At 65.4% G+C, this 55,162-nt stretch carries 53 protein-coding genes (1 of these 53 cut by a window edge); 25 read left to right on the plus strand and 28 right to left on the minus strand.

What is annotated here, in order from left to right:
* Positions 1-198: 198 nt before the first annotated feature.
* Together KAY22_RS00945 and KAY22_RS00950 are read right to left on the minus strand one after the other, a co-directional pair.
* Entirely contained in the window at positions 199-1,863 is a 1,665-nt protein-coding gene (locus KAY22_RS00945; protein WP_296618988.1) for an amidohydrolase family protein, read from the minus strand.
* Complete coding sequence (locus tag KAY22_RS00950) at positions 1,860-2,729, minus strand: NAD(P)-dependent oxidoreductase (RefSeq protein ID WP_296618990.1); 870 nt, start codon at positions 2,727-2,729, stop codon at positions 1,860-1,862. Before KAY22_RS00950 ends, KAY22_RS00945 begins: the two co-directional genes overlap by 4 nt.
* Before the next feature lie 74 nt (positions 2,730-2,803).
* On the opposite strand from KAY22_RS00950, the gene KAY22_RS00955 reads away from it, so the two are divergent.
* The gene (locus KAY22_RS00955) at positions 2,804-4,051 is read left to right on the plus strand and encodes a threonine ammonia-lyase (RefSeq protein WP_296618992.1); all 1,248 of its coding nucleotides are present in this window, start codon (positions 2,804-2,806) and stop codon (positions 4,049-4,051) included.
* 136 nt (positions 4,052-4,187) lie between these two features.
* Positions 4,188-4,982, plus strand: a complete 795-nt coding sequence (locus KAY22_RS00960; RefSeq protein ID WP_296618995.1) for an arginyltransferase — start codon at positions 4,188-4,190, stop codon at positions 4,980-4,982.
* Positions 4,983-5,027: 45 nt separating this feature from the next.
* On the opposite strand, the gene KAY22_RS00965 is transcribed toward KAY22_RS00960, so the two are convergent.
* The 3 genes from KAY22_RS00965 to KAY22_RS00975 all read right to left on the minus strand — a co-directional run bounded on the left by KAY22_RS00965 (position 5,028) and on the right by KAY22_RS00975 (position 8,381).
* Entirely contained in the window at positions 5,028-6,386 is a 1,359-nt protein-coding gene (locus KAY22_RS00965) for a sorbosone dehydrogenase family protein (RefSeq protein WP_296618997.1), read from the minus strand.
* A gap of 67 nt (positions 6,387-6,453) precedes the next feature.
* Positions 6,454-7,350 carry a hemolysin family protein gene (locus KAY22_RS00970; protein ID WP_296618999.1) on the minus strand — a complete coding sequence of 299 codons (897 nt, stop codon included), beginning with the start codon at positions 7,348-7,350 and terminating at the stop codon, positions 6,454-6,456.
* 146 nt (positions 7,351-7,496) lie between these two features.
* Positions 7,497-8,381, minus strand: a complete 885-nt coding sequence (locus KAY22_RS00975) for a hypothetical protein (protein ID WP_296619000.1) — start codon at positions 8,379-8,381, stop codon at positions 7,497-7,499.
* Between the two features lie 119 nt (positions 8,382-8,500).
* Here KAY22_RS00975 and KAY22_RS00980 point away from each other — a divergent pair, with 119 nt between their 5' ends.
* Positions 8,501-9,814, plus strand: a complete 1,314-nt coding sequence (locus KAY22_RS00980; RefSeq protein ID WP_296619002.1) for an SLC13 family permease — start codon at positions 8,501-8,503, stop codon at positions 9,812-9,814.
* A 7-nt stretch (positions 9,815-9,821) separates the two neighbouring features.
* On the opposite strand, the gene ybeY is transcribed toward KAY22_RS00980, so the two are convergent.
* The 9 genes from ybeY to KAY22_RS01025 form a co-directional block, all read right to left on the minus strand.
* The gene (gene ybeY, locus KAY22_RS00985) at positions 9,822-10,331 is read right to left on the minus strand and encodes an rRNA maturation RNase YbeY (protein ID WP_296619004.1); all 510 of its coding nucleotides are present in this window, start codon (positions 10,329-10,331) and stop codon (positions 9,822-9,824) included.
* On the minus strand, positions 10,328-11,326 hold the full coding sequence (locus KAY22_RS00990) for a PhoH family protein (RefSeq protein WP_296619006.1): 999 nt from the start codon (positions 11,324-11,326) through the stop codon (positions 10,328-10,330). Before KAY22_RS00990 ends, ybeY begins: the two co-directional genes overlap by 4 nt.
* A 169-nt stretch (positions 11,327-11,495) precedes the next feature.
* On the minus strand, positions 11,496-12,863 hold the full coding sequence (gene miaB, locus KAY22_RS00995; RefSeq protein ID WP_296619008.1) for a tRNA (N6-isopentenyl adenosine(37)-C2)-methylthiotransferase MiaB: 1,368 nt from the start codon (positions 12,861-12,863) through the stop codon (positions 11,496-11,498).
* A 7-nt stretch (positions 12,864-12,870) separates the two neighbouring features.
* A complete protein-coding gene (locus KAY22_RS01000) occupies positions 12,871-13,593 on the minus strand; it encodes a lysophospholipid acyltransferase family protein (RefSeq protein WP_296619011.1) in 723 nt (240 codons plus the stop codon).
* Positions 13,594-13,595: 2 nt separating this feature from the next.
* Entirely contained in the window at positions 13,596-14,018 is a 423-nt protein-coding gene (locus KAY22_RS01005; protein WP_165323885.1) for a Fur family transcriptional regulator, read from the minus strand.
* Positions 14,019-14,128: 110 nt separating this feature from the next.
* The gene (locus KAY22_RS01010) at positions 14,129-14,542 is read right to left on the minus strand and encodes a MucR family transcriptional regulator (protein WP_165323886.1); all 414 of its coding nucleotides are present in this window, start codon (positions 14,540-14,542) and stop codon (positions 14,129-14,131) included.
* 133 nt (positions 14,543-14,675) lie between these two features.
* Positions 14,676-15,137, minus strand: a complete 462-nt coding sequence (locus KAY22_RS01015; RefSeq protein WP_296619018.1) for a GNAT family N-acetyltransferase — start codon at positions 15,135-15,137, stop codon at positions 14,676-14,678.
* 1 nt (position 15,138) lies between these two features.
* A complete protein-coding gene (gene tsaB, locus KAY22_RS01020) occupies positions 15,139-15,750 on the minus strand; it encodes a tRNA (adenosine(37)-N6)-threonylcarbamoyltransferase complex dimerization subunit type 1 TsaB (RefSeq protein WP_296619021.1) in 612 nt (203 codons plus the stop codon).
* 7 nt (positions 15,751-15,757) lie between these two features.
* The gene (locus KAY22_RS01025) at positions 15,758-16,330 is read right to left on the minus strand and encodes a NifU family protein (RefSeq protein WP_296619124.1); all 573 of its coding nucleotides are present in this window, start codon (positions 16,328-16,330) and stop codon (positions 15,758-15,760) included.
* A 150-nt stretch (positions 16,331-16,480) separates the two neighbouring features.
* Here KAY22_RS01025 and KAY22_RS01030 point away from each other — a divergent pair, with 150 nt between their 5' ends.
* Positions 16,481-17,977, plus strand: a complete 1,497-nt coding sequence (locus KAY22_RS01030; protein WP_296619023.1) for a hypothetical protein — start codon at positions 16,481-16,483, stop codon at positions 17,975-17,977.
* On the plus strand, positions 17,974-19,356 hold the full coding sequence (locus KAY22_RS01035) for an oligosaccharide flippase family protein (protein WP_296619026.1): 1,383 nt from the start codon (positions 17,974-17,976) through the stop codon (positions 19,354-19,356). Before KAY22_RS01030 ends, KAY22_RS01035 begins: the two co-directional genes overlap by 4 nt.
* Before the next feature lie 4 nt (positions 19,357-19,360).
* On the opposite strand, the gene KAY22_RS01040 is transcribed toward KAY22_RS01035, so the two are convergent.
* Positions 19,361-20,512, minus strand: a complete 1,152-nt coding sequence (locus tag KAY22_RS01040) for a glycosyltransferase family 2 protein (protein ID WP_296619028.1) — start codon at positions 20,510-20,512, stop codon at positions 19,361-19,363.
* Positions 20,509-21,513, minus strand: a complete 1,005-nt coding sequence (locus tag KAY22_RS01045) for a glycosyltransferase family 2 protein (RefSeq protein WP_296619030.1) — start codon at positions 21,511-21,513, stop codon at positions 20,509-20,511. The genes KAY22_RS01040 and KAY22_RS01045 overlap by 4 nt, the downstream gene beginning before the upstream one ends.
* Before the next feature lie 74 nt (positions 21,514-21,587).
* Between KAY22_RS01045 and KAY22_RS01050 the strand changes: the two genes are divergently transcribed.
* Both KAY22_RS01050 and KAY22_RS01055 read left to right on the plus strand, forming a co-directional pair.
* Positions 21,588-23,231: a tetratricopeptide repeat protein gene (locus KAY22_RS01050; protein ID WP_296619032.1), complete on the plus strand. Its 1,644-nt coding sequence runs from the start codon at positions 21,588-21,590 to the stop codon at positions 23,229-23,231.
* Positions 23,225-24,691, plus strand: coding sequence for an undecaprenyl-phosphate glucose phosphotransferase (locus KAY22_RS01055; RefSeq protein ID WP_296619034.1), 1,467 nt, complete (start codon positions 23,225-23,227; stop codon positions 24,689-24,691). Before KAY22_RS01050 ends, KAY22_RS01055 begins: the two co-directional genes overlap by 7 nt.
* Before the next feature lie 100 nt (positions 24,692-24,791).
* Here KAY22_RS01055 and KAY22_RS01060 read toward each other — a convergent pair whose 3' ends face one another.
* Positions 24,792-25,649 (minus strand): SurA N-terminal domain-containing protein, encoded by an 858-nt coding sequence (locus KAY22_RS01060; protein ID WP_296619036.1) that lies wholly within the window; start codon positions 25,647-25,649, stop codon positions 24,792-24,794.
* A gap of 115 nt (positions 25,650-25,764) precedes the next feature.
* Between KAY22_RS01060 and KAY22_RS01065 the strand changes: the two genes are divergently transcribed.
* Positions 25,765-26,034 (plus strand): XrtV sorting system accessory protein, encoded by a 270-nt coding sequence (locus tag KAY22_RS01065; protein ID WP_296619038.1) that lies wholly within the window; start codon positions 25,765-25,767, stop codon positions 26,032-26,034.
* 9 nt (positions 26,035-26,043) lie between these two features.
* On the opposite strand, the gene epsI is transcribed toward KAY22_RS01065, so the two are convergent.
* Entirely contained in the window at positions 26,044-26,784 is a 741-nt protein-coding gene (epsI, locus tag KAY22_RS01070) for an exosortase-associated protein EpsI, V-type (protein ID WP_296619040.1), read from the minus strand.
* Positions 26,781-27,704 (minus strand): exosortase V, encoded by a 924-nt coding sequence (gene xrtV, locus KAY22_RS01075; protein ID WP_296619042.1) that lies wholly within the window; start codon positions 27,702-27,704, stop codon positions 26,781-26,783. Before xrtV ends, epsI begins: the two co-directional genes overlap by 4 nt.
* Before the next feature lie 275 nt (positions 27,705-27,979).
* On the opposite strand from xrtV, the gene KAY22_RS01080 reads away from it, so the two are divergent.
* Positions 27,980-28,483 (plus strand): PEPxxWA-CTERM sorting domain-containing protein, encoded by a 504-nt coding sequence (locus KAY22_RS01080; RefSeq protein ID WP_296619044.1) that lies wholly within the window; start codon positions 27,980-27,982, stop codon positions 28,481-28,483.
* A gap of 76 nt (positions 28,484-28,559) precedes the next feature.
* On the opposite strand, the gene KAY22_RS01085 is transcribed toward KAY22_RS01080, so the two are convergent.
* The 3 genes from KAY22_RS01085 to KAY22_RS01095 all read right to left on the minus strand — a co-directional run bounded on the left by KAY22_RS01085 (position 28,560) and on the right by KAY22_RS01095 (position 31,808).
* The gene (locus KAY22_RS01085; RefSeq protein WP_296619046.1) at positions 28,560-29,102 is read right to left on the minus strand and encodes a CAP domain-containing protein; all 543 of its coding nucleotides are present in this window, start codon (positions 29,100-29,102) and stop codon (positions 28,560-28,562) included.
* A 548-nt stretch (positions 29,103-29,650) separates the two neighbouring features.
* A complete protein-coding gene (locus KAY22_RS01090; protein ID WP_296619048.1) occupies positions 29,651-31,021 on the minus strand; it encodes a glutamate--cysteine ligase in 1,371 nt (456 codons plus the stop codon).
* A gap of 46 nt (positions 31,022-31,067) precedes the next feature.
* Entirely contained in the window at positions 31,068-31,808 is a 741-nt protein-coding gene (locus tag KAY22_RS01095; RefSeq protein WP_296619051.1) for a 16S rRNA (uracil(1498)-N(3))-methyltransferase, read from the minus strand.
* 40 nt (positions 31,809-31,848) lie between these two features.
* Here KAY22_RS01095 and ubiA point away from each other — a divergent pair, with 40 nt between their 5' ends.
* From ubiA to KAY22_RS01110, 3 genes are all read left to right on the plus strand, one after another.
* Complete coding sequence (gene ubiA, locus KAY22_RS01100) at positions 31,849-32,766, plus strand: 4-hydroxybenzoate octaprenyltransferase (protein ID WP_296619127.1); 918 nt, start codon at positions 31,849-31,851, stop codon at positions 32,764-32,766.
* A 67-nt stretch (positions 32,767-32,833) separates the two neighbouring features.
* Positions 32,834-34,180: a metallopeptidase TldD-related protein gene (locus KAY22_RS01105; RefSeq protein WP_296619053.1), complete on the plus strand. Its 1,347-nt coding sequence runs from the start codon at positions 32,834-32,836 to the stop codon at positions 34,178-34,180.
* On the plus strand, positions 34,173-34,952 hold the full coding sequence (locus KAY22_RS01110; RefSeq protein ID WP_296619056.1) for a 3'(2'),5'-bisphosphate nucleotidase CysQ: 780 nt from the start codon (positions 34,173-34,175) through the stop codon (positions 34,950-34,952). Before KAY22_RS01105 ends, KAY22_RS01110 begins: the two co-directional genes overlap by 8 nt.
* 32 nt (positions 34,953-34,984) lie before the next feature.
* Here KAY22_RS01110 and KAY22_RS01115 read toward each other — a convergent pair whose 3' ends face one another.
* Together KAY22_RS01115 and KAY22_RS01120 are read right to left on the minus strand one after the other, a co-directional pair.
* On the minus strand, positions 34,985-35,401 hold the full coding sequence (locus KAY22_RS01115; protein WP_296619058.1) for a CoA-binding protein: 417 nt from the start codon (positions 35,399-35,401) through the stop codon (positions 34,985-34,987).
* A 24-nt stretch (positions 35,402-35,425) separates the two neighbouring features.
* Positions 35,426-36,199, minus strand: a complete 774-nt coding sequence (locus KAY22_RS01120) for an Mrp/NBP35 family ATP-binding protein (RefSeq protein WP_296619129.1) — start codon at positions 36,197-36,199, stop codon at positions 35,426-35,428.
* 299 nt (positions 36,200-36,498) lie between these two features.
* Here KAY22_RS01120 and hflK point away from each other — a divergent pair, with 299 nt between their 5' ends.
* The 3 genes from hflK (at position 36,499) to KAY22_RS01135 (ending at position 40,080) form a co-directional block, all read left to right on the plus strand.
* A complete protein-coding gene (hflK, locus tag KAY22_RS01125; protein WP_296619060.1) occupies positions 36,499-37,554 on the plus strand; it encodes an FtsH protease activity modulator HflK in 1,056 nt (351 codons plus the stop codon).
* Positions 37,551-38,420, plus strand: a complete 870-nt coding sequence (locus KAY22_RS01130) for a protease modulator HflC (protein ID WP_296619062.1) — start codon at positions 37,551-37,553, stop codon at positions 38,418-38,420. Before hflK ends, KAY22_RS01130 begins: the two co-directional genes overlap by 4 nt.
* A 109-nt stretch (positions 38,421-38,529) precedes the next feature.
* Positions 38,530-40,080 (plus strand): Do family serine endopeptidase, encoded by a 1,551-nt coding sequence (locus tag KAY22_RS01135; protein WP_296619063.1) that lies wholly within the window; start codon positions 38,530-38,532, stop codon positions 40,078-40,080.
* A 106-nt stretch (positions 40,081-40,186) separates the two neighbouring features.
* Here the strand turns inward: KAY22_RS01135 and KAY22_RS01140 are convergent, their stop codons facing one another.
* The 3 genes from KAY22_RS01140 to KAY22_RS01150 all read right to left on the minus strand — a co-directional run bounded on the left by KAY22_RS01140 (position 40,187) and on the right by KAY22_RS01150 (position 44,628).
* Positions 40,187-41,026, minus strand: a complete 840-nt coding sequence (locus KAY22_RS01140) for an outer membrane beta-barrel protein (RefSeq protein ID WP_296619064.1) — start codon at positions 41,024-41,026, stop codon at positions 40,187-40,189.
* Positions 41,027-41,168: 142 nt separating this feature from the next.
* A complete protein-coding gene (locus tag KAY22_RS01145; protein ID WP_296619066.1) occupies positions 41,169-42,680 on the minus strand; it encodes a chorismate-binding protein in 1,512 nt (503 codons plus the stop codon).
* Positions 42,681-42,696: 16 nt separating this feature from the next.
* On the minus strand, positions 42,697-44,628 hold the full coding sequence (locus tag KAY22_RS01150) for a peptidylprolyl isomerase (protein ID WP_296619068.1): 1,932 nt from the start codon (positions 44,626-44,628) through the stop codon (positions 42,697-42,699).
* 160 nt (positions 44,629-44,788) lie between these two features.
* On the opposite strand from KAY22_RS01150, the gene tpiA reads away from it, so the two are divergent.
* From tpiA to KAY22_RS01165, 3 genes are all read left to right on the plus strand, one after another.
* Positions 44,789-45,541, plus strand: a complete 753-nt coding sequence (gene tpiA, locus KAY22_RS01155) for a triose-phosphate isomerase (protein ID WP_296619070.1) — start codon at positions 44,789-44,791, stop codon at positions 45,539-45,541.
* Positions 45,542-45,611: 70 nt separating this feature from the next.
* Positions 45,612-45,977: a preprotein translocase subunit SecG gene (gene secG, locus KAY22_RS01160; RefSeq protein ID WP_296619073.1), complete on the plus strand. Its 366-nt coding sequence runs from the start codon at positions 45,612-45,614 to the stop codon at positions 45,975-45,977.
* Positions 45,978-46,124: 147 nt separating this feature from the next.
* Positions 46,125-47,759, plus strand: coding sequence for a CTP synthase (locus KAY22_RS01165; RefSeq protein WP_296619076.1), 1,635 nt, complete (start codon positions 46,125-46,127; stop codon positions 47,757-47,759).
* Between the two features lie 59 nt (positions 47,760-47,818).
* Here KAY22_RS01165 and KAY22_RS01170 read toward each other — a convergent pair whose 3' ends face one another.
* The gene (locus KAY22_RS01170) at positions 47,819-47,947 is read right to left on the minus strand and encodes a hypothetical protein (protein ID WP_296619078.1); all 129 of its coding nucleotides are present in this window, start codon (positions 47,945-47,947) and stop codon (positions 47,819-47,821) included.
* A gap of 429 nt (positions 47,948-48,376) precedes the next feature.
* Between KAY22_RS01170 and proS the strand changes: the two genes are divergently transcribed.
* From proS to dnaE, 7 genes are all read left to right on the plus strand, one after another.
* A complete protein-coding gene (gene proS / locus KAY22_RS01175) occupies positions 48,377-49,690 on the plus strand; it encodes a proline--tRNA ligase (protein WP_296619081.1) in 1,314 nt (437 codons plus the stop codon).
* Between the two features lie 37 nt (positions 49,691-49,727).
* Complete coding sequence (locus tag KAY22_RS01180) at positions 49,728-50,978, plus strand: lipoprotein-releasing ABC transporter permease subunit (protein WP_296619083.1); 1,251 nt, start codon at positions 49,728-49,730, stop codon at positions 50,976-50,978.
* Positions 50,971-51,642, plus strand: coding sequence for an ABC transporter ATP-binding protein (locus KAY22_RS01185; RefSeq protein ID WP_296619086.1), 672 nt, complete (start codon positions 50,971-50,973; stop codon positions 51,640-51,642). The genes KAY22_RS01180 and KAY22_RS01185 overlap by 8 nt, the downstream gene beginning before the upstream one ends.
* A gap of 65 nt (positions 51,643-51,707) precedes the next feature.
* Positions 51,708-53,603 (plus strand): Tad domain-containing protein, encoded by a 1,896-nt coding sequence (locus KAY22_RS01190; RefSeq protein WP_296619089.1) that lies wholly within the window; start codon positions 51,708-51,710, stop codon positions 53,601-53,603.
* On the plus strand, positions 53,600-54,112 hold the full coding sequence (locus tag KAY22_RS01195) for a TadE family protein (RefSeq protein WP_296619093.1): 513 nt from the start codon (positions 53,600-53,602) through the stop codon (positions 54,110-54,112). Before KAY22_RS01190 ends, KAY22_RS01195 begins: the two co-directional genes overlap by 4 nt.
* Positions 54,109-54,528: a TadE/TadG family type IV pilus assembly protein gene (locus tag KAY22_RS01200; RefSeq protein ID WP_296619095.1), complete on the plus strand. Its 420-nt coding sequence runs from the start codon at positions 54,109-54,111 to the stop codon at positions 54,526-54,528. The genes KAY22_RS01195 and KAY22_RS01200 overlap by 4 nt, the downstream gene beginning before the upstream one ends.
* 84 nt (positions 54,529-54,612) lie before the next feature.
* A protein-coding gene (gene dnaE, locus KAY22_RS01205) for a DNA polymerase III subunit alpha (RefSeq protein WP_296619097.1) crosses the window boundary here: on the plus strand, positions 54,613-55,162 show its start. It continues 2,924 nt past the right edge of the window; only the first 550 of its 3,474 coding nucleotides appear in the window; its start codon is at positions 54,613-54,615; the stop codon falls past the right edge of the window.

Below are 55,162 nucleotides of genomic sequence, written 5' to 3' on the forward strand. Positions count from 1 at the left end.
GATGAGAACTGGTCCACCGAAATGGCGACGATGAGCTTTGGCTTCGGCGGCGGCGCCGCCTGCGCGGACGTCGAGGCGGTTGCAAGGAGGGCTGCTGCGAAAAGCGAGGTCTTCATGGGTGTCCGATACTCGTCTGGTCGGAAGAACGGCCGGTCATTGCCCGGCTTATGTTACAATATGAAACGCACGAGCCCGATATCAGGGGGCCGTCCAGGCCCGCTTGCCTGCAATCCAGGTTTCGACCGCCTTGGCACTGCGCAGATCGGCGACGCCGACGGTGAAGATGTCGCGATCGAGGATCACGAAATCGGCGAAATGGCCGGGGGTCAGCGATCCGATCCGGTCCTCGGCAAAGCCCGCATAAGCGGCGGTCGTGGTGAAGGCACGCACGGCCTCGGCGATGCTGATCGCCTGCTGCGGTTGCCATCCGCCCGGTGGCTGGCCGGATGGATCCTGACGGCTGACGGCAGCGGCGAGGGCGGGGAAGGGGTTGGGGCTTTCGACCGGATAATCCGAGCCGAAGGCCAGGGGCACCTTGTTGTCGAGCATTGTCTTCCACGCATAGGCGCCGCCCAGCCGGCCCGGGCCCAGCCGGGCTTCGGCCATGGCGTGGTCCGATGTCTGGTGGACGGGTTGCATCGAGGCGATGATGCCGTTCCTGGCGAAGCGGGGAAGATCGGCCGGATCGACGATCTGGGCATGTTCGATCCGCCAGCGACGATCGCCCTTATAGGTGTCCGACAGCTCCTCGATCGCGCCGAGAACCTGTTCGTTGGCGGCGTCGCCGATCGCGTGCACCGCCGTCTGGAAACCGTCCATCGCCGCGCGGCTCATCAGGTTGCGAAGCTTGGCGTCTTCCAGGAAGCGAAGCCCCTTCTGACCCGGCGCGTCGGCGTAGGGCGCCTTCAGCCAGGCCCCGCGCGACCCGAGCGCGCCGTCGTCGTACAGCTTGACCCCGACCATGCGGAGCCGGCCGTCATAGAGCCAGGGCGTGGGCCCGGTGCCCGCCACCGCGAGCAGCGCCGGGATCCCGCCGGCATAAGAGATGATCCGGACCTTCAGGCGTCCTGCGTCGCCCGCGCGGCGCATCGTCAGCCAGTCGTCGGGGGAGGTGCCCATGTCGGCGGTGGCGGTAATGCCATAGCCTAGGAGAATGTCCTGCGCCTTGACGAGAGCGGCGTCGCGCTCGCGCGGCAGCATCGCGGGCACGGCCGACATGACCAGTTGCTGCGCGGCATCGACGAAGACACCGGTCGGCTGGCCCTTGGCATCGCGCTCGATGCGGCCGCCGGGCGGATCCTTGGTCGCGGCGGTGATTCCGGCCGCCGCCATCGCAGCGCTGTTCGCGAGCAGCGCGTGGCCGTCAACCCGGTCGAGCACGACGGGGCGGCCGGGCGCGATGGCGTCGATATCGGCTGCCGTCGGGAAGCGGCCGAGCTGCCAGCGTTCCTGATTCCACCCGCCGCCGCGTATCCACAGCGGGGTCGGTCGATCGGCGGCGTAACGGCGCAGCGCCTCCTGCGCTTCCGCGAGGCTTTTGGTCGCGGACAGGTCGAGCGACAGTGCCACCTCGCCCAGCCCCATGACATGGCCATGGGCGTCGATCAGCCCCGGAATGACAGTACGGCCCCTGGCATCGAGGCGGAAATCAAGTCGCTCGGGACGCTTGTCCCCGCGCTGGAGCAGCCTGGAGACGCGCCCCTGGCCGTCAATCAGCAGTCCGTCGAAGCGGACCAGCTTGCCCTTGTCGTCGAAGCTATAGCCATTCGCATTATCGATCAGTCCGTCGGCAAGAGCGGGCGAAGCGATCAGGGCCAGGGCGGCGAGCGCCGACCGGCCGGCACCGACGATGCGAGCGATCATGTGCGCGGCAGTCGCTTGACCACCGAGGAAATGTCGAGGCGACCACAGCCCAGCGCCTGCGTCTCGCCATAAAATTGGTCGGCGAGCGCGGCAAAGGGCAAGGCAGCGCCGTTGGAACGGGCTTCCTCGATCGCGATGCCGAGATCCTTGCGCATCCAGTCGACCGCGAAGCCGAAGTCGAAGCTCTCCTCCGACATCGTCTTCCAGCGGTTGACCATGTACCAGCTGGCTGCAGCCCCGCCCGATATCGCCTCGAACACCTTGTCGAGGTCGAGATCGGCATTCTGGGCGAAGCGCAGCGCTTCCGCGGCGCTCTGCATGGCGCCGGCGATGCAGATCTGGTTGACCATCTTGGTGGTCTGTCCCGCGCCGGGGCCGCCGATGTGGACAATGCGCGACGAATAGGCCTGCATCAGCGGGATCGCCGCCTCGACCGCCTTGTCCGAGCCGCCGCACATGATCGCGAGTGTGCCCGCCTCGGCCCCTGACTGGCCGCCAGACACCGGGGCATCGACCACGAGCAGGCCACGGTCCCGGCCTTCGACCGCCAACTGACGGGCGATGCGCGCGGATGCCGTCGTGTGATCGACGTACAGCGCCCCCTTCTTCATCGCGCGGAAGCAGCCGTCGCTGCGCAGCGTCACAGTTTCGAGGTCACCGTCGGCGCCCACGCAGGAGAAGACCGCGTCGGCATCCTCTGCGGCGGCAGCCGGAGTCGGCGCGAGCCGCCCGCCATGCTTTTCGACCCAGGCCTCGGCCTTGGCGCGCGTACGGTTGTAGACGGTGACATCATGGCCAGCGGCCGCGAGATGTCGTGCGATGGGGGCGCCCATGGCGCCCAGCCCGAGAAAGCTCACCTTTGCCATGGATGCATCGCATAGGGCGGAATCGGAGCCTGCGCTAGGAGTCTGCTGCGCAATCGTCTATGGGCGCCGACACTATGGCTACCCAGCAGAACAGCAGCGGCGCGCATGGCGTCCCCGTCACCTTCGACGATGTCCGCGCGGCACATGCGCGTATCGCGCCCTCGATCGTGCGGACGCCGATCATGCACAGCCGTACGCTCAGCCGGATCACCGGCGCCAATGTCTGGCTGAAGTTCGAGAACCTCCAGTTTACCGCCGCCTATAAGGAGCGTGGTGCGCTCAACAAGCTTAGCCTGCTCAACGAGGAACAGCGCCAGCGCGGCGTGATCGCGGCCTCGGCCGGCAACCATGCCCAGGGGCTCGCTTATCATGGCGCGCGCCTCGGCATCCCCGTCACGATCGTCATGCCCAAGCCCACCCCGACGGTGAAGGTCCAGCAGACCGAAGGCCATGGCGCGCGGGTGATCCTGTCGGGCGAGCGGTTCGACGATGCCTATGGCGCCGCCTGCACGCTAGCCGAGCAGGAGGGGCTGACCTTCGTCCATCCGTTCGACGATGCCGACGTCATCGCGGGGCAGGGCACCGTCACGCTCGAAATGCTCGAGGATGCGCCAGAGATCGACACGCTGATCGTGCCGATCGGCGGCGGCGGGCTGATCTCGGGCGCGGCGGTCGTCGCGCGTGCGACCGGACGACCGATCCAGGTGGTGGGTGTCCAGGCAGAACTCTATCCCTCGATGTATGCCGCGATGAAGGGCGTCACCCTGCCCTGCGAGGGCGACACTCTGGCCGAGGGCATCGCCGTCAAGCAGCCCGGCGCACTCACCGCGCAGATCGTCAAGGCGCTGGTCGACGACATCGTCCTCGTGGCAGAGCGGGATCTGGAAACCTCGGTGTCGATGCTGCTCCAGATCGAAAAGACTGTGGTCGAGGGCGCGGGTGCTGCGGGCCTCGCGGCACTGCTGGCGCATCCCGAGCGCTTCCGGGGCCGCAATGTCGGCATCATCCTGTGCGGTGGCAATATCGACACGCGGCTTCTCGCCAATGTGCTGTTGCGCGATCTCGCCCGCTCGGGACGCCTCGCGCGCCTGCGCATCCGCCTGCAGGACCGGCCCGGCGCCTTGTTCCACGTCGCCCGCGTGTTCGACGAGCAGCAGGTCAACATCGTCGAAGTCTATCATCAGCGCGTCTTCACGACGCTGCCGGCCAAGGGGCTGATCGCGGACATCGAGTGCGAGACGCGCGACGCTTCCCATCTGGAGCGCCTGCTCCAGGCGCTGCGCAAGGAAGGCTATGAGGTGACGCCGATCGAAGCGGCCTGATCGCTTCGCCCTTCGGCGAAGAGGATGGTCAAGATCGACGAAAGAATCGAGGTTAATGCTCTTTTCATGACGTTCGTGCGTAGGCATAGTCCGATTCGACCGAGGCGCACGATCTGACAGGGGGCAAGCTTTCGACATGACGGCGCAGTTTCGCTTCCCCCGTTTCTTCGTGACCACACCGGGCCCCTGCCCCTATCTGCCTGGACGGACCGAGCGGAAGGTCTTTACGGAATTGTCGGGCCCGAACGCCGCGGACCTCAATGATGCGCTGGGGCGCATCGGTTTTCGGCGGAGCCAGGGCGTCGCCTATCGGCCGACCTGCGTCGATTGCCAGGCCTGCGTGTCGGTCCGCGTCGTGGCCCACGAGTTCAAGCCCAATGCGAGCCAGCGCAAGCTGATGCGCCGCCATGCGGACCTCGAAGTCAGCCAGTGCAAGCCTTGGACGACCGAGGAGCAATTTGCGCTGCTGCGTCGCTATCTGAAGGCGCGTCATCCCGGCGGTGGCATGGCCCAGATGGACGAGTTGGACTTCGCCGACATGGTCGAGCAGACCCCGGTCAAGACCAACGTCATCGAATATCGGGAGCCTGCTGTCGATGGTCGCCCCGGCCGACTGGTCGGCGCCTGCCTGACGGACGTGCAGGCCGATGGTCTGTCGATGGTCTACAGCTTCTTCGAAACCGAAGATGAGCAGCGGCCCGGCCTCGGCACCTTCATCATCCTCGACCATATCCGCCGCGCGACGGAGTCCGGCCTGCCCTATGTCTATCTTGGCTATTGGGTCGAAGGCTCGCCGCGCATGCAATACAAGACCCGTTTCCGGCCGCTCGAGCGGCTGTCGGCCGGCGGCTGGCACCGTTTCGATGCGCCGCACCCGGTCGAGAAGGCCGAGGCTTTCTTCGCTCCGTCCAAGCTCAGCCAGCTGATCTGACAGGGGCGGGGCGGCTGCCTGCAGGCAAGCCGCCGCTGCAATCCCTTATTTCGTCGGTGCAACGGGCGCAGTTGCGGTAACGCGCCATATCTTGCCGCCGACATCGTCGGTGACCAGCAGGCCGCCTCGCTTGCCGACCGTCACCGCTACGGGTCGGCCGCGGGCCTCTTCGGAAGGGGAGAGAAAGCCGGTCAACACGTCGCGCGGTTTGCCCATCGGTTTGCCCTGCGCGAAGGGGACATAGACCAGCTTGTAGCCAGAGCGCGGACGACGATTCCAGGATCCATGTTCGGCGATGAAGGCGCCGCTGGCATAGTCCGGACCGAGGATCGCGCCCTTGGCGAAGGTCATGCCGAGAGCAGCGACGTGCGGGCCCAGCGCATAATCGGGACGGATCACATAGGACTGCAGATCCTGCTCGGGTTCGGGCACCCGCTTGTCGATATAGCCGCCCCAATAATACCAGGGCCAACCATAGAAGCCGCCCAGCTGGACCTCTGTCATATAGTCGGGGACGAGATCGGAGCCGATCATGTCGCGCTCGTTGACCGTGGTCCACAGGTCGCCCGTAGTCGGCTCGAAGGCAAGACCGTTGGGATTGCGCAGGCCATAAGCGAAGATGCGATCCTTGCCCGAGGGCAGTTCGATCTGCAGGATCGCAGCGCGCTTCCGCTCCAGATCCATGCCGTTTTCGCCGATGTTTGAGGCCGAGCCGACGGTGACGTAGATCGACTTGTTGTCGGGCGCGAGCAGCAGGTTGCGGGCCCAGTGATTATAGCCTCCGGGCAGCTTGGCAACGGTCACCGGCTTCGCATCGATCTTTGTCTGGCCGGGCTGAAAGGGTACCCGCACCAGCGCGTCGGTGTTGCCGATATAGAGCTGGCCATCGGCCCACGCCATGCCGCTGGGCGAATTGAGGCCCGAGATCAGGACCGTCTTCACCTCGGCCTTGCCGTCGCCATCGGCATCGCGGAGCAGGATGATACGGTTGGGCGAGGGCACGCCGGCACCCGCGCGGGCCATCAGCTTGCTCATCACGAAACCGGTGACGCCCCCCCCGCCATTATCCTTGTCGCGCGGCGGCGAATTGCTCTCGCTGACCAGGACGTCGCCATTGGGCAGGACGTAAATCCAGCGCGGATGGTCCAGCCCTTCGGCAAAGGGCGCGACCGACAGCCCGGCGGCAGCGGTCGGCGCCTCGCCGGCTTTCCAACCCACGGCCTTGGCTACTGCGACCGTCGGGATCATCTGTTCCTTGGGATCGACGAGCTTGGGTCGTGCCCCGACGACCGCCGCGAAGTCGACCGTGGCTCTTTCGTCGGTCGCCATGACATAGACGCCCACCCCGGCGGCGATCAGCGCGACGAGCGGCAGGGACAGCAGGATCTTCTTCTTCGTCGTCATCTCGCCTCTCCGGGGATCATTCCGTATCCTCAACGCATGTCAGGGCAAAAGGTCACGCCTCCGTACCTTAGTCCTGATCGGCGACTTCGGGGAGCGGGGGATGCAGGAGCAGCTTCTTCACCCGCCGCTCGTCCGCATCGGCAATTTCGAGCCGCCATCCGCTCGGATGCTCCAATATCTCGCCCGGCTGGGGAACGTGGCCCGCGAGCGACGATGCGAGGCCGCCGAGCGTTTCGACATCGTCGTCGATGTCGGCGAGGCGCGGATCGATCAGTCGCGCGACATCCTCCAGCTCCGCACGAGCATCGGCGGACCAGATGGCTTCGCCGAGCGGGATCAGCAGATCTTCTTCCTTCTCGTCATGCTCGTCCTCGATGTCGCCGACGATCTCTTCGACCAGATCCTCGATCGTCACGAGGCCGTCTGTGCCGCTATATTCGTTCAGCACGATAGCGAGATGGGTGCGCGTCTCGCGCATCTCGGCGAGCAGATCGATGATCCGCATCGACGATGGCACATAGCGCGGCTGACGGATGAGTCCGGCGATCGAGTCCGGTCGCGGCGCACCGGTGGCCACGATCCGGAAGACGTCCTTCACATGGACCATGCCTATCACATGATCGAGGTCCTCGTCGAAGACAGGCAGCCGGCTATGCTCGGCCTCTGCGAAGCGCGCCACCAGCTCGTCGAATCCGATCGTCTCGGGAACCGCGATGATGTCGCCGCGCGGGACCCCGATATCGCCTACCGTACGCTCGCCGAAATGCAGGATGTTGCGGAGCATTTCGCGCTCCGCATGGGAGAGGTCATCGTCATCCTCGCTGCCGTCGCCGGCATGCTCCTCGATGACTTCCTCGATCTGGTCGCGCAGGCTCGGCTCCTGCTCTGGCGCAAAGAGCGCGCGGAGCCCGCGCCACCATCGTCCGCCGCTGTCTGCGGCGCTGCTACTACTGTCGTCTGGCATCGTCTTTCTTCGTGCCGCTCCTTGGGCCTGATTCGCTAACCGAAATAGGTGTGCAGGCGCAATCCCCGCAAGCTTCCTTAGTTCGGCCAGATTAAACTATCAGGAAATCCAGCACATCCCGGCGATAGACCCCGGAGCATATCGGCTCATTTGGTCCAGCGCGCCAAGACCTCTCCGGTCGAATTGTCTTCGAAGGCCATGGTGGTGAACTCGGTTGCGACCACACAGCTTGGGCGTTGATCGGGCGACGGGGACTGGCAGTGGATCGGCTGCCCATCGGCAAAGGCGGCGATCCGCCCCTCGACGACAAGGTGGAAAAAGCTACCCGGAGCGGGTGGGGCGTCGCGCTTGACCGTAGCCGAATAGGGGCGTCCGCCGCGTTGCAGGGTGCGCGGGGCGCCCGTGGCGAAGAATTGCGCCAGTCCCACGGTGCGCTCGGCGGGGACATCTGCCCGGGCCGGTCTAGCCTCGGCCTCCCCTTGTTCGGGAGGAGCTGGCGGACAGGTTTCGGAACTCGTCCATGGCCGGGGTAGCCAAAATCCCTCGACCTGATCGTGCGGCGTATCGCCGGCAAGCGGCGCGATCCAGTCCGCCTCGGTCCAGTCGTCCAGTCCGAAGATCAGCTGCAGAGCGCCGCTGGCTTCGGAATAGCGCCAGCCTCGCTGGATCGCTTGCGCCTTGGCCTTCGACCCCGGTGCCTCTTCGGGCATCGGTCCGCCACAGCCAAAAGGCACTCTGAGCGTGAATGTCCGCCCGACCAGCGACCTGTCGGCTGCTGGCTGGGGCAGGCCGCCGGCATGGGCATCTGCGGCGCGCGCGACCGCCGCGATGATATCGGTCCGCCCCAGCACGGGTTCCGGTTTGGGCAAAACCTTGGTGATCCGCGCAACCGGCTTTTCAACTACCGGTGGAGGGGGAGCGACGGGCGTCGCCGTTTCGCGGTCAAGCGCGTAAAGCCCGAAACCGGCGATAGCCAGACCGGCTACAATGGCGCTCAGCCGTTTCACGAGGGGGGCGTTGGGACCAGGCATGAAAGGCAGCATAGCAGCATAAGGGCCGCTTTATGAACCCGTCCCGTCTCTCTTGGCCGGCTTCGCTGGACGGTTAAGTTGCTGGTAGGCCCCAAACTTTGTGCTAGCAGGGCGAGAGGATGACGATCGAGCAGATCATAACGCTTCTCGTCCTGGCTGGCGTCGTTGCGGCGCTGATCTGGGACAAGGTCCGCGCGGACGTCGTCGCGCTTGGTGGTGCAGCAATATTGCTGCTTTCGGGCGCCGTACGTCCCAGCGAGGTTCAGGGTGCTTTTGCCAGCCCCGCGATCATCGCGCTCGCGTCGCTGTTCGTCATTGCCCATGCGATGGAACTGGCGGGCTTGCTCGACTATCTGATCCACAAGGCGGTGGCGATGTGCCGGCGGGTCGGCGCTATCGGTATCTGGGTCCTGATTGGGCTGTGCGGAGTCGCGTCGGGCTTTCTCAACAATACGCCGATCGTGGTGCTGGCGGCGCCGATCGTCCGCGACGTGGCGAATTCGCTACGGCTCGACCCCCGGCGTTTTCTCATGCCGCTTTCCTATGTTGCGGTGCTCGGCGGCTGCTGCACGCTGATCGGCACATCGACCAATTTGCTCGTCGACGACATGGCGCGGACCTCGGGGCAGCCGCCATTCGGTCTGTTCGAGATCAGCCCCGTCGGCCTTTGGACTGCGCTGGTTGGCGGTATCTTTCTGATGCTGGTTTCCGGCCGGCTGGTCGCGCCGCAGGGAGCGGCTATGGACCGGCCCGACCGGCCCCGGCACGCGGTCACCCATCTCGACATCGCCGGCGAGTCGGTTGTCGAGCCGGAGCGCTTTGCCGTCGATCGTCCGCTGCACAAGGGCAAGGCGACGATTGCCACCGCCGTATTCCTCTCGGTCGTCGCGCTGGCGGCGCTCGATATCGCGCCAATCGCGGCGGCGGCGTTCAGCGGGGCCGTGCTTCTGATATTCCTGCGCGTGATCGCGGCGGATGAAGCCTATGGCGGCCTCCGCCCCCAGATATTGCTGCTGATCGCGGGCATGGTCGTTCTCGGTATCGCGCTCGAGCAGACCGGGCTGGCGGCGGCAGCCACCGATGCGCTGGTCGGCTCGGTCGGCAGCTTCGGGCCGCTGACGGCTCTGATCCTGCTTTATGGAGCGACGCTGATCCTGACCGAGATATTGTCGAACGCGACCGTGGCCGTGCTGGTTACGCCGGTCGCGGTCGCGCTCGCCGAAAGTCTTTCAGTGAGCCCCAGGCCCTTTCTGGTGGCGGTCATGATGGCCGGTAGCGCCGCCTTTGCGACACCCTTCGGATATCAGACGAACGTGCTCGTCTATCAGATGGGCGGCTATCGCTACATCGACTTCCTGCGTATCGGGCTGCCGCTCAATCTTCTGACCTGGGCGGCGGCCGTCACCGCCATCCACTTCTACTTCCCGTTCTGAGCGCTATTCAGTCCTCGCGGATCAGATAGGGGTCGGCGATGTCGAGCTTGGCGAGCGCGATCCGTTCCAGGTCCTCCATCGCCTCGGCCTCGTCATCCTCGAGATGATCGTAGCCGAGCAGGTGGAGCGTGCCATGGACGATCAGATGCGTGGCATGCTCGCTTGTCGCCACGCCCTTCTCGGCCGCCTCGCGCACGCAGACACCGCGCGCGAGGATGATGTCGCCGAGCAGGACTTCGCCGTCATCGCTGTTGTCGAGCGTCTCGATCAGATCGGGCTGGACCATCGGGAAGCTCAGAACGTTGGTCGGCTTGTCCTTCTGCCGATATTGCCGGTTCAGTGCGTGGACCTCTTCATCGTCGGCCAGCCGGACCGAGATTTCGGTGGTGAAAGGCGCGTTCAGCAGCGCGGCATGCGGCGAGATCGAGATCGCAGCCGTGACGGCCTCGATCGCCAGTGCTTCCCAGTCGGTTCCGTCGTCCCAACAGTCTTCTGCCTGCACGGCAACATCGATCATGCAGCGTTTGGTCCTTCATAGGCGTCGACGATCCGGCCGACGATCGGGTGGCGAACCACGTCGGCAGCACCGAAGCGGACGGTTGCGATTCCGTCCACCCCTTCGAGACGACCGACCGCGTCGGCAAGACCTGACTTGCCGATATCGGGAAGGTCGATCTGACGCGGATCGCCGCACACGACCATGCGGCTGTTCTGGCCGAAGCGGGTCAGAAACATCTTCATCTGTGCGGGCGTCGTGTTCTGCGCCTCGTCGAGAATGACGAAGGCGTCGGACAGAGTCCGGCCGCGCATGAAGGCGATCGGGGCGATCTCGATCTCACCCGATGCGATCCGCCGTTCGACCTGTTCGGTCGGCAGCATGTCGTAGAGCGCGTCGTAGAGCGGGCGGAGATAGGGGTCGACCTTCTCCTTCATGTCGCCCGGCAGGAAGCCCAGTCGCTCGCCCGCCTCGACGGCGGGGCGCGACAGGATCAGGCGATCGACCGTCCCCTGAATCAGCTGCTGGACGGCCTGCGCCACGGCGAGATAGGTCTTGCCGGTGCCCGCCGGCCCCAGCGCGAAGATGATGTCGGAGCGGTTGAGCGCTTCCATATAGCGGATCTGCGTTGCCGAACGCGGGACGATCGTCTTCTTGCGCGTGCGGATCATCACCTTGGGCGGATCGGACACGTCATTGCGGATGATCCCGTCGAGCGTCGGTTCGGCCGACATAGCGATCACCGCCTCGACGGCGCCGCTGTCTATATCCTGCCCCTGCACGATCCGGTTGTAGAGCCCGGTCAGCACCTCGCGGGCGCGGCCGGCGGCTTCCGCCTCACCCTCGATCTGCAGCTTGTTCCCCCTCGCCGCTATATAGACCCCTAGCCGGTTCTCGATCGCCACCAGGTTCTGGTCGAATTCGCCGAACAATCGTCCGAGCAATTGGGGCTTGTCGAAGATGATCTCGAGCCGGGCGCGATCTCCGGCCTGCGCGGGGACTGGCTTGCGCGACATAAGAGGCGGTGTGTTCCTTTCCTCTGATCACTCGGACGGTGATCGCCCGGTGACAACGATCCTACGCGCATTTGGACCCGTGCGAAGTGGGAAAGCGGTGGAGCATCCCACTTATCCACTGCGGATGTGGCTTTTATGTTGCGGCGGGAGGCCGCCGTCCGAGGCAAGCTCAGGCGGCGGCGCGCTCGCGGCCGACAAGCTCGCCCATCAGGCTGTTTGGCCCCGCCGACACGATGTCGACCGTGACCATCTCGCCGATGGCGGTATCGGCTTCGACGATCACCGACTGGAGCCAGGGCGACTTACCGATCCGCTGCCCCGGTTTCTTGCCGTCGCGTTCGAGCAGCACGTCGCAGCGCTTGCCGATACTGGCGAGATTGAACTGGTGCTGCTGCTCGTTGAGCAGCGTCTGCAGCCGCTGGAGCCGCTCATCCATTACCTCGGCGGGAATCTGGTCGGCCATCGTCGCGGCCGGTGTGCCAGCGCGCGGGCTGTACTTGAAGCTGAACGCCTGGGCGTGGCCGACCGCGCGGACGATCTCCAGCGTCGCCTCGAAATCCTGCTCGGTCTCACCAGGGAAGCCGACGATGAAGTCGCCCGAAATGGCGATGTCGGGCCTTGCCGCGCGGACCTTTTCGATCAGTGCCAGATAGGAGCGGGCGTCATGGCTGCGATTCATCGCGCGCAATATGCGATCCGATCCCGCCTGCACCGGCAGATGGAGGAAGGGCATCAGCTTTGGCACGTCGCGGTGTGCCGCGATCAGGCCGTCGCTCATGTCGTTCGGGTGGCTGGTCGTGTAGCGGATGCGGGCGAGCCCCGGCATCGCGTCGAGCGCCTCGATCAGTCCGTCGAGACCGCGCGAGCGGCCCGCCTCATCTTCGCCCGCCCAGGCGTTGACGTTCTGGCCCAGCAGCGTGATCTCGCGTGCGCCGGCATCGACCAGCGCCTTGGCTTCGTCGAGAATGGCGCTCCACGGCCGCGATATCTCCGCCCCGCGCGTATAAGGCACGACGCAATAGGTGCAGAATTTGTCGCAGCCTTCCTGCACGGTCAGGAAAGCGGTCGGCCCCTGCCTGCGTCGACGCGGCAGCGCATCGAACTTGGAATTGGCCGGCATGTCGGTGTCGATCGCGCGGCGTCCCGCAGCGGCGTCGGCGACCAGCTGCGGAAGGTTGTGATAGGCCTGCGGCCCCACGACGATGTCGACCGCCGGCGCGCGGCGGGGGATCTCTCCGCCCTCGGCCTGTGCGACGCAGCCCGCCACTGCGATCATAGGCTTCTCGCGAGGCTGTTCGTCGGCGCCCGCCCGCTTCACGATCCGCCCGATGTCCGAATAGACCTTCTCGGCCGCCTTCTCGCGGATGTGGCAGGTGTTGAGGACGATCAGGTCCGCTTCGTCCGGATTGTCGGTCGCGGACATGCCGTCGGCTTCCAGCAATTCGGACATGCGCGCGCCGTCATAGACGTTCATCTGGCAGCCGAAGGACTTGACGTGGAAGCGCTTGGGGGGTGTGCGGGACATGGCCGCGCCCATAGCGGAACTAGGACGACGGCGCCAGCGCGGCCATGATCGCGGCCTGCGCCTCGGCCGCGAGCGCCTTGCGATCGGTCGACGGGGCGAGCGGCGGCAGGAAGCGGAGCGTACAGCGCAGACTTCCGTGCCGCGACAGGACCTTCTGCGCATTGGGGCCGAGATCCTCGTCGCCCGTCCAGCAGATGTCGGGCGCGGCCGGGCCATAATCGATTGCCACCGGCTGGACGCGTACGCCCGGAGGAGCGGGCGCCACCGAGGCAAACAGGGCAGGCCGAAAGGGGAAGAGGGTGACGCCGTCATTGGTCGTGCCCTCGGGGAACAGCGTCACTGCCCGATGTTCGATCAGGGCGCGGCCGAGCTGGTCGACCTGGCCGTGCGCCGCGCGGCGGCTCTCGCGGTTGATGAAGACGGTGTCGCCGATCGCGGCGAGCATGCCCACCAGCGGCCAGCCGCGCACATCGTCCTTCGACACGAAGGCGGTGCGGGTGGCGCCACCCAGCGCCAATATGTCGAGCCAGCTGAGATGGTTGGCGACGTAAAGCACGTCATGGCCCAGCGGACGTCCCTCGACATGGACGTCCAGCCCCATCGCTTCGCCGAACCATTGCAGGAAGAAGCGTGTCCAGCCGATCCGTTTGCGCACCGGCCAGGTCAGCACATAGCCGGTCAGGCAGAAGGCCAGGACGAACAGCCCGGTCGAAACGCGGGCGATCGCTCTGCCGTTGGCCATGCTTATTTCGGACGCTGGGCCGAAACGCCGTAGAGTTCGAGCCGGTGATCGACCAGCCGGAAGCCCAGCTTCTCGGCGATCTTGCGCTGCAGTTCCTCGAGATCGCGGTCGACGAACTCGATCACTTCACCGGTTTCGACGTTGATCAGATGGTCATGATGCGTTTCGGGCGCTGCCTCATAGCGGGCGCGACCATCGCCGAAATCATGCCGTTCGAGAATGCCGGCATCTTCGAACAGCCGCACCGTGCGATAGACGGTCGCGATCGAGATGCCGGGATCGATCGTCGCGGCGCGCTGGTGCAGCAGTTCGACATCGGGATGGTCCTCGGCGTCGGACAAGACGCGCGCGATGACGCGGCGCTGCTCGGTGATGCGAAGGCCCTTGTCCGCGCAGAGCTGCTCGATGTCGATCCTGTTAGGCATGCGGCCTTGTTACCCGTATTGCGGTTGCGAAAACAAGATGCGGGTCGCCGAAAAGACAATGGGAGGGCAACCCCATCGGGCACCCTCCCATATCGAGTCCGGCGGACGGATCAGCGCGAGCGGCGCTTCGTGCCCAGGCCGATCTTCTTGGCGAGCGAGCGACGCTGCTCGGCATAGTTCGGCGCGACCATCGGATAGTCGGCGGGGAGGTTCCACTTGGCGCGGTACTGCTCCGGCGTCATCTGATAATGGGTCATCAGGTGGCGCTTGAGCATCTTGAGCTTCTTACCGTCCTCGAGGCAGACGATATAGTCGGGCTTGATCGACGACCGGATCGAAACCGCAGGCTCCTGCTTGATCTCTGGCTCGACGATTTCTTCGCCCAGACCGGCCAGCGCGTTGTGGACGTTCTGAATGAGCAGAGGCAGGTCGGAAACGGCGACGCTGTTGTTGCTGACATGCGCCGAAACGATGTCCGCCGTCAGCGCGATCAGAGTTTCGGAAAGACCATTATTGTCCGACATGAGTTGACCTTCACAGGAAAGAGATGACGAATCCGAGTTCGCAATGCCGCCCCGAGAGCATTGGCTGGGCTGGCTCTGCGGCACTTCGGCGGCTTTTGCAACGTAAATATAGTCGGGAAGATATAGGTCCGAGTCAAACCGAACATGAAAGGGTCAGAGCATCGTGAACCTGTCCGTCGCGACCATGGTAGTAGCCGGGCCGGCGACCGATCTGAACAAAGCCCGCCTTCTTATACAGTTCGATTGCAGGATTATTATAGCGCACTTCAAGATGGAGAATGTTTCCATTACGCGCATGCAATAGTTTGCGGGTGTGTTCGATCAATGCGAGGGCGATGCCCCTGCGCCGATGTGATGGCGCTACGGCAAGCAGCAGCAATTCGGCTTCTTCCGCGACCTGGCGGACGAGGGCAAAGCCGGCTGGAGTTTCCCCGCACTGGGCCAGCGACAGCCAGGTTCCCGGCAGGGTCAACATCGACAGGGTCTGCGCTTCGTTCCATGCCTCGCCATAGCCTGGGTCGAACGCCGTGTTCATGACCGCCATGACCGGTGCGAGGCCGCTGGGGCCGACCTCGGCGATGATGAGGTCGCTCACGTCACGCGGCCGCAGGCTTGGCGTCGGCCGCTCGTCCATAGATCGGGCTCGCGGGCAGCATAGCCATATCGCCCAGACGCAATGCGTTGGCTGCGCGCGGAAGGCAGGGATGGGCAATACCGTAGCCGCGCGTCTCCACCAGCTTTTCTGCGGCGGACCCGAAAACATGCTGAGCGGTCATCGCGCGGGCCGCTTCGGCGGGGGGGAGCGATGCCAGTTCGGACATCGGGCGGAGCGGATCGCAGCAATAGGCCTGGACGAATAACTCCCCATGGCCGCCGATGATGGCGACCGACAAGGCGGGAGCGATGGAGGCCGCCGCTGCGGCGATGACCGCCATCGACGAATAGCCGTGGACCGGTGCGTTCCAGCCAAACGCCAGCGCGCGGGCTGCGGCCAGCCCCACGCGCACGCCGGTGAAACTGCCTGGGCCGCAGTCGACCAGGAGCCGTTCCGCGCGCCCGCCGCCGGGCAGCGAGGCAATCATCGGCATAAGCCGTTCGGCATGCCCCCGGCCAACTTCTTCATGAATCTCGGCCAGTAGCCGGTCACCGTCGAACAGTGCCACCGAGCAGGCGGCCGTTGCGGTATCGATGACCAGTGTGCGGCTCATTGGGCGATCAGACCGCCCGAACCTCGGTCACTTCCGGCACATAATGTTTCAGCAGCGTCTCGATGCCCTGCTTCAGCGTAGCGCTGGAAGATGGGCAGCCCGAGCAGGCCCCTTGCATCGTGAGATAGACGGTGCCGCGCTGGAAGCCGCGATAGATGATATCGCCGCCATCGCGCGCCACGGCGGGGCGTACGCGCGTTTCGATCAGGTCCTTGATCTGGGCGATAATGTCGGCGTCGGCAGGATCATCGCCCAGATCTTCGTCGGAGGCGATGCTGATATCGGCGGCCGAGCCAGCGCGGAACAGCGGTGCTTCTGAAGAAAAATGGTCGAGCAGCACACCGAGGACTCGCGGCTTCAGGTCGCGCCACTCGCTGCCTTCGCCGGCTGTGACCGAGACGAAATCCTGCCCGAAGAAGACGCCGGTGACGTCGCCCAGGGAAAACAGGGCCTCCGCCAAGGGCGATGCCACGGCCTCTTCCGGATCGGCGAAGTCGCGGGTGCCGGCGGTCATGACGGCGCGACCCGGCAGGAATTTCAGCGTCGCCGGATTGGGCGTGGTTTCTGTCTCGATCAGCATGGCCGTCATTTGGGGGCAGTTGGGCGGGGGATCAAGCCATTCCTTCTTTACCTGCGCGTCATTGAGCTTGATTAAGACGGCGGGCGCGCCGCTTTCGACCACCGGGGTCGGCATTCGGATCGCGCCGCACCATGCTCGGATCGGGGGGCGATGTTTCTCTGGAAGAATGCGGTCGTGCTCTTCGTGCTGCTGGGTGTCGTCACGCTGCCGGCATCGATGCTCGTGCGCGCCCGCTGGGAAAAGGCCTATCTCGTCCGGCTTTTCTTCTGCGGCATCGTCGCGGTCTGCCTCGCGCTGAGCGCCCTGCCGATGATCGCGACGCAGATCGGTTATCTGCTGTTGCTGACCGCCTGTTTCGATCGACGCCTGCCGATGGCGGCGACCTATTTGTTCTTTCTGCTGTGGACGCCGGCGGCGGGCTCGCTGCTCGCGGTATCGGGCGCCTACATCGCGCCGATCACGCCCTTCCTGACTTTCTCGGGAGCTTTGCTGCTGGGCTATCTGCTCCACCCGGAAAGCCATCAGCGGCGAAAGCCGGTGGCGAGCGATCTCGCCGTTCTCGGCTTCACGCTGGTCTATTGCGTCTGCATGTCGCTGCGGGACACGCCGACCGGCATCGCGCGGACGGTCGTCACCTTCCTTATTCCCTATGTACTGAGCTACCAGATCCTCTCGCGGGTCAAGATCGGTTCGCCTGAGGTCGTGCTGCGCCTGTTCGTCTTCGCCGCCGCCGCCGCCGGCCTGCTCTGCCTGTTCGAAACGATCCGGCACTGGCCGCTCTACGCCGGGGTAATGGGGGTGAAGAACGACATCTGGACGGTCGACGCGCCGCGCATCTGGCTTGAGCGCGGCGGCATCGCCCGGGCTTATGGGCCCTTTGCCCATCCGCTGACTGGTGGCGCGATGCTCGGGCTCGCAGCCGTGGCGGCCTGGGGGCTGTCGCGAATTCGCGGTGTTTCGGGGCCGTTGACGGTGCTCGGCGGACTGATCCTGCTCGGTCTCGCAGCGACGCTGTCGCGATCTGGAATGGTCGCGGTCGCGGTGGGGCTGATGGTGTTCCAGTTTCTGCGGGGCCGCTATTGGCTGGCCGTCCTGGTGCCGCTTGCGGGGCTCGTCATCGTCCTGGGTTTGCCGATCCTGGGAGGCGAGGATGCACGCTTCAACGCCGCCTATCGCATCGGCCTGCTCAGCGGTGTGCCCCGTGCGCTCGGCGGGCATCTCTGGTTCGGCTATCGCGAGGCGGTGGCCCAGGGGCTGCTCGACAGCTTCATCCAGGGACAGGGTATCGTCGACCTCGTGAACGCCTATCTGGCGCTCCTCGTCGAGGGCGGGCTCGTCACGGTCATAGCGTTTCTGCTGTTCATCCTTTCGGCCTTTCCGCACTACCGCGCGATCAAGCGGCTGCAGCCCGATCGCGAGCAACTGATCCTCGCGCAGGTGCTCATCTCCATTCACAGCGCTACGGCGGTCTCGCTGGCGTTGCTGAGCAGCTGGGTCGCGCCGATGCAGTTGAGCTTCATCATGGTCGCGCTGCTGGTCGCGCTGCGCACCCAGCTGGAGGCCGCCGGCGCAACGGCCCGCACGCGGCCGCCGCTCGTCGCGGCCGTACCGGACGAGCCGGGCGAAAGGCTGCCTGTCCTGCGATGAGCGCCGCCGCCGGAGCCTTGTCCTGGCGTCCGAAGGCGCTTGCCGCGCGCCTGTTCGGCGGGCCTGGGCGCATGTTGTTCGGCTTTACCGTCGCCACCATGATCCTGCGCCTCGGCGGCAACATCGTCCTGACCCGCCTGCTCAGTCCCGAAGCCTTCGGTATCGTCGGGGTCATCACCTCGACCATGATCATCCTGGCGATGCTGTCCGATCTCGGCGTGTTCGACTTCGTCATCCGTCACGAGCGCGGCGGGGAACGCCGCTTTCTGGACGTGGTCTGGTCGATCCGGCTGGGGCAGGGGGGGCTGCAGGCGGCGGCGATGCTGGCGGGCGCGTGGCCGATCGCGCTGCTGCTGGGCAAACCCGAACTGGCCTGGCCGATTGCCGCCACGGCACCTCTCTTCCTGATCAATGCGCTCTGCCCCATGAGCCTGCTGCTTGCCCAGCGCGAGGGGCGGATAAAGGCCAGCTGTTCGGTCGAGCTGGCTGCGCTGGCGGTGCAGGTCGCGTCGAACCTCGCTCTATCGCTGCTGATGCCCGATTATCGCGCGTTGATCATCGGCCTCTATGTCAGCGGTATCGCCCGGATGGTCTTCACCGCTGCGATTCTGGGGGGGAGGGTGCGGGTCGCGTGGGACAGCCGTCTGGCGCGCGAATTTTTCGGCTTCTCCCGCTGGATCATGGCGTCGACGATCGTGACGCTATTGATGACGCAATTCGACAAGATGCTGTTCGCGCGGCTGTTCACGGTGGCTGATTTCGGCGTCTACATGCTGCCCGCCAATCTGGCAGTCGCATTCCAGCCCTTCGGCCGCAATTATGTCGAGCGCCATTTCTTCCCGCTGGTCTCGCGGACGTGGCAGGATGCGCCCGACCGGCTGCGATCGATCTTCTACGCGGCGCGTCGGCGACACTATCTGGTGCTGTTCGCCGGGATCGGTTTCGGCATCGGCATCGCACCTGCGCTGTTCCGTGTCTTGTTCGACCATCGTTACGAATATGGCTGGATCTATCTGAGCGTGCTGCTGCTGCGCATCGCCTTCGATCTCGATTCCTTCACCAATCTCCAGACGATGCTCGCCATCGGTCATGCGCGGGTGATGTTCTACGCCAATCTGCTGAGGCTCGCGGTGTTCCTGCTGCTGGTCGCCGTGACCTTCGGTCCGCTCGGGCCGATTGCGTTGCCGCTCGCGTTGGCGGGTGGCGAGCTGGCTGGGTTGCTCTACACTCTGCCGCTGATTGCGCGACACGGACTGTTCGATGCGCGCGACCATGCGCTCTACTATGCGGCCTTGTTGCTTGCTGCCCTGGCCGGCGCCGCGATCAGTTGGGTCGCTGCGCCACAGGTAATCGAGGCAGGACTGCCATTGACCGGCTGAGCGATCAGTCGCGCGGCGTGCGCTTCCACATCCGTTCGGGTTTGCGGATCGCACCGAGATAGAGGGGCAGTTTCCACAGCATATAGACCGGCGCGAGCAACAGCTGCCGGGCACTGGCCTGCGCGCGGCCGAAGCGCCACCAGCCGAGCAGCACCAGTCCTGCCGTGACCGTCAGCAGGGCAACCAACATCATTGCGGCCGAGCCCGAGGCCCCGAGCGCGATCAGCGCTCCGGACGCCAGCAGGCTGGCGGTGCAGAGCATTCCGAGCAGAGCCAGCGGCGGCACGCACAGATGGAGGCCCAGCCACAGAAGATGCGCTTCGCCCGACAGCAGCAGCTGGGGAGCCTGGCGGATGGCGCTACGCAGGAAACCCTGCTCCCAGCGGCTGCGCTGGCCGAGAGTGGCGGAACGCGTCGCAGGATCCGACCATGTCGTCACCTGCGGCAGGAAAGCAGGTGCCATGCCGAGCTGGGAGAGGGCTATGCCCATGCCGAGATCTTCGGCGATGTCGTCGGTGTCCAGCGGGGCAGCATCGAAGCAGCGCCAGGGAAAGGCCATGCCCGAACCGGTCAGCAGGGCCGGCGCCCCGATCCGCGCCAGCCCGCGCTGGCGGATCAGATTGCGTAGCAGCAAGGCAAAGCCGGAGACGGCCACCAGCGGTCCGCGATCGGGGATGGGCCGAAACAGATAGGCCGACTGGACCGGGCGATTGAGCGCGGCGGCCGTCCCGGCGAGTCGCGCCAGGCCGTTTCCCTCTACCGCGCAGTCTGCGTCGAGCACCGCCACGATCGCCGGGGGCGCTGCACGCAGGTGCCGGCGGGCGAAGCCCAGTGCATGGCCTTTGCCGCGATGGGTCGGATCATGCCGTTCGATTACCTCGGCCCCCGCCGCGCGGGCGATCTCGGCCGTCCTGTCGGAGCAATTGTCGGCGACGACGAGGAAGGAGCTTCCGGCTGGCGCGGATGCGCGAGCCGCTTCGATGCAGCGCGCGATTCCGGCTTCCTCGTCATGTGCCGGTATCAGGATGGTGATGTCGGCCGGCTTCGTCGACGGCTGCGCCCTGGGGCGTAGTTGCGCCGCACTCAGTTCGATCGAGAGGACAGCCAGCGCGAGCATCGCGGGCAGTACGACCAGCCAGGCGAGAGCGTCGATCATGACCTCTTATACTCGATGAGGGTCGGCGCGCGGTCGCGGCGGCGGTTACGCCAGTAGGACAACAGGCCGACCATCTCGGCATATTTCCCGAGCATCAGAAACAGCGCGAAGGGCACGCCGCGCCGGACGCCGTGTCGCAGCGCCTCGCGGACGGCGATCCGCGCGAGGTTCAGGACCAGCAAGGCGAAGACCAGTATGGTACCGAGAATGGCGCGTGGGTCGAGCAGCATCGCCACGAGGAGGCTCGCCACCGCGGCCAGCGGCAGCAGTCCTGCCCAGAATAATATCCGCGCTCTGCTCCGGCCGTAATCGTGCAGGCTCGAGCCGGGATGGCGATCGACGAGTTCGGCGAAGGCGTGGCCTGCGCGCATCGTCCGGCGCCACCACTGGCGGAACCGAACCATGTCGCCGTCGTGGATCGCCATCGGCGCATCGATGCATTCGATCCGCCAGCCGGCCATGCGCAGGCGCAGCGCGAAGTCGGGGTCCTCCCCGGCGATCATGTCGTCCTGATATCCGCCGGCATTGCGGATCGCTTCGACGCGCAACAGCACGCTGCCGCCGAACACCGCCGCCGGCCCGGCGGGGACGGCCCATTCGCGGTCGAACATCCACCCATAGATGCTGGCGTCCGGCGCTCGCTCCCGCAGCCGCCCGAACAGCGCGCCCAGTTCAGGCTCGCGGTCCAGCCGGTCCGTGGCGATCGCGATCCAGCCGGGCTCGAGGGCGGAGTCCCCGTCGAGCATCTGAAGATATCGGATCGAGGGGTCGGCCAGCAGCAGATCGATGCCCGCATTGCGTCCCCGCGCGGCGGAAAAACCGCGCTCGGGCGAAAGTTCGATCACGGGAACACCCATCCGTCTCGCCGCCTCGACGCTGCTGTCGGCCGATCCGGAATCGACATAGACGCTGCGCCACCCTTGCGTCGAAGCGAGGCTGCGCAGCAAGCGGGCCCCTTCGTTTCGGCCGATCACCACGATCGCGACGTCGGTCCGAACCATAGTTTACGCTTTGCCCTATTGATCGCTACGGGTTGCCGGTCTGTAATCGGTGCGAAAGGGATGGCTGGCAAGAGATGGCTTTCGGGACGGCTCGCATCTTTGCGGCAGCCATGCTGCTGCCGATGACGCTCGTCGCCTGCGGTTCGGCCGAGGAGAAGGCCTCGAAAGCGGCAACCCGCTTCGACATCTATTATGCCCGGCGCGACCTTTATTCGGCGCGGGTCGAGATCAACCGGGTTCTGGCGGCGCAGGACGATGTGCCCGAATATTGGGCCCGGCTGGCACGGCTCGAACTGGCCGACGGCCGCCTGCTTCAGGCTTATGACGCCTATAATCGGGTGGTCGAACTCGACCCCGAAAACAGTGAGGCGATCCAGACCATGGCCGAGCTGTCCTATTCGGGAGGCTCCTATGACGATGCCGAGCGGCTGGCCGACAAGATTTTGGAGAAACAGCCCCGCTCGCTGCGCATGCAGCTGGTCAAGGGGTCGGTCGCGGTCGAGCGTCGGGAGATCGACAAGGCCAAGACCATCGCAAAGGCCATGCTGGAAATCGATCCGACCAATGAGGGGGCGACCCTGTTGCTGGCCCGGACGATCAACCTGGGCGGCGATCGGGAGCAGGCGATCCGCATCGTCGAACAATCGGTCGCGAAGGACGGCGAGTCCGTTCCGAAGCTGCTGGCGCTGCTCGATCTGCATTCGGGCAATGCCGATTTTCCAGCGACGGCGCGGACCTTTGCACGGCTGTTCACGCTGATGCCCGACAACGCCGATCTCCGGATCGAATATGCCCGGCTTCTGTACGAAAAGGGGCGCCCCGATCGTGCGCTGGGGATGCTCGCTCGGCTGATCCGCCGCCATCCCGGCGACCAGGAACTCCAGCAGCGGATCGTCGACATGTGGACCGAGGTCGGCGCCGACAAGGTCGATATCGACTTGCTGGGACGGTTCGTCGCGCGCAGCGGAGATCGCCCGCTCAAGATGGCGCTCGCCCATCTGCTTCTCGACCGGCAGCGTTATGCCGAGGCGGAGCGGCTCCTGCGGCCCTTTGTCGATAGCGAAACGATCAGCGCGCCCAATGTCGAGGCGGACGTCCTCTATGCGGGCGCGCTAAGCGGGCTGGGGCGCGGTGGCGAAGCGCGGACGATGGTCGACCGGATATTGCGGTTCGATGAGAATAATCCCCGAGCGCTGCTGATGCGGGTGCAGGTTTCGACGCGGACAGGCGATCTGTCGCGGGCGTTGAAGGATGCACAGGTGCTGGTGCGGGACAATCCGAAGATTGCAGAGGCGCGTGTGGCGCTGGCCGATATCCAGGCCCGGCGGGGCGAGCCGGTCCTCGCCGACAACAGCTATGCCAGCGCGATGAGAGATCTTGCCGATGACCCTGAAATGCTGAAGGCCTATGTTGGCTATCTGCGAGGCAAGGGGCGGGACCGGGTGGCGCTCGATGCGACAAAGCGCTTCACCCGCGATAATCCCAGGTCGTCCAATGGCTGGCGGCAGCGCGCGGAGCTTTGCCTCGATCTGCGCGACGGCGAATGTGTCGACGAAGCGCTGGACGCTCTCGAGCAGCTTCCCGGAGGACAGAAAATCCGCGCCGGCCTGTTGCCGCGCCGTGCAGCGCTCGGTTCGTCCCAAAACGGTGGGGCATCGGCGGTTATTGCCGCTGTTCGGACCTCCCGGTCCTGTGGCAAAGGCGTTGCGACATGCTGACCATGGTTACCAGCGAGTCGGACGGTGCGGTTCCGACCTCGCGCAAATATCGCTTCACGTCCAACGTGATCGCCACGATCATCCTCGTGGTCGACCTGCTGTGCCTGATCGCGGGCGCGCTGGCGACGCCGCTGGTCTATGAAGCGTTGCTCGGGCCGCAATATTTCTTTGAACGGCACCTCAACGTCGCCGTGATCGTCTCGGTCAACTTCTTCCTGATCCGGCTGTCCCGCAACAGCTATGCCCACCCGATGGGACGCGGTGGCGACAGCGATCAGGCGGTCGCCTTCGAATTCCTCCTCGCGGTGCTGCTCGTCTATGCGACGATCTGGCAGATCGGACAGGCCAAGCCTTTCTCGACCGGGCTGGCGCTCGTCTACCTGACGCTGACGCCCGCACTCCTGTTCGTCAGCCGGTTCCTCGTCCGCAAGCTCGTCTGGCACCTCGTCCAGGCCGGCTATATCGGCCAGCGGATCGTGATCTACGGTGCCGAACAGGCAAGCTGCGACCGCGTCCTGCGGCTGATCGACCTCGAACGGCTTCCTTATGTGTCGGTCGTCGGCGTCGCTGACGATCGCTCGACCCGCATCATGAGCGCGGCACCCTGGTCGGTGCCCTTTCTGGGTGGTCTCGACGCTCTGGTCACCCGGATCGCCAAAGGCGACGTGGACATGGTGATCGTCGCCCTGCCGATGGTCAGTCAGGCCCGGCTCGACCAGATCACCGAGCGTTTGCAGCAGGTCTCGGTCGACATCTGCCTGATGCCGCGCGAGGCGCTCGACCTTTCGCAGCAATATACGATGCGATTCATCGGGTCGGTGCCGCTCTTCGCGCTGTGGCAGCGGCCGATCCGTGACTTCCACCGCATCATCAAGGCGGTGGAGGATCGTGTGCTCGCCTTTGTCGGCTTGATCCTGCTGTCGCCGCTGCTGCTGCTCACCGCGCTGGCGATCAAGCTCACCAGTCCGGGGCCGGTGCTGTTCCGACAGGAACGCTTCGGCTTCAACAACGTGCGGATCAAGGTGCTGAAATTCCGTTCGATGTATGTAGAGCGGCAGGATGAGAGCGGCGCCGCGCGGACCGTGAAGAGGGACGATCGCGTCACCCCGGTCGGGCGCATCATCCGCCGCCTGTCGATTGATGAACTGCCCCAGCTGTTCAACGTGCTGACGGGCGAGATGTCGATCGTCGGCCCGCGGCCGCATGCGACCGAGATGAAGGTCGGCGATACATATTATTTCGATGCGGTGCGTGGCTATGCGGCCCGTCACCGGGTGAAGCCCGGTATCACCGGCCTGGCGCAGGTCAGGGGCCTGCGGGGCGAGATTGCGACGATCGAGCGGGCCAAGCGCCGCGTCGAATATGACAGATATTATATCGAGAACTGGTCTTTCCTGCTCGACCTGCGGATCATACTCGAGACGGTATGGCGCATCATCTGGGACCGAAACGCCTATTGAGCGGGTTCAGCCTGGAGCCCTCGCATGACAGGAGATGAAAAAGGGCCACCCCGATCGTGCGGGATGGCCCTTGTTTTCTGCGGCCCGTGAAGCGGAGTGCTTACTTCTTTTCGGCGGCCTTCGCCTGCGAAGCCTTGATCGCCGATTTGTCGGGTTCGTAGCCCGGCTGATACTGGATTTCAGCGCCGGTGCGCGCACGCGCGACCTGCGCCTTGCTCTCCGCAACCAGGGCCTTGCGACGGACCACTTCGGCTGCTGCCAGACGCGCGACGTTGCCGGGGGTCGGCGTGCTGTCGCGGCCAACGATCACGCTGGCGACATATTGCCCGTTCGAGGGGAGGACGAAGGGTTCACCCGGCGGCAGCTTGTCGATGATCTTGACCATCTGCGGGTCGAGCCGGCCGGTGTCGATCACGCCCTTGCCGCGCGACATGGCGAGGCCGAGCTTTTGCACGCCTGCCGCCACATCGTCGAGCGAATGAGCGTCGCGCAGCATCAGCAACTGCTTGGGATCCTTGGGGGCTGCGAACTGGATCTGGTCGAGCAGCAGGCGCTGACGACCGGAGAACTGGCTGGGATTGTCGGCGATATATTGGGTGATGTCACGATCGTCGGGCATCGGGACAGTTGCGGCGATCTTCTGGCCGAGGAGGCTGACGAGCAGATTCTCCTCGAGGCGGCGCTGCTGCGCGACGAATTCGGGGGTCTTGTCGAGGCCCTGCTCGCGCGCCTTCTGCACGATCAGCTTGCGATCGATCAGGCGCTGCAGCACCTCCTTGCGGATCTTGGCGCGGTCGGCATTGTCCGGAATGCGGGCGCCCTGCAGTTCCGCATTGAGCTCCTGCATCGAGATTTCCTCGCCGTTGACGATGGCGAGGATCTGGCCCTTGGGCTCTTTATGGCAGCCGGTAAGCAGCAATCCTGCTGCGACCGCGCCGCTCAAGAGGGCAGCCTTCACTTTCACTTCTCTTCCCCCGACGCCTGTTTGACAGTCCCGAATGAAAGGGTGCTACATGATTGCGTAGGGCGCCGACAAGTCGATATGGCGCCAAAATGGCGCGGAGGGCCTTGCGTTGGAAACAGTTTACGATTGGCTGACCGTGGCGATCTTTGCCGGGCTCGTCGTGCTCTTCCTGCAACGCTCGGTCGGCGACCGGCCGCCGCGGGATTCGATGTTCCAATATCTTGCTGCGTCGGCTGGTTGTGCGGTCGCCAATTATTTCGGGAACGAAGCGGTGGCGGGTCGGGGTCTGGTCTATCACCTGCTGGCGAGCGCGGTGATCCTCGCGACGCTCGTCTATATTCACCTCGCGCTGCGTCCGCTCGACAAGCCGGTCGACTAGCTTCGTCGATCAGTCTCTCCGAACGGGAAGCGGAGCGCCTGCTTCTCCGAACAGCAGGCGGCGCGCCGTCGGGCCGAGTTGCGCGAACAGGGGGCCGATGAAGCGCTTGAGGGTCGTTATTGCCGTCTCGTCGTCGGGGGCTGCCGTGGAAAAGCGGATCAGCACGCCGTCGGGAACGCGCCCCTTCAGATTTTCCTTCGCAACGGCCCAATGCTGCTGCCACCATTCGGTGGGGAAGTCGTTGCCGATGCGGGTCCAGTAGATCAGCTGTTCGAAGCGGCTGACGCTGCGGGTCGCCAGATAATGGCCTGGCACGCTGACGCCACCTCCGGCGTCGAGCGGAACGATACGCTGCTCCTCGATCCGGTAGCCCGCGGCGGGGTAGCAGACTTCGGGGCGATGCACCTGCAACATCCCGTCCTGCACCCCGTTATAGGCCACCAGCATCATCACCGGCAGGCCATTGGGCGACGCATAATAGCGGGTGATGATGGCGTTATAGAGCCGGTCGCTCAACTGGTCTGGCGGCGGTAGCACCAGCCCGCTGCTCGTCTGATATTCCCAGTCGCCGACCTTGAGAGGGAAAAGCGGGTTGAGCCGCGGCTTCCCCGAAAGCATCCGGAAGGGCTCATCGGGCCGGCGTGAATTGGCGATTGCCGCAGTCGCTGCAAGCAGGCCGCCCGCGATCATCGACCGCCGCGTGACGAGGCGCTCCTGGTCGGCGGGGAGGATGTCGACCTTGTCCGTCACGCGTCCGTTCCTCGTGCCAGACGGTCGCGCAGCGGCGAAGCAAGGGCGTCTACGGCGAAGATGCACAGGACCGAGAACAGGAACATGGTCAGACCGGAAAAATTGTGGAGAAAGCCCTGTGCGGCCTCGTCGCCGAGATAATAGGTGATCATGATCAGTGCGAGCACGCGCACGAAATTGGCAAGCACGGCGACCGGGACGATCGCCAGCATCAGCAACAGGGCATAACGCCAGTTCGCATTGTGGCGGATGTAGATATAGAACAGGCCGATCGCCGACAGGCTGATCAGCGAGTTGAGGCCGGCGCAGGCTGCCGCGATCAGCAACTGATACTGGCCGATGATGATCGTGACCCCCGACCCCGCGATCGGATAGCCGAGATTGTAAAGCAGACGGATCGCAACCTCGGAGATGGCGATTTTGAGCGGCTGGGTGACCATCGCGACCACCGTGTCCGGCGGCGGGAAGATAAAGGCGGTGTAGAGGATGGGGAACCACATCGCGCGCAATGCAGCCCAGCCCACCAGCCAATAGGCGCTGGTCAACAGCAGGCCGTACATCAGAAAGCCTTCGACCTCGATCACGTTGATGATGCGCGTGGTGACGTAAAGCGGGATCAGGATCAGATAGAGCGCGATCGCCTTGCGCGTGCTTCCCGGCGCGGCGACGGCGCGCGCTTCGGTCCAGCGGCGCCAGAACAGCCACAGCCCCGTCGCCAGAACGATCGGTCCATGAGCGCCCTGCTCGGTGACCCAGCTCTGCGTTGCGACGCCGTACAATGTGGGAAGCGCGATCAGCAGGCAGCCGAGCACGAGGAGCCAGCGATATCGCAGCGCCGATAGCAGCGGCGCGAGATCGGCGAGGCCGTAGCGTTCGGGGCGAACCCCAGGCTCCCGCCCCCTGACCATGTCGCCCGTCATGCCACTTACGCCCCGTCAGTCCCGATCTCCCGCCCCGCTCATGCTATATGCGTGCGGCATGGTGCGGGAGCGAGCCGATCGACGTCTTGCGTCAGTACATAGCGGATCGCAACGGCGTCGAACAGGTGGCGGTCATTCTGTGTGATCCTGATGCACAATTCGGCAAGGACTTTGCATTAGTTTACGAGCGGCTTCACCAGCGCGATTTTGTGACGCGCTGCATCTGTGGTAGAAGATAAGCGTGTCACGTGCTGGGCTGTTCGGGGTAGTATTGCATGTTGAAGGAAGCTGTAGCGTCCAAGGCCGCCAAGTTGCTGATGACCTGCGTCTGTCCGGTCGCCGGCACTACCGCGCTGAGTCTCGGAGTTCCGCAGGTGCGCGATGCAGTCCATAAGGCCACGCAGCCGCGCCAATATGCCAAGCCGAAGACCCGAGTCCGTGCGGCGCCGGAGGAGGGTATGCAGGTCGCTTCGGCCGATAGCCCGTGCCCCAGCGTGACGCCCTTTGCCCTGTCCAATCTGCCGACGGTCACGCCGGTGCCGATGGAATCGACTCCGCTGCAGGTTGCCGAAGCGCCGCCCCCCGACGCTGCGGTGCCGTTGACCCCGCGCATCTTCGTCCCGCCGTCGGGCGGCGTTCCGCCCCCCGACACGTCGGGCGTTCCGGAGCCGTCGACCTGGGTGCAACTGATGCTGGGCTTCGGTCTGATCGGTGGAGTCGCGCGGGTGTCCTATCGTCGCAATGGCACCCAGGCCGCCGACGGCGTTCAGCCGTCCTGACGATTGCAGGGCGGCATCGCGGCCGCCCCTGTCATAAGCATGTGGTTCGGATTGCCCGTTCTGGCTTCTATCGGCTTCAGAAGGGGCGCTCGCCGATTACATTGCCGCCTTCGCTATAGCGACAGACAAGGAAATCGTCGGCGCTGCCATGCGCCACGGCGCAGCCGACCGCGCGCGAGGATCGCCACATCACCTGCGTGTAGTGCGCAACCTTTTCCAGATCGCCGCTGACGCTGTTGTTGGGAAAGATGCCTTGCTTGAAATCATCCTTCTCTGAGATCCACAGACCCACCATCGATTCGGGTCCGTAATATCCGCGCGTTCCGGCCCAGAGATTCTCGCCCTGCGGATCGGTTTCACCGGGAGCGTCCTCGGAGTGCACCAGGTAACCGACGCGAACGAGATGCTGGGCATAGAGCCGGGCATCCCGCTCGAGCAATTCGTTCCAGGCCAGCGGCGGAATGCCCAGGGATGCGCGTTCGCGATTGTGGCTGGCGAGAAGCCGCTGGTTGAGATTGTTGTCGAAACCGGTCGCGCCCTGCATGAAAGGGGCGGCAAGGGCGAGGCCAAGGGCGGCAGCCAGCTTCGCGATGTTCCTCTTGCGCGGGTCGAGACGCATGTTGTGCTCCACGGGATCGATGCCCTGGAGCCTATTCCTGCCCGCCTTGCCTGATGGTTGGCGGGACTGGTGACCATGGAATTCACCGTGGAGCCAGCCGGTGCAGCGCGGGAGTCGCGCAAATCCGGGAGATTTTGGTCAAGGTTGACAGGTCGCTAACCAGTGCGATCGATCCTGACAGGGGGGCATCCGTGCGACGCCCCAGCGGGCGCCTGCACAGGCCAATGTGGTCTTGTCGAAATGAAGAAATGCGAGGTGGTGCTGCGGGCCGGATCCCCCGGCTCGGGCCTGGATATTCCCAAGGCCTCGATTTTACCGCAGCCACCACGTCCTGCACGCCGTTACCGGACTTTCACCGGTGCATTCCTCTCCTGCGAAAGGGCCCGCCTCAAAGCGATTGTCCCTGCCGACGCAGCCCCTCGTTCCTATCCGATAGAGTAGTTGTACGCTAGCGGAGTCGGGACGCTTATCGTTTCCCGATTATGTCGCGATGCTCACGCGGACGCTTTTGCGGATGATTGTTGCAGTCGAGCCACTGTCTCGCGGTGTCAGAAGCGGGCGTCGGTATAGGCACGGCTTATGTCGCCCTGCCATTCGCCATGATAGCTCTCCAGCAACTGCTCCGCCGGGGTCTTGCCCGAAGCGACGATCTCACGCAGCGGGTTGAGATAGCCCGTCTCGTCGTCTCCCGCGCCGTTCAGACGCGCACGCGCACGCAGGCCGCCAGCCGCGATGTCCAGAATCGTGCCGGCCAGCTGCTGGAGCGTACGGCCACGCGGGCCACGCGCCTTGAGGCCCAGCCTCGGCACCTCGTCGCGGATGCGCTGGTGATCCTCGATCGTCCAATGTTTGACCTCGTCCCAGGCCGCGTCCATCGCCGCATCGTCATAGAGCAGGCCGACCCAGAAGGCGGGCAGGGCGCAGATTCGTCCGTGCGGTCCGCCATCGGCGCCGCGCATCTCCAGGAAGCTCTTGAGCCGAACTTCGGGAAAGGCCGTCGACAGATGGTCCTTCCAGTCGGCGATCGTGGGCTTCTCGCCGGGCAGCACCGACAGGTCGCCATTCATGAAATCGCGGAAGCTGAGTCCCGCCGCGTCGACATAACCATCGCGGAAGGCGAAATACATCGGCACGTCGAGCATGTAATCGGCATAGCGTTCATAGCCGAAGCCATCTTCGAACACGAAGGGCAGCATGCCGGTGCGGTGCGGATCGGTATCGGTCCAGATATGGCTACGATAGCTGAGGAAGCCATTGGGCTTGCCCTCGAGGAAGGGCGAATTGGCGAACAGCGCCGTCGCCAGCGGCTGGAGCGCGAGGCTCAGCCTGAACTTGCGCACCATGTCTGCCTCGCTCGAATAGTCGAGATTGGTCTGGATCGTGCAGGTGCGCAGCATCATGTCGAGACCCATCGATCCGACGCGCGGCATGTGGCGCAGCATGATGTCGTAGCGGCCCTTGGGCATGATCGGCAGTTCCTGCCGCGTCTTGTCGGGCCACAGGCCGAGGCCGAGGAAGCCGATGCCGAGACGCTCGCCCACCGCCTTGACCTGTTCCAGATGGCGTCCGGTTTCGGCGCAGGTCTGGTGGATATTGTCGAGCGGCGCGCCCGACAGTTCGAACTGGCCGGCGGGTTCCAGGCTGACATTGCCGTCGGCGCCTTCGAGGGCGATGATCTTGTCGCCCTCATAGACCGGTTCCCAGCCATATTTGGTCAGGCCGATCAGCAGCGCGTGGATGCCGCCGCGTTCCTCATAGGAAGGCGCGCGATGCGAATCCTCGAAGAAGACGAACTTTTCATGCTCGGTGCCGATGCGCCAGTGGGACCTCGGCTTCTCGCCGTCAGCGAAGACCGAGATCAGGTCGTCGCGGGATTCGACAATGGGATCTTCGCCTTCGGCGGCCTTGCGCGTGCTCATGGCGGCGCCATAGCGGACCGATCGGTACCTTGCTAGCGCTGATTGCTCAGCGCCAGTCCCCGGCCAGCGCCATCCACACCGATATGGCGGCGGCCATGGCGGTGTCGGCGCGCAGGATGCGCGGCCCCAGCGAAACCCCCACGGCTTGCGGCAACGCCTTGATCGCGGCGCGTTCCTCGGGCGTGAAGCCGCCCTCCGGACCGATCAGGATCGCAGCGGGCCCCGGCCGTGCCACTTCGGCCATGGGCGCCCCGCCTTCCTCGTCGGCGAAGATCAGCATGCGATCGGCGGGCCAGTCCTTCAGAAAGGCCGACAGTTTCACCGGTTCGTCGAGCTGGGGCAGGGCAGTGCGCTCGCACTGCTCGGCCGCCTCGATCATGTGCGCGCGGAGCCGGTCGAGGTTGAGCCGGTCGACGATCGTGCGTTGGGTGATGACGGGCTGAAGGCGCGCCACGCCCAGCTCGCAGGCCTTCTCCGCGATCCAGTCTATGCGGCCCTTCTTGATCGGTGCGGCGAGCAGCCACAGATCGGGCACGGCCTCGCGCTCGCGGGTCTTTTCTTCGACGCGCACCGAGACGGACCGCTTGCCGACGGCCTCGATCATGGCACGCCATTCGCCGCTCACGTCGTCGAACAGGGCGATGCGGTCGCCCGCCTTGAGCCGCATCACCGACCCCAGATAATGCGCCTGTCCCCCATCGATGACGAGGCCGAGGCCAGCACTGAGGGGCTGGTCGATGTAAAGGCGGGTGAGACTGGCGGGGGGCCAGGCGGGGGTCTGGGCCATGGGACTTCCGAAGGCGGGGCTTTTGCCCTACCTGCCGCCCATGACCGAGGAAGTCGAGCAAATCATACCCGACAGCGAACTGCGCGGGGTGGCCGGTCGCCTGCCGGCGGCAATCCGGCCCTTTTGGCTGCTTGGCCGCTTCGACCGACCGATCGGCAGCTGGCTGCTGTTCTGGCCCGGCGCCTGGGCGATCGCGCTGGCCGGCAAGGCATTCGAGCGTTGGGACCTGATCCTCTGGTTCGCCTTCGGCTCCATCGTGATGCGCGGAGCCGGCTGCGTTTACAACGACATCGTCGACCGCGATCTGGACCGGAAGGTCGCGCGCACTGCTGCCCGTCCGTTGGCGAGTGGCCGGGTCACCCTCAAGGCGGCCTGGATCTGGCTGCTGCTGTTGTGCCTCTTCGGTCTGGTAGTGCTGCTCCAGTTGAACCTCGCCGCTGCGATCACCGCGCTCGCCAGCCTGGGGGCGGTCGCCGCCTATCCTTTCATGAAGCGGATCACATGGTGGCCGCAGGCGTGGCTCGGCATCGTCTTTTCCTGGGCGGCGCTGGTCGGCTGGCCGGCGGTAACCGGCGGTTTCGGCCCGGCGCTGTGGCTGCTCTACGGCGGGTCGATCTTCTGGGTTATCGGCTATGACACCATCTATGCGCTCCAGGATATCGAGGACGACGCCCTGGCAGGGGTCAAGTCGTCGGCGCGCGCACTGGGGGCTCGCGCCCGTCTCGGCATAGGTATCTGCTATGGTGTCGCCCTTTGCCTGTGGTGCGCCGCCTTCTGGCAGATCCGGCCTCAGCTTCTCGGCCTGATCGCCCTGTTTCCGCTCGCCCTGCATTTCGGCTGGCAGCTGTCCGGGCTCGACCGGCACGATCCGGCCGATGCCCTGCGGCGCTTCCGTTCCAACCGCTTCGCCGGGCTGCTGATGTTCCTCGCCTGCCTCGTGGTCGGTGCCACCGCCTGAACGGATCGGGGCCTATAAACACCTCCGCCCATTTGACCTTTACGGTGGCGATACCTAAGTCGCCTCGATGCTGACCCTCTCCGAAGCCCAAGAGCGTACCGCCGATCTCGTAGCCGCCGCCCGCAAGGCCGGCGCCGATGCAGCGGATGCGCTCTATCTGTGCAACAATTCGACCCAGATATCGGTGCGCCTCGGCGCGCTCGAAGATGTCGAGCGCTCGGAGGGCGAGGAGATCGGCCTGCGGCTGTTCGTCGGCAAGCGATCGGCCAGCGTCTCGTCGTCGGACCTGTCCGCCGATGCGCTGGCAGCGCTGGTCGATCGTGCGGTCGCCATGGCGCGTGAAGCGCCCGAAGACCCCTACGCCGGGCTCGCGCCCGAAGAGCGCCTGCTGCGCGGTGAGGCGGTCGAGGTCGATGGCGACGACGGCGCCGATCCCTCGCCCGCTGCGCTGCGCGAACGGGCCGAAGAGGCCGAGGACGCGGCGCGCGCGATCGCGGGCGTCACCAACAGCGAGGGCGCTGGCGCTTCGGCGAGCCGCACCCTGATCGCCCTGGCGACCAGCGCCGGCTTCGCCCGTGGCTATTCGAACAGCGGCTATGGCTGCCACGCCAGCGTGATCGCCGGCGAGGGCGGCGCGATGCAGCGCGACTATGCCTATCATTCGACCCGTCACCTGTCCGATCTGGAAGCGGCAGCGGCGATCGGGCGTCGCGCCGGAGAGCGTGCGGTGAAACGGCTGAACCCCGGTCGGCTGGCGAGCGGCGCGATGCCGGTCATATTCGATCCGCGCGTCGGATCGAGCCTGCTCGGGCATCTGGCGGGTGCCATCACCGGCTCGGCGGTAGCGCGGCGGACGAGCTTCCTCCTCGATCGTCTTGGCGAGCAGGTGTTCGCGTCGGGCATCGTCGTGCGCGACGATCCGCATCGGTTGCGCGGACTGCGCTCCAAGCCCTTCGACGGGGAAGGCCTGCCGACTGCTGCGCGCGACATCATCGCCGACGGCGTTCTGACGGGCTGGGTTCTCGATTCGGCCTCGGCGCGGCAGTTGGGGCTCGAGCCTACCGGTCACGCGACGCGCGGCATCGGAGGCCCGCCGGGTGCGGGGCTGACCAATCTCTATCTGGAAGCGGGAGCCCTCTCGGTCGAGCAACTGATCGCCGACGTCAAGCTGGGCGTCTATGTGACCGAACTGATCGGGCAGGGCGTCAATGGCGTGACCGGCGACTACAGCCGGGGCGCCTCGGGCTATGTCATCCGCGATGGCCAGCTGGCCGAGCCGGTGGCCGAGATAACCGTGGCCGGCAATCTCAAGGACATGTTCCGCGAGCTGACCCCGGCATCGGATCTGGAGTTCCGCCGTGGCGTGGACGTTCCCACGCTGCGCATCGACGGGATGACCGTCGCCGGTGCCTGACACCCTCCTCGACGCGGTGAGCGCGATCGCGGCCGAAGTCGGCGCGATGGCGCATGCCTCGTGGCGGGGGGATTTCAAATATTGGGACAAGGTGCCGGGCAGCCCGGTGTGCGACATCGACCTCGCGGCCGATGCGCTGTTGCGCGAGCGGCTGATGGCGCTCGACCCCGAGGCGGGCTGGCTGTCGGAGGAAACGGTCGACAGCGCCGAGCGGCTCAATTGCGTCCGTGTCTGGGTGGTCGATCCGATCGACGGTACCCGCGACTATGTGCGCGGCCGCGAGGGTTGGGCGGTGTCGATCGCACTGGTCGAGGGCGGTCGCCCGGTGATCGGCGTGCTCGACGCCCCGGCACGCGGGGAGCATTGGCGGGCCCAGGCGGGGCGCGGGGCCTATCTCAATGGGGAACCGATCCGCGCTTCGGCGCGGGCGAGCTTGCCCGGGGCGCGGGTTCCGGCCGATGTGCTGGCCCGTGCGGATGCGGATCTCGTCACCGTCGGCAAGCCCAATTCGATCGCGCTGCGCATTGCGATGGTGGCCGCCGACCGCGCCGACCTGCTGGCGACGCTGCGCTGGGGTAATGAATGGGACATCGCCGCCGCCGCGCTGATCGCGCAGGAGGCGGGTGCTGTGGTAACCGACGCAATGGGGCGTCCGCTGCGGTACAACAGCACCAAGGGTGAGCAGTTCGGGGTTCTCGCAACCGCGCCGGCGATCCATGCCGATGCGGTCGAGCGGCTCTCGGCCCGCGCGGCGCGCGCTGTCATTCGCTAGGTTGCATCCGGCTCGGCTTCCGAGCCCGCCCGTCAGAGACCGAGGCGGGGTATTTCGATGGCGGGGCAGCGATCGACTACGGCCTTGAGTCCGGCCGTCTCGGCCCGTTCGATCGCTTCATGCGGGGTTACGCCCAGTTGGGTCCAGACGGCCTTGGCGCCGGCCGCGATGGCCTCGTCGATGACCTGTCCTGCCGCTGCCGTGTTGCGGAAGATGTCGACGAGGTCGATCGGCTGGGACACCTCGTCGAGCGAGGCAACCACCGTCCGGCCATGGATGGCCTGGCCCGCCAGCTGCGGGTTGACCGGCGTCACCTCATAACCCCGCGACAGCAGGAAGCGCATGACGCCGAAGCTCGCGCGATCCGGCCGGTCGCTGGCGCCGACCATCGCGATGTGCCGGGTTTCGCGCAGAAGCTGCCGAAGGTCGTCGTCCTGGGTGATCGGCATTGCGCGCTCCTTTTGTCTACGCCCTCAAGATGCGATCGATCGCGGCGCCTTCAACCAGTCGGCGATCCTTTGGGCGAGCGGCGCGAACAGTTCGTCGTCCGCGTTCGCGGCCGGCGGGCGTCCGGCATCGGAAGCCGTGCGGATCGCGATGTCGAGCGGCACGCGGCCGAGGAAGTCGAGGTCCATCGATTTCGCAGCCGCCTGCGCGCCCCCCTGGCCGAAGGGATCGGAGACTTCGCCGCAATGCGGGCAGGCATAGCCGGCCATATTCTCGATCATGCCGATCACCGGCACCGATGCCTGGCGGAAGAAGTCGATCGCGCGGGTCGCATCCATCAGGGCGAGGTCCTGCGGCGTCGAAACGATGATCGCACCGGCCGGCTTGTACTTCTGAACCATCGTCAGCTGCACGTCGCCGGTGCCCGGCGGCAGGTCGAGAATCAGCAGATCGGTATCGCCCCATTCGGCGTCGATCAGCTGACCCAGTGCATTGGCCGCCATCGGGCCGCGCCAGGCGACCGCCTGTCCAGGTTTCACCAGCTGGCCCATCGACAGCATGGGTATGCCGTGCGGGGAGGGAACCGGGTCCATCTTCTGCCCCTGGGCAGTCGGTCGGACGCCCTCCGTCGCCAGCAGCCGGGACTGGGAGGGGCCGTAGATGTCGGCATCGACAAGCCCGACCTTGTGACCCAGTTTCTTCAGCGCGATGGCGAGATTGGCGGACAGGGTGGACTTGCCCACACCGCCCTTGCCCGATCCGACCGCGATGATCTTGCGTCCGCGCTTCTCCGCGGTCATCGCGACGCGCACCGTCTCCACGCTCTCAATCGCCGACAGGGCCTGCTTGACCTCGGCTTCGATCCGCGTGCGCGCATCGGCGGACAGGCCGGTCACGTCGAGCACGACGCTTGCGGTTCCCGCGTCGAACCGGGGCGGGGCCGCACGGCCCGAGGCGAGCAGCCCCTTGCTGGAAATGGGGTCGAGCACGCGATCTAGGGCGGCGGCGAGCGATTCAGCGATATCCATGGCGGCAGCAAATAGGGCTTCGTCGACCAAAGGGCACTGTTTTTCCGCCGATCGCCTCCTATAATGACTGCATGAACGATAGCGAAAGCAGCGCAATGCCCGGCCAGCCCCTTCTCAACGAGGGCGGCCCCTGGGGCGGCGGAGGATCGGGCGGCGGCGGAGACGAGCCCAACCCCTGGAACCAACCCCCGCGCGGCCGGCCCGGCCGCGGACCTGCCGGACGCTCGGCGATCGACGAGCTCGTGCGTCGCGGACGTGCCCGTTTCGGCGGGCGCGGCGGGCCCGAGCCCGATGCCGGCCGGCTCCTGCTTTGGGGCGTCGGCGGCCTGCTGCTGATCTGGGTGCTGTGGACCAGCAGCCACCGCATCGATCCGCAGCAGCGCGGCGTTGTCACCCGCTTGGGCTCCTATGCCAAGACGCTCGGTCCCGGCATGCAGTTCACCTTCCCTTCGCCGATCGATCGGGTGACCAAGATCGATATCGAGGACATCCGCGTGAAGGATATCCCGGAAGGCGGCGGCACCGGCCAGAATCTCATGCTGACCGGCGACCAGAACATCATCGACCTGGCCTATTCGGTGCGCTGGAACATCCGCGATCCCGAGCTTTTCATCTACGAACTGGCCAACCCCGAAGAGACGGTGGGCGAGGTCGCGGAAAGCGCGATGCGCGCCGAGATCGCCCGCGTTGCACTGAACGACGCCATGGGCCCGCAGCGCAGCCAGATCGAGCAGCGCGTCCAGCAGCGGATGCAGGAAATCCTCGACGGCTATCGTGCGGGCATCACCGTGCAGGGTGTCGCAATCAAGCAGGCCGATCCGCCCGCGGCCGTGGTCGAGGCGTTCAAGTCGGTTTCGGCGGCGCAGCAGCAGGCGCAGGCCTATCTCAACGAGGCGCGGGCCTATTCGCAGCAGCTCGGTGCAAAGGCCGAGGGCGAGGCCGCGGCCTTCGACAAAGTCTATGCCGAATATCGCCTGGCGCCCGAGGTGACCCGCCGTCGCATGTATTATGAGACGATGGAGCGCGTCCTGGCGAAGACCGACAAGACCGTGGTCGAGGCCCCCAATGTCGTCCCCTATATCCCCCTGCCGCCGCAGCAGGCAGCGAAGGCGCAGCAGCAGCAATGAGCATGAGCGACAATCTCGCAAGCCGGAACGTCATCGGCCTCGCCATCGGCGCCATCTTCGGCGTCGTTATCATCAGCAGCTGTTTCGCGGTCGTGCCCGAGACCAAGCAGGCGCTTGTGGTGCGCTTCGGCAAGCCGCAGACCGTCTACAACGCCTATAAGCCGAACGAGGATTTCGGCCGGACGGGCGCCGGCGTCATCGGCAAGATCCCGTTCATCGACCAGATCGTCTGGATCGACAAAAGGGTGCGCAATTTCGACATGGAGCGCCAGTCGGTGCTGTCCACCGACCAGTTGCGGCTCGAAGTGGACGCCTATGCGCGCTACCGCATCGTCGATCCGCTGCGCATGTCGATCACGGCGGGCACGGAGCGCCGCGTCGAAGAGGCGCTGCGGCCGATCCTCGGCTCGTCGCTGCGCAACGAACTCGGAAAGCGGCCCTTCGCCGCGCTGCTGAGCCCCGAGCGCGGCGCGGTGATGGACAATATCCAGACGCGCCTGAACCGCGTCGCGCGCCAATATGGGGCGCAGATCGTCGACGTGCGGATCAAGCGCGCCGACCTGCCCGACGGTACGCCGCTCGACTCGGCCTTCAACCGCATGCGCACCGCGCGCGAGCAGGAAGCGCGTTCGATCCTGGCCGAAGGGCGCAAGCAGGCGCAGATCATCACGGCCGAAGCCGATGCGAACGCGGCAGGCACCTATGCCGAGAGCTTCAACAAGGATCCCGACTTCTACAATTTCTATCGGGCGATGCAGTCCTATCGGGTCACGTTCGGCACCGATGGTACCGAAGCGCCGGGCTCATCCAACGTGATCCTGTCGCCCGACAACGAGTATCTGCGCGAGTTCAGAGGGCGTCGCTGAACGGCAGGCGGGAACGCTACCGTTCAAGCGGTGTTCAGCGATCGGGACCGAAATAAACCGCTCGCGATATCGGCAGAAGCAGAACAGGAGTTTTAAGGAGTTGGCCAAAGTGCGTTATGCCTATGCGATCACCGCGGCCTTGCTGGCAGGTGGTACCACCGCAACCCTGACGATGCAGCAACCTGTGGGAGCACAGGTCGCGCAGAACGCCCCGGGTTCGATCAACGCCGCTGCCCCGCGTCCGGGCGCGCCGATGAGCTTCGCCGATCTCGCCGCCCGGCTCCAGCCGGCGGTCGTGAACATCTCCACCACGCAGAAGATCCAGGTCCGCAGCGGTGGCAATGCCTTCTCCGGCACGCCGTTCGAGGAACTGTTCAAGCGGTTCGGCGGCGGTGGGTCCGATGGCCAGCCAGTCACGCGCGAAGCGACGTCACTCGGTTCGGGCTTCATCATCTCGGCCGACGGCTATGTGGTGACCAACAACCACGTCATCTCGGCTTCGCCCGAGGGCGGCAGCAATGCCGTCGTCAGTTCGATCACCGTGACGCTGCCCGACCGCAAGGAATATAAGGCGACCGTCGTCGGCCGCGACCAGGCCTCGGACCTCGCCTTGCTCAAGATCGAGGCGAAAAACCTGCCTTTCGTCCAGTTCGGCGATTCCACACGCACCCGCGTCGGCGACTGGGTCGTCGCTATCGGCAATCCGTTCGGCCTCGGCGGGACGGTCACGGCGGGCATCGTGTCGGCGCTCCACCGCTCGATCGGCATCAGCGGTCCCTATGATCGCTACATCCAGACCGATGCGTCGATCAATCAGGGCAATTCGGGTGGCCCGATGTTCGACCTGCAGGGCAATGTCATCGGCATCAATACGGCGATCTTCTCGCCGACCGGCGGCAACGTCGGCATCGGCTTCGCGATCCCCGCCGAAGAGGCCAAGCCGATCATCGATCAGCTTATGACCGGCAAGCGCGTCCGTCGCGGCTATCTGGGCGTCGGCATCCAGCCGATGACCGAGGATATCGCGGCAAGCCTGGGCCTGCCCAAGGATCGCGGCGAAATCGTCGCCCGCGTCGAGCCTGGCGAGGCGGCCGCGCGCGCCGGCATTCGTCAGGGCGACATCATCGTCAAGGTCGACAACCAGGATGTCACCCCCGACAACACCCTGTCCTATATCGTGGGCAAGGCGGCCGTGGGTGCCAAGCTGCCGGTCGAGGTGATCCGCGAAGGTCAGCGCAAGACATTGACCGTCACGCTTGGGGAGCGTCCGCCCGAAGATCAGCTGATCAACGGCGGGCAGGATGCCGATCAGGACGACAGTGTTCCCGATAGCGGCCAGTCCGCGCCCGATCAGGCGACCCGCAACTCGCTCGGACTCGGTCTGCAGACGCTCACGCCGGACATCGCCCGCAGGCTCGGTCTGTCGGCTTCGCTGCGCGGCGTCGTGGTCAATTATGTCGACCCGAGCAGCGATGCTGCGGCCAATGGTTTCCAGCCGCGCGACGTGATCCTGCAGATCAACAATGTGCCCGTGACGACGGTGCAGGCAGCTGCCGCGCAGATCGATGCGGCGGTGAAGGCGAAGCGCCCATCGGTGCTGCTGTTTGTTCAGCGCGGCAATAATCCCCCGCGCTATGTCGGCGTACAGCTGAAGAAATAAGGCCGCATCGCCGTCTTTCGGGGCGGCGATGTCTTCCTAAAGCACCAAATAAAAAGGGCCGGCGGATCGCTCCGCCGGCCCCTTTTCTATGCCGCAAGGCCGATCGTCAGAAGCGATAGCTGACGGTCGCGCGAACCGAGTGGAACGCGAACTTGCTGAACGAACGCTGGAAGTCGGTGCCAGCGGCGTTCTGCGCGATGAACGGGTTGGTCGCCGGGGTGACGCCGGCAAGCGAACCGACGGTGACCGTGCTGTCGTTGTTCTTGAGCGCGGTGAAGGTGTAGAGCGCGCCGACCGAGAACTTGCCGATTTTCTGCTCGATACCGCCGCCATAGGTCCAGCCCCAGGCGTTCTTCGTCGGATCGTTGACGGTCGCGCTGTTGACCGTGTTCGACATCGAGAAGCTGTTGCGGATCTTGCCGTAGGCCGCACCGCCGGTGCCGTAGATCAGCGTGCCGGTTTCGAACGAGTAACCGGCGCGGGCGCGAATGGCGCCGTCGCTCTTCAGCTTGGCCTGCAGCTTGTAGACGGCCGGGGTGGTGCTGAAGGCGGTGACGTTGTCGTACAGGTACGACTTGCCATATTCCGCGATCAGGCCGACGACCGGGCCCGACGTATCGCCGAACTGGTAGTCGTAACCGGCGTGCAGCTTCCACGCGGTCGAATCATTGTCCTTCGAGCAGCCCGTGGTCGGGCGGGCCGAGGTCGGCGCGCCGCCGCAGAAGCCCGGCGAGAAGTTCGGGAAGGCGTCGCCGAAATTGCCATCGCGGTTGCGGTCGAAGTTTACGACTTCGTCGCCATCGGTCGGCTGCCAGTTATAGCCGAGCTGGCCACCGACATAGAAACCGGTCCAGTTGCTCGAGGCCACGTCCTGCGCCGAGGCGGCGCTCGCAGCCATCGCGGCTACCAGGCCGGCCGCCGCAGTGGTCGTGAGGAAAAATCGCATGTCAAAAACCCTTTCTGCTGCCGTTACGGCACAGCGGAAACGGTTCCCACAGCATTTCGATCCTGAGTGCAAGCAAGAAAAACGATGTGGTGCACAAACGACACAACTGCGATTTTTTCCTGAAAAGTGAAATACATCACAGCTATTGGCCGTAGCTGGCCTCGCTGGCACGCTTGATTGCCTCCCGCGCTGCAGCGATCAGTGCGCCTGCCTTGGCTTCACATTCGCGTTGCTCATAGGCGGGGTCGCTGTCCGCCACGATCCCTGCGCCAGCCTGCACATGCATCACCCCGTCCTTCACCACGGCGGTCCGAAGCACGATGCAACTGTCCATCGAGCCATCGGGCGAGAAATAGCCGACGCCGCCGGCATAGGCGCCACGCGCTTCGGGCTCGAGCTCGGCAATGATCTCGCATGCGCGGACCTTCGGAGCGCCCGACACCGTGCCGGCTGGGAAACCGGCGAACAATGCGTCCAAGGCATCTTTCGACGGATCGAGCCGGCCGACGACGTTCGAAACGATGTGCATCACATGGCTGTAATGTTCGACCGTATAGCTGTCCGTGACTTCGACAGTCCCGGCGACCGCGACCCGGCCGACATCGTTGCGCCCCAGGTCGAGCAGCATCAGATGCTCGGCGCGTTCCTTGGGGTCGGCAAGCAGGCTCTCGCGGTTGGCCGCATCCTCCAGCGATGTCGCGCCGCGCGGGCGGGTCCCCGCGATCGGCCGGATCGTGACCTCGCCGTCGCGCGCCCTCACCAGAATCTCGGGGGACGATCCGATCAGCGCGAAGCCAGGCAGGTCGAGGAAATAGAGGAAGGGCGACGGATTAATCCGCCGCAGCGCACGATAGAGGTCGACTGGCGGCAGCGGAAAGTCGACGGTGAAGCGCTGGGCCAGCACCACCTGAAAGATGTCTCCCGCACCGATATAGCCCCTTGCGCGGTCCACCATGGCGGCATAGCGGCCGGGTTCCAGCTGCGGCGTGGGAACAACCGTGGAAGGATCGGGCACATCGACGGTCGGTCGCGGGGGCAGCGTGCCCGCAAGGGTCGCCGCCTGCGCTTCTATCCGCTCGATCGCGCCCGCCACCTTGGCTTCGGGCGATCCGGGGCTGTCGGGCCAGAGCGGCGCGACGAGGAAAAGCTGATCGGCAAGACGGTCGAAGATCAGGATCAGGGTCGGCCGCGCGAACAGCATGTCGGGCAGGTCGAGCGGGTTTGCGGGCGCTCGCGGCAATTTCTCGACCAGTCCGATCGTTTCATAGGCAAAATAGCCGACGAGGCAGGCGAGCGCGCGGGGCAGCCCCTCGGGCACATCCATGCGGCAGCTGGTGACCAGCCGGCGCATTTCCGACACCACATCACCCGGCAGGGGTTCGAATGCTTCCGGATCGGTCGCCCAGTTGGGATTGATCTCCGCGCTGTTGCCGTGCGCCCTGAACAGGAGGTCGGGGGCGAGGCCGAGCAGCGAATAGCGCCCGCGCACCGCGCCGCCTTCGACCGACTCCAGCAGGAAATCACCCCGGCCGGGAACGATCAGCTTGAGCGCTGCCGCGACGGGGGTGTCGCAATCGGCGATCTGGGTTCGCCAGACGAGCGCAGGCTCGCCCCGTGACAAGGCGTCGATGGCAGCCTGATCGCGCGCGTCCATCCCCGTCCTGCCTCTCTTACTGCGGCGTTGCGATCTGGCGCTTGGTCGCCGCGATGGCGTCCGGATAGCGCTTCACGTCCACCTCGTCGCGCGCGGCACGGATCAGCTGGTCGCCGAGCTCCGGCGTGTAGGAGCGGGTCAACTCCTGCTGGGTGACGCCAACCAGCGCTGCCGCCTGCGACAGGTCGCCGCGCTCGACCTTGTTCAGGACTGTGACGAAATAGGCGCCCTGATCGCCGGTGACGAGGCGAGCCTTGCTTGGCTGGAGCGCGAACATCGCGCGGAGCGGCTCGGGGATGGGTTGGCCGGCCTGCTGCGCCCGGATGATGTCGAGCTGGCGCGCACGGCTCGGCTGAACCGGGGGAAGCGCCACGCCGCTGTCCGCCATGGCCTTGCCGAGCGGGGTGCCCGCATTGACCGCTGCGACGATCTTGTCGCCGATCGCCTTCGCGCGCTGTTGCGCGCGCTTGACGACAAGGTCGCGGACAACCGCTTCGCGCACCTGCGCCAGCGGTAGCGGTGTCGGCGGAATGATCTTGGCGACGTTCATCAGCGCGTAGCTCTGGTCGCGGATCACCGTCTCGACCGTGGGGCGGTCATCCGCCGCAGCTTCGAACCCCGTCTTGAGCAACGCGCTTACCTCGGGCGGAGCCTTCCAGCCGGGCTGGTCGATCGCGGTACCGTTCGACAGCAGCGCCGGGGTTTCCTTGATCGTCAGCTTGTTGGCTGCAGCGATTTCGGCGAAGCTGCTGCCATCGGCGATGGCATCCTCGATCTTGCCGGCGAGATCGGACAGCGCCTCCTGCATCTTCTGGCGCTGGAGAACTGGCAGGATTTCGGCGCGGGCCTGATCGAGTGTCTTGCCGGGCTTACCGGCAACCCCCTCGACCTTGAGGACATACCAGCCGAACGCCCCCTTGATCGGTCCCACGACGGCGCCCTTTGCGGCTGCGAAGACCTGGTCTGCGGCAGCGGCGCCTGCGGACTCGGTATAGTCCTTCTTCTGCTGATCCGCGATCGTGGAGGCTTCGAGCCCGGCCTTGGCGGCGGCGGCGGCCATGGTTGCGCCACCCTTGACGGCAGCTGCAATGGTCTGGCCTGCCTGCTGGGTCGGGGCGATGATCTGTGCGATCGTCCGGGTTTCGCGGGCCGCGAAACTGTCGGCATTTTCGCGATAATAGGTCGCGATCTCCTGCTCAGTCGGCTTCGCCTTGTCGGCAAGCTGCGCCTCGCCGAAAGCGGCATAGCGCAGTATGCGTGCCTCGGGCCGGGTGTAGGTGGCAATATTGGCCTTGTAGGCAGCGGCGATGTCGGCCTCGCTCGGCGGCGTCTTGCTGGCCACCAGCGCCAGCGGGATGATCCCGACCGATCCTTCGCGGACTTCCATCAGCAGTGCCGCATAGGGGCGGGCCATCTTCGACGGCACTGGCGCAAGGGCTGCCGCGGGGGTCAAAATCTGGTTGCGGATGATCTCGCCAGCAATGTCGGCGCGCAGTTCCTTCTCGCTGATTCGAGCCTGTGCCAGCACGGTCCGCATCACATTCTCGTCGAACTGGCCGGCCACGTTGCGGAAGCCCTGCATGCCCGCGATTTCGGCGTCGACCATCCGCTTGCTGAGCGCGAAGCCCTGTTCCTTGCCCCAGGCCTCCATGGCGCGGGCATTGATCATGCCGCTCAATACCTGCTCGAAGCCACCCGACGCCAGGAAGCTCTGCGCATCGATCTCCGGTCGCTCGCGACGCAGACCATCGATCTGGTTGCGAACCCGGTTGGTGAGTTCGAGCGCGCTGATCTTCTTGCCGTCGACCTTGGCGACGGTCGCCCCGCCTCCGCCGCCGCCCAGCATCGACGGCGATTCGACCCCGGTGATGATGAAGGCGACCATGATCAGGCCGAGCAGGCCGAGGACGATCCAGGAGGAGAGAGCACGGCGGAAAAAGGAAATCATCGGGCGGTCCGTATGAACGTGACTGGCATGAGCGCTGCCATAGGGGGCATTCCCGGCCTCCGCAACGTCCGCCGCTCCCCGATGGGGCGACGTGGCACCCGTGGTTGCACCTCGTCGCCCTGCTGCTTAAGGGGCGCTGATCAAATCGGAGGGGTAGACCATGGCTTTGCGCAAGCTTGTCGCTGGTAATTGGAAGATGAACGGATCGCTGGCCGCGCTGTCCGAGCTTGATGCGGTAGCGGCGACTGCCGCGAGCCATGCTGCCGTCGACGTGGCCATCTGCCCGCCATTCACGCTGATCGCCGCTGCTGCTGCCCGGACGCCGGGCCTGGCGATCGGGGCGCAGGATTGCCATGGTCAGCCCAAGGGGGCCCACACAGGATGCGTCAGCGCTTCCATGGTCGTGGAGGCCGGCGCAAAGCTGGTGATCGTCGGTCATAGCGAGCGGCGCGCCGACCAGCATGAAACCGACGCCGAGGTGCGCTCCAAGGCGAGTGCTGCGATTGCGGCGGGGCTCACCGCCATTGTCTGTGTCGGTGAGACCGAGGCGCAGCGCGACGCAGGCGAGGCCGAGGCGGTCGTCGCGGCACAACTCGACGGTTCGATCCCGGCCGATGGCACCGGCGCCACGCTGGTTGTCGCCTATGAGCCGGTCTGGGCGATCGGCACCGGCCGCACCCCGTCGACCGCCGACGTCGCGGCGATGCACGCAGCGATCCGCATGAAGCTGACCGCGCTTCTCGGCGACGAGGGCAGCAAGGTCCGCATTCTCTATGGTGGATCGGTGAAGCCCGACAACGCCAAGGAATTGCTCGCCGTGGCCGATGTCGACGGCGCTCTTGTCGGCGGCGCAAGCCTGACGGCCGCACAGTTCGTCCCGATCATCGAAGGCGCTGTCGCCGCCAGCGCGTGAATCGGGGCGAAGGTTGAACCTTCGCCCCCGATCGATTAGATGCGCCGCACGTTGATATCGAAAGCCCGCAATGTTCACCTTCCTGCTCGTCATCCATCTGATCGTCGCTGTCGCCCTCGTGGGGGTGATTCTCGTGCAGCGCTCGGAAGGCGGCGGGCTCGCCTCTGGCGGTAGCCCCGCCGGGCTGATGAGCGCACGCGGTGCAGCCGACTTCCTCACGCGGATGACCGCGATTCTCGCGACGATCTTCGTCATTCTGAGCATCGCGCTCGCCGCGCTGGCTTCGGTCGAGCGGTCGCCGGCCAAGGTCGATACATCGCTCGTCGGTAAGACCGGCACTTCGGCTCCGGCACCCGCCGCGCCCGTCAATGATCCGCTCGCTGCAGCGGCAGCGCAGGGCGGTGACGTGACCCTGAACGGCGCCACGCCGCAATAACGCAAGATTTCCTGGAGCGGAGGGCTTCCGGTGCCTGCACCGGGGGCCTCGTCTGATTGGGCCGCCGATCTGGTCCACAGTTTTTATCGAAAAGAAGGAATGCCCACCTTGCCCTTCGCCCCCTCGCGCGACTAAACCCATCCTCCCATGGCGCGGTTCATTTTCATCACCGGCGGCGTGGTCTCCTCGCTTGGCAAAGGTCTCATGGCGGCAAGCCTTGCTGCCTTGCTCCAGGCGCGCGGCTACAAGGTCCGCATCCGTAAGTTCGATCCCTATCTGAACGTCGACCCCGGCACGATGTCGCCTTACCAGCATGGTGAGGTCTATGTGACCGATGACGGCGCGGAGACCGATCTCGACCTTGGCCATTATGAACGTTTTACAGGCGTTCCCGGCCGGCAGTCGGACAATGTCACCTCGGGGCGGATCTACCAGACGATCATCCAGAAGGAGCGTCGCGGCGACTATCTGGGCGCGACGGTGCAGGTCATTCCGCACGTCACCGACGCGATTAAGGAATTCGCCCGCGCCGACACCGATGGTCTCGATTTCGTCCTGTGCGAGATCGGCGGCACTGTCGGCGACATCGAATCGCTGCCTTTCATCGAAGCGATCCGCCAGCTGCGCAACGATCTCGGTCGCGGCAATTCGGTCTTCGTCCATCTGACGCTGGTGCCTTACATCGCGGCCGCCGGGGAGCTGAAGACCAAGCCGACGCAGCACAGCGTGCGCGACCTGACTTCGCTGGGGATCCAGCCCGACGTGCTGGTTTGCCGCTGCGAACGTCCGCTGCCCGAGAGCGAGCGGGCCAAGATCGCGTTGTTCTGCAACGTCGCCAAGGAAGCGGTCATCCCCGCGCTCGATGCCAGCAGCATCTATGGCGTGCCGCTGCAATATCATGACGAAGGCCTCGACGAGGCCGTGCTCGCCGCCTTCGGCATCGCGCCGCAGGGTGAACCCGATCTGTCGCGCTGGAGCGAGATCATCGACCGCCTCGAAAATCCCGAGGGTGAGGTAACGGTCGGCGTCGTCGGCAAATATGTCGGCCTGCTCGATGCCTATAAGTCGCTGCACGAGGCGCTCGTCCATGGCGGCATCGCCAACCGGGTGAAGGTCAATATCCGCTGGATCGACGCCGAACTGTTCGAGCAGGACGAGGCCGCAATCGCTGCCCAGCTTGAGCCGATGCACGCGATCCTGGTGCCCGGTGGCTTCGGCGAGCGCGGTTCGGAAGGCAAGATCGCTGCGGTTCGATTCGCGCGCGAACGGGGCGTACCCTATTTCGGTATCTGCCTCGGCATGCAGATGGCCTGCATCGAGGGCGCGCGGAACACCGCCGGTATCGCAGCCGCATCGACGACCGAGTTCGGCGCGACCGAGGAGCCGGTCGTCGGCCTGATCACGGAATGGATGACCGAGGCCGGGCGTCAGAAGCGGGAAGCCGGTGGCGACATGGGCGGAACGATGCGACTCGGCGCCTATGAGGCGGTTCTGGCGGGCAACAGCCATGCCGCATCCATCTACGGCAGCACGACGATCTCCGAACGCCACCGCCACCGCTATGAGGTTAACGCTGGCTATCGCGAGCAGCTCGAAAAGGGCGGCCTCGTCTTCTCTGGCATGTCGCCCGACGGCGAACTGCCAGAAGTGGTGGAGCGGCCGGATCATCCCTGGTTCGTCGGCGTGCAGTTCCACCCCGAGCTCAAGAGCAAGCCGTTCGACCCGCACCCGCTGTTTCGCAGCTTTATCGAGGCGGCGGTGAATCAGAGCCGGCTGGTCTGATCCTTCTGACATATGGGGAGGCGGTGGGACCGAATCGGTTCTCCGCCTCCCTTATTTTCCTACATCGGCAGTTCGGGGACTACGGGATCGCTCGGTGCGCCCGGATCGGGGTCGGTCGGCGATGGTACCGGAATGTCCACCGGGGTTTCGGCCGGGACGTCCTGGGGTAGTGGCGGTTGGCTGGCCATGATGCTCTCCTCTGAAGGAGAACGCGCAGGGCCGGCACAATGTTCTTCGGCCTGCCGTGAACCGCAGATCGGTTCGGCCTGAAACGGCAAACGCCGGGATCGTTTCCGATCCCGGCGCCGCGTGACGATTATTCGCCAACCCCCTTGGCGGGCTCTACACCAACCACCCCTTAAATGGCGGCGGAGCCTCACTTTTCCCCGAACCATGGCCGTTTTTGTTGCTCATGTTCCGTGGGAGTTTTCCTACATTGCGCCTTGGTCCTTGTCATTGGCTTTCAAGAGTCACGGAATCGAAACACGACGGGTGTGTTCAATCGGCAACAGAGACCGATCGGTACCGTTCCAGTTTTCCAAGCGAGGCGGTTGCCGAGCGGCCTGATGGCGCATAGACAGCCGCATCCGCACCTCTTCTCGCGAGCTGGCCTTTTCATGCGTCTTTCCCGCCATTTCCTCCCCGTGATGAAGGAGTCGCCCGCCGACGCTCAGATCGTCAGCCACAAGCTGATGCTGCGCGCGGGCATGATTCGCCAGACGGCTGCCGGCATCTATGCCTGGCTGCCGCTCGGCCACCGCGTCCTTCGCAAGATCGAGCAGATCGTCCGCGAGGAACAGGACCGGGCGGGCGCGATCGAACTGCTGATGCCGACCATCCAGTCGGCCGATCTGTGGCGCCAGTCGGGCCGCTATGACGACTATGGTCTGGAGATGCTCCGCATCAAAGATCGTCACGAACGGGAAATATTGTTCGGTCCGACGGCCGAGGAAGTGATCACCGCGATCTTCCGCGACAATGCGCGCAGCTATCGCGATCTGCCGCGTACGCTCTACAACATTCAGTGGAAGTTTCGTGACGAAGTCCGCCCCCGCTTCGGCGTGATGCGCGGCCGCGAGTTCCTGATGAAGGACGCCTATAGCTTCGATCTCGACGTCGAGGGCGCGCGCCACAGCTATAACCGCATGTTCGTCGCCTATTTGCGGACCTTCAAGCGCATGGGCCTGTCGGCGATCCCGATGCAGGCCGACACCGGCCCGATCGGCGGCGACCTCAGCCACGAATTCATCGTGCTCGCCCCGACCGGCGAGAGCGAGGTCTTCTACCACACCAACTGGGAAGCCGAGCGATCGCTCGATGTCGATGCCGACGACGCGGCCGCGCTGCAGGGCTTCGTCAGCGGGCTGACCGACGACTATGCTGCGACCGACGAGAAGCGCGACGAGGCGCGCGAGGCCGAGGCGGGCGACAAGCTCAAGCAGTCGCGCGGGATCGAGGTCGGGCACATCTTCTTCTTCGGCACCAAATATTCGCAGGCTATGGGGCTGAGCGTGCAGGGGCCCGACGGCTCGCCCGTGACTCCACAGATGGGCAGCTACGGCATCGGCGTGTCGCGTCTTATGGGAGCGATCATCGAGGCGAGCCATGACGATGCCGGCATCGTCTGGCCCGAAGCGGTCGCGCCCTATCGGGTCGGCCTTATCAACATGCGTGCGGACGATGCGCGCTGCTCGGCGGCCTCCGACGATCTCTACGCGAAGCTGCAGGCAGCCGGCGTCGACACGCTGTACGACGACCGTGACGAGCGCGGCGGCGCCAAATTCGCGACGATGGATCTGATCGGTCTGCCCTGGCAGATCATCATTGGTCCCAAGGGCCTCGACAAGGGCGTCGTCGAACTCAAGCGCCGTGCGACCGGCGAGCGGGTCGAACTTTCGGTCGAGGACGCGCTGGCGAAGGTGACGGGTTGAACCCTGTCGCCGGTCTCGGTTGCCGGGGAGCGATCCGATGATCCTCAATCGCTATGAGCGGATGATCGCCAAGCGCTATCTGCTTCCGGGCCGGGGCGAGGCCTTCATCTTCCTGGTCGCCTCGATCAGCCTCGTCGCGGTCGCGCTGGGAGTCGCCGCGCTGATCGTGGTGATGAGCGTCATGAACGGCTTTCGGGCCGAGCTGTTCGACAAGATCGTCGGCCTCAACGGCCATGCGGTGGTGCAGGGCTATGGCGGCAAACTACCCAATTGGCGGAGCATCGCCGACGACGCCCGCAAGCTGCCGGGGGTCACATCGGCGACGCCGCTGATCGAGCAGCCGCTGATGGCCAGCTATGACGGTCGAGTCGAGGGCGTGCTCGTGCGCGGCATGACGGTCGAGGACATCCGTCGCAACCCGGTTATTCGGGGCAAGGTGCTTCGGGGCACGATGGATGCGCTGGTGCCGGGCTCCAGCCGCGTTGCGATCGGTGCGCGCCTTGCCGAGCAGCTGGGCGCCGATCTCGGCAGCCAGATCAGCCTGATCAGCCCGCAGGGGCAGTCGACCCCTTTCGGCACGGTGCCGCGCATCGTTTCCTATGAGGTCGCCGCGATCTTCGAGGTCGGGGTTTACGACTATGACAAGGCCTTCGTGGTCATGCCGATGGGCGATGCCCAGACGCTTCTGATGCTCGGCGACGCGGTCGGGATGATCGAGATCCAGACCGTCGATGCCGACCGGGTGGGACAGATATTGGCGCCGCTCAAGGACGAGGTCGTCCGCGTCGGGCAGCTGAGCGACTGGCGCGACCTCAACAAGTCGCTGTTCGAGGCGCTGGCGGTCGAGCGGGTGACGATGTTCGTGGTTCTCTCGCTGATCATCCTGGTGGCGGTGTTCAATATCCTGTCTTCGCTGATCATGCTGGTGCGCGCGAAGCGGCGCGATATCGCGATCCTGCGCACCATGGGCGCCTCGCGCGGGGCGCTGATGAAGATCTTCATGACCGTCGGCACGGTGATCGGGGTGCTGGGCACCGGCGCGGGTCTAGGCCTCGGCGCGCTGTTCCTCTTCTACCGGCAGGCGGTGGTCAATTTCGTCCAGTTCGTCACCGGCCAGAATCTGTGGGATCCATCTATCCGCTTCCTGACCGAATTGCCCGCCAAGAGCGATCCGGTAGAAGTCGGGGTGATCGTGACGATGGCGCTGGGCTTCAGCTTCCTTTCGACGCTCTACCCGGCCTGGAAGGCGGCGAGCACCGATCCGGTCGAGGTGCTGCGCTATGAGTGACGTGCTCGAAGTCCGCGCGCTCGCCCGCACCTTTCGTCAGGCCGATGTCGAGATCCACGTCCTGCGCCAGGTCGACCTTTCGATCGCGCCGGGCGAGATCGTGGCTCTGCTGGGGCCCTCGGGTTCGGGCAAGTCGACCCTGCTGCAGGCGGTGGGGCTGCTCGAAGGCGGCTTCGAGGGCTCGATCCGCATCGCGGGCGAGGAGGTGGCTCGGCTAGATTCGGTCGGACGCACCCGTGTTCGGCGCGACCGGCTCGGCTTCGTCTATCAGTTTCACCATCTGCTGCCCGATTTTACCGCAGTTGAGAATGTTGTGCTGCCGCAGCTGATCCATGGGGCGGAGACCCAGCCGGCACAGGCGCGCGCGGCCGAACTGCTGAGCGCGCTCGGTCTGGCGCAGCGTCTGGGCCACCGCCCGTCGCAGCTGTCCGGGGGCGAGCAGCAGCGCGTCGCCGTTGCGCGCGCCCTGGCAAATCGGCCTGCGCTGGTTCTGGCCGACGAGCCGACGGGCAATCTGGACGAGGCCACCGCCGACATCGTGCTGGCCGAATTTCTTCGGCTCGTCCGGCAGGAGGGCTCGGCGGCGCTGGTCGCGACGCATAACGAACGGCTCGCCCAGCGGATGGACCGTATCGTCCGTCTGCACGAAGGCCGGCTGAGCTGAGCAAGCACCGCCATTAACCATAGCAGCTGAGCGGTCCGTTAAGCATTTTTGCCTAGGGCGGAGCTATGATCCGGGCCTGGAGCAAGTCAGCCAGTGACGCTGCCGGTCGCCTTGCGCGCTGCGTGCGCGGGGGCGTTGCCGTCATCGGTGCGCTGTCGCTGACGACCATCGTCGGCATGGGGGCTTTCGCGATCGAGCTTGGGCGCGGCTATGCCGCCGACCAGACGAACCAGCGTATTGCCGACATGGCCGCGCTGGCAGGGGCGCTCGCCTATAACGTCAACAACAACACGACGCAGATGACCGCTTCGGCCAAGGCGGTGGTCGTGGCGCAGGGATTGCCTGCGAGCGCCGCAAACGTGGCGCTGGTGACCGACGCGCCGACCAGCAAGCAACTGGTGCAGGTCACCGTTACGACCTCGGTCCCGCTGGCTCTCGCCCGGGTGCTCACGGCATCGCTGTCCTACGATGTCACGGCAACCGGCTCCGCGACCACCTCGACGACCAGCAGCACGGCGCCCCCGTGCATCGCAGCGCTTTCGGCCACGCCGACCTATGGCATCACACTGACCGGCGGCGTCAGCATCAACGCGCCGGGCTGTGCCGTCGGGACCAATGCCGGGGTCACCGTGCCCTATGGCACCTACGTAACGGCTAAGCAGGTGGCGGCGGGCAAGAGCGTCAACAACCCCGGCAGCGGCATCACGACCTCGCCGACCGCGAACAACATTCTGCAGAACAAGTCGGGTGCGGCCAGCGACTGGATGAAGGACGACAGCGGACTGAAAGCCGCCCTGTGCCAGGTCAACAAGCTGACCGCGACCAGCGATGCCGATTACGCCGACGGCAATACGACCTGCATTTCGGCCAAGGTCGCGCCAACGGCGGTCCGCTATACCGGGCCGGCCAAGGACTGGACGCTGGCTTATGAAGCAATCGGCGGCTCGGAACCCAGTAAATATCAGGCTGTTGCCTATAATTGCGATTACACGGTTCCTGCCGGCACCTACAGCATCCGCAAGTTGACCGTGCCCGGCGGCTGCAAGATCAGTTTCGCCTCGGGTTCCACCCTGACCTTCGATTCGATCGACATGAGCGGCGACACGATGACGATCGGCAACGGAACGGTCACGGTCGCGGGCGATTTCAAGGTCAATGCCAACAACCCCATCACCGTCGGCAATGGCGATCACAGCTTCGGATCGCTGACGATCCTCGGCGGCAAGAAGATCGACATCGGCAGCGGCAACTTCAATCTGGCCGGCGGCATGAGCCTGTCGGGCGGGGCCTATATCAAGGTCGCGATCGGCGTGGGCAACACGGTCGTCATCGGCAAGGACGGATCGGGCAACGCGATCACCGTCGAAGGCGGCAGCCAAGTCTGCTTCACGTCCGATTGCACCAAGGCGACCGCAGCGGCCGGAGTCTTCAGCGCCGACGGCAATATCTCGAACACCGGCGGTGGCAGCCTGATCGTGTTTCCCAAGTCGGTGAATCACGTCATCAATGGCGACCTGACACTGTCGTCGAGCGCCATCTTCAGCCCCGGGCTCTATATCATCAAAGGCAATTTTACGAACGGCACCGGCGGCACGATCCAGGGCACGGAGATCAGCTTCGCGCTCGGTGGCACCTTCTCCTTCGCCGGGGGCACCACGCTCGATCTCGCCGCGCCGGGCGCCAGCGCCAGCTACGGCGTGCCCAACGTCCTGCTGATGACGAAGAGCAGTTCCGCGACCAAGCTGGGTGGCGGCGCATCGGGCAAATATTCGGGCCTCGTCTATGCGCCAAAGTCCGACATGGTGGTCGACGGCGGCGCATCCATGTCGTCGGGCACCTCGGCCTGCCTGATGCTGATCGTGAACACGCTCAGCCTGAATGGCGGCACGGCGATCGGCAGCACCTGCACCGGCATGTCGGGATCGGCGAGCAGCGTCGCCAGCGTGGCCCTGTTCAAATGATGCGGCGACCCGACTTCGCTTCGCTGGCCGGTGACCAGCGCGGCATGGCGACGATCGAGTTCGCACTGCTCTCGGTACTGTTCTTCTTCGTGATGACGGCCGGCCTCGACGTCGCCATGTGGTATCATCAGCGCCTCCGCCTCGACAGCGCGGTGGAGCAGGGGGCGATGATCGCGTTCAACGGGCGCACTGCGGTCAACCAGAACGCGATCGGCACCTATGTCGGGGTTGCGGCGAAACTGTCGACCGCCCCGACGGTGACCGTCGGCTGCAATGGCGGCACGTCCAATTGCGTCAACAGCTCGCGGACCTGCGCCTGTCTCGGCGGGACCTCGGCCGCGCCGACCTATACCACCGCCGCCTGCAATTCGACCTGCAGCGACGGCAGCCTGGCGGGCTATTATATGACGATCAAGGCGACCGCGACGAGCAACACGATGCTCGTTCCCGCCGCCATGCTGGGCGGCGCGCTGACGCAGACGCGTACCGCCGTCGTGCGTCTCGAATGATGCTCCGCTCGCTTGTGGGCGACCGGCGCGGCGTCACCGCGACCGAGTTTGCGCTGGTTGCGCCCGCCTTCCTCGCCTTCATGTTCCTCATCATTGATGGCGCGCGCATGGCCTGGAGCTTCCAGGCGCTGCAGGAAGTCGCGACCAACACGGCGCGGTGCGCCGCGCTCGGCGCGACCGGTTGTACCAACAGCGCCGGGGTGAAGAGCTATGCCGTCGCTCGCGCCGCCGCCAATGGCGTGAAGATCGATGCTGCTGCCGTGACGCTCACCGGCGCGGCCACATGTTCGTCGGTGTCGGGAATGACCAAGGTAGCGATTTCGGCGAGCTATCAGGGTGCCTCGACCAAATTGCTGCCGAGCAGTTTGACGACGCTTGCCACCGAAAGCTGCTTTCCGACGGCGCCCTCCTCATAGCTGCTCCAGACCGGCTGCCAAGACTGTGGATAAAAGGGGCGGCGAGGGCTGACGAATCCCTCCGGGGGGCATACATTCCGGTTCATGCCTTATCAGCCCTTCGTCCCGCTGCGGATCTTCTCCGCCTACACGATGCTCGAAGGCGCGATCGATCCCAAGGCGATCGCCAAACACGCCCGAAAGCGAGGTTTTCCTGCGGCGGCACTGACCGACCGCAATGGCCTCTATGCGGCGATGGCCTTTTCGGATGGCGCCAAGAAGGAGGGCATTCAGCCGATCATCGGCACCATGCTCGCCGTGCGGCGGCCGGGAATCGATCAGTTGATCATCGATTGGATCGCCCTCTATGCGCAGGACGAGCGGGGCTATGACAATCTCTGTGCACTTGTCTCTGCGGCCCATCTGGAGCGTCCGGTCCACGAGGACGCGCATGTGCCGCTGTCGGCGCTTGAAGGGCGCACCGACGGACTGATCGCGCTGACTGCCGCAGGCGAAGGCGCGCTGGGGCGGCTGCTGGCCGAGCAGCAGCAGGCGGCCGCCGAAAGCTATGCCGACACGCTGCAGGCCTTTTTCCCCGGCCGCCTCTATGTCGAGCTGTGCCGACGCGGCAATGCGGTCGAGGAACAGGCCGAAG

This window comes from Rhizorhabdus sp. (assembly GCF_018006725.1).
Lineage (GTDB): Bacteria > Pseudomonadota > Alphaproteobacteria > Sphingomonadales > Sphingomonadaceae > Rhizorhabdus.

What these genes read in the sequence shown, in the direction of transcription:
- KAY22_RS01200 (WP_296619095.1), top strand. Translation starts at nt 54,109, where the DNA reads ATGATGCTCCGCTCGCTTGTGGGCGACCGGCGCGGCGTCACCGCGACC.
- KAY22_RS01030 (WP_296619023.1), top strand. Translation starts at nt 16,481, where the DNA reads ATGTTTCTCTGGAAGAATGCGGTCGTGCTCTTCGTGCTGCTGGGTGTC.
- KAY22_RS01025 (WP_296619124.1), bottom strand. Translation starts at nt 16,330, where the DNA reads ATGCTGATCGAGACAGAAACCACGCCCAATCCGGCGACGCTGAAATTC.
- hflK (WP_296619060.1), top strand. Translation starts at nt 36,499, where the DNA reads ATGAACGATAGCGAAAGCAGCGCAATGCCCGGCCAGCCCCTTCTCAAC.
- KAY22_RS00965 (WP_296618997.1), bottom strand. Translation starts at nt 6,386, where the DNA reads ATGACGACGAAGAAGAAGATCCTGCTGTCCCTGCCGCTCGTCGCGCTG.
- KAY22_RS01080 (WP_296619044.1), top strand. Translation starts at nt 27,980, where the DNA reads ATGTTGAAGGAAGCTGTAGCGTCCAAGGCCGCCAAGTTGCTGATGACC.
- KAY22_RS01050 (WP_296619032.1), top strand. Translation starts at nt 21,588, where the DNA reads ATGGCTTTCGGGACGGCTCGCATCTTTGCGGCAGCCATGCTGCTGCCG.
- KAY22_RS01005 (WP_165323885.1), bottom strand. Translation starts at nt 14,018, where the DNA reads ATGCCTAACAGGATCGACATCGAGCAGCTCTGCGCGGACAAGGGCCTT.
- KAY22_RS01090 (WP_296619048.1), bottom strand. Translation starts at nt 31,021, where the DNA reads ATGAGCACGCGCAAGGCCGCCGAAGGCGAAGATCCCATTGTCGAATCC.
- tpiA (WP_296619070.1), top strand. Translation starts at nt 44,789, where the DNA reads ATGGCTTTGCGCAAGCTTGTCGCTGGTAATTGGAAGATGAACGGATCG.
- ybeY (WP_296619004.1), bottom strand. Translation starts at nt 10,331, where the DNA reads ATGATCGATGTTGCCGTGCAGGCAGAAGACTGTTGGGACGACGGAACC.
- KAY22_RS01085 (WP_296619046.1), bottom strand. Translation starts at nt 29,102, where the DNA reads ATGCGTCTCGACCCGCGCAAGAGGAACATCGCGAAGCTGGCTGCCGCC.
- KAY22_RS01010 (WP_165323886.1), bottom strand. Translation starts at nt 14,542, where the DNA reads ATGTCGGACAATAATGGTCTTTCCGAAACTCTGATCGCGCTGACGGCG.
- KAY22_RS00960 (WP_296618995.1), top strand. Translation starts at nt 4,188, where the DNA reads ATGACGGCGCAGTTTCGCTTCCCCCGTTTCTTCGTGACCACACCGGGC.
- KAY22_RS00945 (WP_296618988.1), bottom strand. Translation starts at nt 1,863, where the DNA reads ATGATCGCTCGCATCGTCGGTGCCGGCCGGTCGGCGCTCGCCGCCCTG.
- KAY22_RS01180 (WP_296619083.1), top strand. Translation starts at nt 49,728, where the DNA reads ATGATCCTCAATCGCTATGAGCGGATGATCGCCAAGCGCTATCTGCTT.
- proS (WP_296619081.1), top strand. Translation starts at nt 48,377, where the DNA reads ATGCGTCTTTCCCGCCATTTCCTCCCCGTGATGAAGGAGTCGCCCGCC.
- KAY22_RS00955 (WP_296618992.1), top strand. Translation starts at nt 2,804, where the DNA reads ATGGCTACCCAGCAGAACAGCAGCGGCGCGCATGGCGTCCCCGTCACC.
- KAY22_RS01140 (WP_296619064.1), bottom strand. Translation starts at nt 41,026, where the DNA reads ATGCGATTTTTCCTCACGACCACTGCGGCGGCCGGCCTGGTAGCCGCG.
- ubiA (WP_296619127.1), top strand. Translation starts at nt 31,849, where the DNA reads ATGACCGAGGAAGTCGAGCAAATCATACCCGACAGCGAACTGCGCGGG.
- KAY22_RS01055 (WP_296619034.1), top strand. Translation starts at nt 23,225, where the DNA reads ATGCTGACCATGGTTACCAGCGAGTCGGACGGTGCGGTTCCGACCTCG.
- KAY22_RS01035 (WP_296619026.1), top strand. Translation starts at nt 17,974, where the DNA reads ATGAGCGCCGCCGCCGGAGCCTTGTCCTGGCGTCCGAAGGCGCTTGCC.
- KAY22_RS00990 (WP_296619006.1), bottom strand. Translation starts at nt 11,326, where the DNA reads ATGTCGCGCAAGCCAGTCCCCGCGCAGGCCGGAGATCGCGCCCGGCTC.
- KAY22_RS01120 (WP_296619129.1), bottom strand. Translation starts at nt 36,199, where the DNA reads ATGACCGCGGAGAAGCGCGGACGCAAGATCATCGCGGTCGGATCGGGC.
- KAY22_RS01165 (WP_296619076.1), top strand. Translation starts at nt 46,125, where the DNA reads ATGGCGCGGTTCATTTTCATCACCGGCGGCGTGGTCTCCTCGCTTGGC.
- secG (WP_296619073.1), top strand. Translation starts at nt 45,612, where the DNA reads ATGTTCACCTTCCTGCTCGTCATCCATCTGATCGTCGCTGTCGCCCTC.
- KAY22_RS01045 (WP_296619030.1), bottom strand. Translation starts at nt 21,513, where the DNA reads ATGGTTCGGACCGACGTCGCGATCGTGGTGATCGGCCGAAACGAAGGG.
- KAY22_RS01190 (WP_296619089.1), top strand. Translation starts at nt 51,708, where the DNA reads ATGATCCGGGCCTGGAGCAAGTCAGCCAGTGACGCTGCCGGTCGCCTT.
- KAY22_RS01150 (WP_296619068.1), bottom strand. Translation starts at nt 44,628, where the DNA reads ATGATTTCCTTTTTCCGCCGTGCTCTCTCCTCCTGGATCGTCCTCGGC.
- KAY22_RS01145 (WP_296619066.1), bottom strand. Translation starts at nt 42,680, where the DNA reads ATGGACGCGCGCGATCAGGCTGCCATCGACGCCTTGTCACGGGGCGAG.
- KAY22_RS01185 (WP_296619086.1), top strand. Translation starts at nt 50,971, where the DNA reads ATGAGTGACGTGCTCGAAGTCCGCGCGCTCGCCCGCACCTTTCGTCAG.
- KAY22_RS01105 (WP_296619053.1), top strand. Translation starts at nt 32,834, where the DNA reads ATGCTGACCCTCTCCGAAGCCCAAGAGCGTACCGCCGATCTCGTAGCC.
- KAY22_RS01195 (WP_296619093.1), top strand. Translation starts at nt 53,600, where the DNA reads ATGATGCGGCGACCCGACTTCGCTTCGCTGGCCGGTGACCAGCGCGGC.
- xrtV (WP_296619042.1), bottom strand. Translation starts at nt 27,704, where the DNA reads ATGACGGGCGACATGGTCAGGGGGCGGGAGCCTGGGGTTCGCCCCGAA.
- miaB (WP_296619008.1), bottom strand. Translation starts at nt 12,863, where the DNA reads ATGGGCGCGGCCATGTCCCGCACACCCCCCAAGCGCTTCCACGTCAAG.
- KAY22_RS01115 (WP_296619058.1), bottom strand. Translation starts at nt 35,401, where the DNA reads ATGCCGATCACCCAGGACGACGACCTTCGGCAGCTTCTGCGCGAAACC.
- KAY22_RS01000 (WP_296619011.1), bottom strand. Translation starts at nt 13,593, where the DNA reads ATGGCCAACGGCAGAGCGATCGCCCGCGTTTCGACCGGGCTGTTCGTC.
- KAY22_RS00975 (WP_296619000.1), bottom strand. Translation starts at nt 8,381, where the DNA reads ATGCCTGGTCCCAACGCCCCCCTCGTGAAACGGCTGAGCGCCATTGTA.
- KAY22_RS01130 (WP_296619062.1), top strand. Translation starts at nt 37,551, where the DNA reads ATGAGCATGAGCGACAATCTCGCAAGCCGGAACGTCATCGGCCTCGCC.
- KAY22_RS00980 (WP_296619002.1), top strand. Translation starts at nt 8,501, where the DNA reads ATGACGATCGAGCAGATCATAACGCTTCTCGTCCTGGCTGGCGTCGTT.
- KAY22_RS01040 (WP_296619028.1), bottom strand. Translation starts at nt 20,512, where the DNA reads ATGATCGACGCTCTCGCCTGGCTGGTCGTACTGCCCGCGATGCTCGCG.
- KAY22_RS00950 (WP_296618990.1), bottom strand. Translation starts at nt 2,729, where the DNA reads ATGGCAAAGGTGAGCTTTCTCGGGCTGGGCGCCATGGGCGCCCCCATC.
- KAY22_RS01170 (WP_296619078.1), bottom strand. Translation starts at nt 47,947, where the DNA reads ATGGCCAGCCAACCGCCACTACCCCAGGACGTCCCGGCCGAAACCCCG.
- tsaB (WP_296619021.1), bottom strand. Translation starts at nt 15,750, where the DNA reads ATGAGCCGCACACTGGTCATCGATACCGCAACGGCCGCCTGCTCGGTG.
- KAY22_RS01095 (WP_296619051.1), bottom strand. Translation starts at nt 31,808, where the DNA reads ATGGCCCAGACCCCCGCCTGGCCCCCCGCCAGTCTCACCCGCCTTTAC.
- KAY22_RS00970 (WP_296618999.1), bottom strand. Translation starts at nt 7,350, where the DNA reads ATGCCAGACGACAGTAGTAGCAGCGCCGCAGACAGCGGCGGACGATGG.